Genomic DNA, 56,402 nt, shown 5'->3' with positions numbered 1-56,402 from the left:
TTCAGTCGGTCGATGGGCAGGTCGACCCGCTCGAACACGCTCACCAGCTCCGGGTAGCCCTCGCGAAAGGCCTTGGATACGCCAACCGACAACTTGGCCGGCAGCGAGCTGCTGCCCTTGGGCTCGGGGTTGCCGGCATCGGTGAGGGTGGCCCAGGCCTGGGCATCGAACGGCGGCTCTTGCAGGCGTATGAGCTTGTAACGCCCCATCAAAGGGGTCGGGTTCCAGTAGTAGAACAGCACCGGCTGGCCACGGCGGATGGCTGAGCCGATTTCGGCATCCATTGCAGCCCCGGAGCCACTGCGGAAGTTGGTATACAGATCATTCAGCCCGTAGGCCTTGAGTTTCTGGCTGTTGACGGTTTCGGATGTCCAGCCGCTGGGGCTATTCAGAAAACGCCCTTTGCCGGGTGACTCGGGGTCGCGGAACACCTGCGGGTAACGCTTCAGGTCCTCGACGCTGCGCAATTGTGGCGCCACGGGTTTCAGCTTGCGTGCCGCATCGCCCTCGATCACGTAGGCCGGCACCCACCAGCCTTCTTCGGCGTTCTTGACCGTGTCGCCCAAGGCGAACACCTGGCCGGCCTGCTCTGCCTTGACCCAGGCAGGGCTGCGCCCGGCCCATTCCTCGGCGATTACCTGCAGGTCGTTGCGCGCAAGGGCCACTTCCATGCTGACGGTGCTGCCGGGCAGGGTGTCGGTGGTGTAGCCGTAGCCACGCTCCACGATCAGCCGCAGGATCTCGGTGGTGAGGGCACCGCTTTCCCAGCCGATGGCACCAAAGCGAATGGGCGTGGTGCGTTCTGCCGAGGCGGCGCTGTCGGTGCTGGCCAGGCCTACGGCGAGCAACAGGCCGGCCAGCAACGTCGGAATCTTTTTCATGGGGCCTCTTGGAGTGGCGCTACTGAGTTGCCGCAAGTGTAGACGACCGGCTCCAGGCCCGGCAGGAAGGCCGCTGCACGCGATTGGCAGCGGCCTGCAAGTGACTCAGACGCGGAACTGGTCCATCAGCGCCTGCTGCTGGTTGGCCAGGCTGTTCAGCGACTGGCTCACGCGCGCCGACTCGTTGGCCTGCCCCGACAGCGATTCGGTGACATCACGGATGGTTGCCACGTTGCTGTTGATCTCCTCGGCCACTGCGCTCTGCTCCTCGGCGGCCGAGGCGATCTGCAGGTTCATGTCGGTGATCACCGTCACTGCCTGGCCGATGCGCTGCAGCGCGGTGACGGCCTGGCCAACCTGCTGCACGCCGCTCTGGGCCTGGCGGTGGCTGTTGTCCATGGCCCCGACCACTTCGCGGGTGCCGTTCTGCAAAGCCTCGATCACCTGGCGGGTTTCTTCCACCGATTCCTGGGTACGCTGGGCCAGGTTGCGCACCTCGTCCGCGACCACGGCAAAGCCACGGCCGGCTTCACCGGCACGGGCCGCCTCGATGGCGGCATTGAGCGCCAGCAGGTTGGTCTGCTCGGCGATCGAGCGGATCACTTCCAGCACCGAACCGATCTTCTCGCTGTTCTGCGCCAGGCCCTCCACCTCGGCCATGGCGTTGCTCATGTCGGCGGCCAGGGCATCGATGCTGTGGGTGGTGCGGTCGATCACCGCCAGGCCTTCACGGGTCGCCTGGTCGGCGTCGCGGGCGGCCTGCGCGGCCTGGGCGGCGCTGCGGGCGACGTCCTGGGCGGTGGCACTCATTTCGTGTGAGGCAGTGGCCACCTGGTCGACCTGGCGGTACTGCTGCTCCATGCCGGCGCTGGTCTGGGTGGCAATTGCCGAAGACTGGTCGGCGGTGCCACGGGCGGCCTGCACCGAGCGTTTGACCTCGGCGATGGTCGGCTGCAGCTTGTCGAGGAAGCGGTTGAACCAACCGGCCAGTTCGCCCAGTTCGTCCTGCTTCTGGTAGGTCAGGCGGCGGGTCAGGTCACCTTCGCCGCTGGCGATGTCCTTGAGCATGCTTGCCACGCCGAGGATCGGCCGGGTAACGCCGCGGGCCATCAGCCACACCATCAGCAGGCCGGCAATCGCCGCCGCCAGGCCCAGGCCAAGTTCCAGCAGGGTGCCGCTGGTGTTCAGCGCGTCCAGCTCCTGTTTCAGCGCTTCGGCCGGCCCGGTCAGGGCGTTTTCCGGCACATCCAGCAGCACGCCCCAGGGCTGGGCATCCGGAATCGGCTGGAACGCGGCCAGCACTTTCAGGCGCTGCTGGTCGTGCACGATGGTCATCTTGCCATCGGCCAGCTTGCGCACCAGTTCGGCACCCTTGGCGGTGTCGACCTGGTCGAAGCGCTGGGCCAGCTTGCTGGCGTCGGCGCTGTAGCCGGCCAGCAGGCCGACCGGGCTGAGGATACCGACCGTGGTGCGGCCTTCGTACAGGCTGCGGCTGGCCTCCTGGCTCAGGGCCTGCAGGCTGTTGAGGTTGATGTCGATGGACAGGGTGGCGATCACCTTGCCGTCGACTGCCAGCGGGAAGACGATGCTGGTCATCAGCACCTGCTGGCCATCGATGTCATAGAAGTAGGGCTCCACCACGCACACCTTGCCGGATGTGCGCGGGCACACCCACCAGGTATTGGCTGGCTGGCCGCTGGGGCCGATCTCGGTGTTGGCCATGTCATGCTCGGGCAGGGCCATGGCCGTCAACTGGCCGACACGCGGCTGCGACCAGTACAGGGCGAAGCGCCCGGTTTCGTTGCTGCCCAGTTCCGCCTTGCCGGCGAACAGGCTGTCCTTGTTGTCCAGGGCGTTGGGTTCGAACACCAGCGACAGGCCGAGCAGCTCAGGGTTGGCTTGCAGGGCGGCGCGCACCTGGCGGGTCATGTCCTCGCGCAGGTCGAAGGCATCGAGAAAGCGCTTTTCCGCCTGCTCGCGCAGGAACAGCACCTGGCGGGCGAAACCGGCGCCGTACTGGTAGGCGTCCATGAACTGGCGGCGGATGTTCAGCGCCTGCACCTCGCCCTGCGACTCGATGCGCGACTGCGCCGACTCGGTCAGCATCTGCATGCTGCTGGCCTTGACCAGGTCCGAGCTGTGGTCCATGCGGTACAGCGACAGGCCGACGAGCAGGGTGACGATGCCGGCCAGGCAGAGACCGGCGAGCAGGGTGATCTTCCACTGGATGGAAAGTTGTCGCAAAGGCATGGGGGTGGGTCCCTTGTAATAAGAGTGTGGCTGACGAATATGTCGGCTGGCGCGGGCTTTTCTTTATTCAAACGTTCAATTTAATCCGCAGGCCGCGCGAGGCGTTGGTAATCCGCCGCAACATGGCGCTTTTGACATCTGCTGCCCACTGCTTCAGAGTGCGCGCTTTTTTTCTGTCGCAATGAGGTAAGCCAACCATGAATGCAGTGATCGCCGCGGTCGGCATCATGCTGATACTCAGCCTGTCCCGCGTGCACGTGGTCATCGCCCTGATCATCGGGGCCCTGGCCGGTGGGCTGGTAGGCGGCCTGGGTATCGAGGGTACGCTCAAGGCCTTCAACGGCGGCCTCGGCGGCGGGGCCACGGTGGCCCTGTCCTATGCACTGCTGGGCGCCTTTGCCGTGGCCATCGCCAAGTCCGGCCTGGCCCATGCCCTGGCCGACCGCGCCCTGGCCATGATCGACCGCCAGGGCCATGCCAATGGCGGCAAGGTCAAATGGTTGCTGGTCGGCCTGATGCTGGTGGTGGCGGTGTCGTCGCAGAACATCCTGCCTATCCACATCGCCTTCATCCCCTTGCTGGTGCCGCCGCTGCTGTACGTGCTGACCCGCCTGCGCATCGACCGCCGGCTGATCGCCTGCGTGATCACCTTCGGCCTGATCACCCCGTACATGTTCCTGCCGGTGGGCTTTGGCAACATCTTCCTCAACGAAATCCTGCTGGCCAACGTTGCCCGCGCGGGTGTCGACGTGAGTGGCGTGAATGTCACCCACGCCATGGCCATCCCGGCAGCCGGCATGCTGGCTGGCCTGTTGCTGGCGGTATTCATCAGTTACCGCAAGAAGCGTGACTACGACCTGGCGCGCATCGAGCAGGTAGAGCAGGTGAGCGTGCAGTACAACCCGCTGACCCTGCTGGTGGCCGGGCTGGCGATTGCCTCGGCGTTCATCGTCCAGTTGTGGCTGGACTCGATGATCATCGGCGCCATGGTCGGCTTCCTGATCTTCTCGCTGTCGGGCATCGTGCGCTGGAAGGACACTGACGACCTGTTCACCGAAGGCATGAAGATGATGGCCATGATCGGCTTCATCATGATTGCCGCCTCGGGCTTTGCCGACGTGATGAAGGCCACCGGTGAGGTGAAGAGCCTGGTGGAAACCTCGGCGCAGTGGATCGATCACAGCAAGGGCGTCGGTGCCTTGCTGATGCTGCTTGTGGGCCTGCTGGTGACCATGGGCATCGGCTCGTCGTTTTCCACCGTGCCGATCCTGGCCGCGATCTTCGTGCCGCTGTGCGTGCAGCTGGGCTTCGACCCGCTGGCCACGGTATGCATCGTTGGTACCGCCGGTGCCCTGGGCGACGCCGGCTCGCCTGCCTCGGACTCGACCCTGGGCCCGACCTCGGGTTTGAACGTGGATGGCCAGCACCACCATATCTGGGACACCGTGGTGCCCACCTTCATCCACTACAACCTGCCACTGCTGGCGTTCGGCTGGTTGGCGGCGATGACGCTGTAAGACGGGGAGGGGCGTCAGCCCTTGTCGGGCGGCGGCGAGATGCGGTTGAGCACGGTGCTGCCGTCCTTGCTGCGGGTCAGGTAGACCGGCAGCACCTTGGGCAGGTTGTTGACCAGGCGCCCCACCTCACGGGTGTTGTAGATGCCGCTGATGCGGATGCGGCCGGTGCTGGCGTCGGCCAGCAACAGCGGTGCGTCGAGGTAGCGGTTGATAATCGGCAGGGCCTGTTCCAGGCTCAGGTTGTCGAGCACCAGCTTGCCGTCGCGCCAGGCCAGGCTGTTGCCGTAGTCGTCGCTCTGTTCCAGTTGCGGCTCGAAGTCGCCCTTGTGATAGCTGGCCTGCATCCCCGGGCCCAGGCGGTAGCCACCGGCGCTGCCGTCGCTGGATACCAGTACCGAACCCTCCACCAGGGTGACCTTGACCTGCTCCTGGTACTTCCACACGTTGAACTGGGTGCCGGTGACGCGGGTCTGGCCGCGACCGGCATGCACGATGAACGGGTGGCTGCTGTCGTGCTGCACCTTGAAGAACGCCTCGCCACGCTTGAGCGTGACCTGGCGCTGGTCCTTGTAGTTGAGGTAGGTGAGCTCGGTGTTGAGGTTGAGCTGCACCGTGCTGCCGTCGCTCAGTTGCACAGTCTGCATGTGCGCGCCGGCTTCGAAGTGCTGGTAGTGGTTGGGCAGCCAGCCTTGCTCCCAGCCCACCCAGCCGGCCAGCGGCAGCACCGCCAGGGCGATTGCGGCAGCGGATGCCAGCGGCCGCCAGTTGCGCGGGCGCGCGGCCTGTTGCACGGGCGGGTTGAAGTCGATGACAGTGGCATTGCGCGGCAGCAGGTCGGCGGTTTGCCAGATTTCCAGCATCGCCTGGTATTCCTCGGCATGCCGCGGGTCGGCCGCCAGCCAGCGGGCGAACGCCTCGCGCTCGCCCGCCGTGCAATCTTCGGCGTGCAGGCGCATGCACCAGTGCGCGGCGGCGTCGGTGATGGCATCGTCTGGGCTGGGATTGAGGCGGTCGTGGTTCATTGCGGCTCCGGGTTTTGCGCATTCTACCCTTGCTGGAGGGCTCCCGAGAACCGAGGTAATGGCGAATGACTATCAGTTGTGCCGGTTTTCGTCGGATTGGTGATGGTTTTCCAGCGTTTGAGAACCCTTCGCGCAGGTAAATTCAGGCTGAAATCGTTGGGGCTGCTGCGCAGCCCTTTCGCGACACAAGGCCGCTCCCACAGGTACAGCGCTGCCCGATGGGTTGGTGCGATACCTGTGGGAGCGGCCTTGTGTCGCGAAAGGGGCGCATAGCGCCCCCAGAGGCTCATCAGAACTGCGCCGCCTCCAAACCATAAAGGCTGCCACTACCCGCCCGGATACTGGCCTCCAGCCCCAACCCCCGCGGCAAGACCCGCTGGAAGAAGAACTCCGCACACGCAAGCTTGGCCCCATGAAACGCGGCATCTTCGTCACGCCTGGCCAACGCCACCGCCGCCATCCGCGCCCACATGTAGGCATACGCAGTCAGCCCGAACAGCTGCAAATATTCCACCGCCACCGCGCTGACCAGGTTGGCATCCTCGCCGGCCCGCGCCCGCAGCCAGGCGCTGGTGGCCTCCAGCCGCGCCAGGCTCGCTTGCAGGGCTTCACGGTGCAGCGGCGCATCCACGCTGAAGGCCCGCACCTCGGCGGCAAAGCTGGCCAGCGCCTGGCCACCGTCGGCCAGCACCTTGCGCCCGAGCAGGTCGAGGGCCTGGATGCCGTTGGTGCCTTCGTAGATCTGCGCAATGCGCACGTCGCGCACCCGCTGCTCCTGGCCCCATTCGCGGATATAGCCATGGCCGCCATACACCTGCTGGCCGAGCACGCAGCTTTCCAGGCCGTTGTCGGTGAAGAACGCCTTGGCCACCGGCGTCAGCAGCGCCACCAGGCGCTGCGCATGCTCGCGCTCGCCGGCGTCATCGGCGTAGCGCGCCAGGTCCAGCTGCTGGCCGACGTAGGCGGCAAACGCCCGCCCACCTTCGGTGAGGGTGCGCATGGTCAGCAGCATGCGCCGCACATCGCCGTGCTGGATGATCGGGTCGGCAGCCTTGTCCTGTGCCTGCGGGCCGCTGGCGGCGCGGCTTTGCAGGCGCTCGTTGGCGTAGCGGGCGGCGCTCTGGTAGGACGCCTCGGCACAACCGATGCCCTGGATGCCGATGGACAGGCGCTCGTAGTTCATCATGGTGAACATCGCCGCCAGGCCCTTGTTCGGTTCGCCCACCAGGTAGCCGACGGCACCATCGAAGTTCATCACGCAGGTGGCCGAGGCCTTGATGCCCATCTTGTGTTCGATCGAGCCGCAATGGGCGGCGTTGCGCGCGCCCAGGCGGCCATCGGCCTCGACCAGGTACTTGGGCACCAGGAACAGCGAGATGCCCTTGGCGCCGGTGGGTGCATCCGGCAGCTTGGCCAGCACCAGGTGAACGATGTTCTCGGTCAGGTCCTGTTCGCCGCCGGTAATGAAGATCTTGCTGCCGCTGATGCGATAGCTGCCGTCGGCCTGGGGCTCGGCGCGGCTGCGGATCAGCCCCAGGTCGGTGCCGGCATGAGGTTCGGTGAGGCACATGGTGCCGGCCCAGCGGCCTTCGTACAGGGGCGGCAGGTAGGTGGCCTTGAGCGTTTCGCTGGCGTGGGCATCGATCGCCAGGCAGCTGCCGGCGCTCAACGCCGAATACAGGCTGAAGCTGCAATCGGCGGCGTAGAGCATTTCTTCGAACAGCACACCGAGCATTTTCGGCATGCCCATGCCGCCGTGTTCGGGGTTGCCGCCCAGGCCGACCCAACCGCCTTCGCGGTAGGTGTGCCAGGCCTCGCGGAAGCCGTCAGGGGTAGTGACTTCGCCTGCGGCAAAGCGCACGCCTTGCTCGTCACCGTTGCGGCTGAGCGGGGCAATCAGCTGGCCGGTGACTTTGGCTGCTTCCTCGAGGATGGCATCGGCGGTATCGGCGTCGATGCGCTCGGCAAGGGCAGGCAGGCGGGCCCACAGGGCCGGGGCGTTGAACACATCATGCAGGACGAAGCGCATGTCGCGCAGGGGGGCTGTGTAGGTGGTCATCGGGGGCTCTTGGAATAAGGGAAACATGGGCTGGCCTCTTCGCGGGCACGCCCGCTCCTACAGGTAAAGCACGGGGTTCGAGGCCGGTGCGGTCCCTGTGGGAGCGGGCATGCCCGCGAAGAGGCCACTACTCGATCAGAGGGCTTTGGCCCGGTCGCGCAGCACGTACTTCTGGATCTTGCCGGTGGAGGTCTTGGGCAGTTCGCCGAACACCACGGTCTTCGGCACCTTGAACCCGGCCAGGTGCTCGCGGCACCAGCTGGTGATGTCGGCTTCGCGGGTGTCTTCGCGGCCCGGCTTGAGGGCAACGAAGGCGCACGGGGTTTCCCCCCATTTTTCATCCGGGCGCGCTACCACCGCGGCTTCCAGCACCGCCGGGTGCTTGTACAGGGTGTCCTCGACCTCGATGGTGGAGATGTTCTCGCCACCGGAAATGATGATGTCCTTGAGCCGGTCCTTGATCTCGACATAGCCGTCGGCGTGCCACACGGCCAGGTCACCGGTGTGGAACCAGCCGCCACGGAAGGCTTCTACGGTGGCCTCGGGGTTCTTCAGGTAGCCCTTCATCACCGTGTTGCCGCGCATGAAGATCTCGCCCAGGGTGTCGCCGTCGCGCGGCACCGGTTCGAGGGTTTGTGGGTCGGCGACCATCAGGCCGTCGAGGGTCGGGTAGCGCACGCCCTGGCGGGACTTGATCCGTGCGCGCTCTTCCAGCGACAGCTCATCCCATTCGTCATGCCAGGCACACACGGTCACCGGGCCGTAGACTTCGGTCAGGCCGTAGGTGTGGGTGACCTGGATGCCCATCTCTTCCACGGCGCCGATGACTTTGGCGGGTGGCGCGGCGCCGGCGACCATGGCCTGCACCGGGTGCTCGATGGCCGCCTTGGCCGCTTCGGGCATGTTGACCAGGGCGTTGAGCACGATTGGCGCGCCGCACAGGTGGCTGACCCGGTGCTCGCGGATCAGGGTCAGGATCTTCTGCGGGTCGACTCGGCGCAGGAACACATGGGTGCCGGCCAGCGCGGTGATGGTCCATGGGTAGCACCAGCCGTTGCAGTGGAACATCGGCAGGGTCCACAGGTACACCGGGCGATGGCCCATGCCCCAGACCATCTGGTTGCCCAGGGCGTTCAGGTAAGCGCCACGGTGGTGGTAGACCACGCCCTTGGGGTTGCCGGTGGTGCCGGAGGTGTAGTTGAGCGAGATCGCCTGCCACTCGTCATCGGGCCATTCCCAGGCAAAGTCCGGGTCGCCTTCGGCGAGGAACGCCTCATAATCCAGTTCGCTGACCGCACGGCCTTCGCCGTACTCCGGGTCATCCACATCCACCACCAATGGCGGGTGCTCGAGCAAGGCCAGAGCCGCCTCGATGACGCTGTGGAACTCGCGGTCGGTGATCAGCACCTTGGCCTCGCCATGCTGCAGCATGAAGGCGATGGCCTCGGCGTCCAGGCGTACGTTCAGGGTATTGAGCACGGCGCCGGTCATGGGCACGCCAAAATGGGCTTCGAGCATGGCCGGAATGTTGGGCAACATCACCGCCACGGTGTCGCCACGGCCGATACCCCGGCCCACCAGGGCGCTGGCCAGGCGTCGGCAGCGTTGGTAGGTCTGCTGCCAGTTGCGGCGGATGGCACCGTGGATCACCGCCGGGTAGTTGCCGTATACGGCAGCGGTGCGTTCGATGAAACTCAGCGGGGTGAGGGCGACATGGTTGACGGCAGCGGGCATCAGGCCCTGGGCATAGATCGACATGCGGTAATCCTGTAGGGGAGGCAGGCACAACCTGTGCGCTTGACCCCCGGTGGCTGATTGTTAGCTCTGTTCAGGGTGCAGGGAGGCGGACGGTGGGCCGCTCCCCCTTGTCGCAGTTTTACGCGAGTCGCTATGGTATTAGGAATATCGACTATAGCAATATAGTAAAACTACTATAACAACGAGCCGCCTATCGTGGACAACACTGCCTATCCCTTGCTCGCCAAGGACCCGCAACCCAGCCTGATGCTGGCTGGCGACGCCAGGCCGCTGGCACTCAACCCGGCGTTGCAGGCCTGGGTCGATGAGGGCCCGGCACTGGCCAGCTGGCTGCCGGGCAACTGCGCCGCCCTGGTGCGCGCCTGCCTGCGCCAGCGCCGGGCGATCGCCGATGTCGAGGTGCAGGTCGGCGAACGCATCGTGCTGTGGAGCTTCATCCCTGACGACCAGGGCCAGCAAGTGCTGGCGCGTGGCCGCGACGCCAGCGACGAGCGCCATGGCGCACGCGAGGCCAGCCGCGCCCGGCGCTTGTACCGGCTGATCATCGAGAACACCACCGACCTGATCTCCCGGCACAGCCCCGACGGCCGCTTCCTCGATGCCTCGCCGGCGGCATTCCGCCTGCTTGGCCTGTGGCCCGAGCAGCTGCGCGGCATGGCCGTGCATACCTTGCTGCACCCGCGCGAGCGCCGCCAGGTGCTGCGCCAGGCCGCCGCCGCGCTGGACCAGGACGGCTACCACACCATGACCTGCCGGGTGCGCCAGGCCGCAGGCGGCTACCGCTGGTTCGAGATCGCCAGCCGGGCCATCCGCGAAACCTACACCGGCGCGGTGGTAGAGGTGGTCAGCGTGTCCCGCGACATCACCCTGCGCATCGAAGCCCAGGAGAGCCTGGCGCACAGCGCCCGGTTGGCCACCTTGGGCGAGCTGGCTTCGGGCATTGCCCACGAGATCAACCAGCCGTTGGCCGCAGTGGTCAACTATGCCAATGCCAGCCAGCGCTACTTGCAGGGCCTGGAGCGCGACCCGCAGGCCCGCGAGCGGGTGGGGCAGGGCCTGCAACGCATCAGCGAACAGGCCACCCATGCCGCTGAAGTGATCCGCCGCCTGCGCGCCTTCCTGCGCAAAGGGCCGCGCCGCCTGCAGGCGCTGGACGTGGCCGAGGTGGCCGGCGAAGCCATGCGCCTGTGTGCCTGGGAAGCCGCGCGTGACCAGGTGGTGGTCGAACTGCGCATGAGCGCGCAGCTGCCCTTGGTGTATGCCGACCGGGTACTGCTGGAGCAGGTGCTGTTGAACCTGCTGCGCAACGCCATCGATGCCAACCGCGAGCAGCATGGCGAGCGGCCGTCACGTATCCTGCTGGGCGCCGCGCGCGATGGCGATGGCGTGCTGGTCGAGGTGGCCGACCAGGGCCCGGGCGTGGCGCCCGAGCGCCTGGATGAAATCTTCACGCCGTTCACCACCAGCAAGGCCGACGGCCTGGGCCTTGGCCTGAGCATGAGCCGCAGCCTGATCGAGGGCTTTGGCGGCAGCCTGTGGGCGCGAGCCGGTGACAATGGCGGTCTGGTACTGTGCTGCCGCCTGGCGGTCAGCAGGGGATAAGGGGAGATGGCAGTGCAAGCGAAAGTGTATGTGGTCGATGATGACCAGGGTATGCGCGACTCGACGGTGTGGCTGCTGCAGTCGGTGGGCTTGCAGGCTTTGCCGTTCGCCGGCGGGCAGGCGTTTCTCGACGCCTGCGTCGACGATGGGCCGGCCTGTGTGCTGCTGGATGTGCGCATGCCTGGGCTGGGCGGGTTGGCGGTGCAGCAGGCGATGCGCGAGCGTGGCCTGGAGTTGCCGGTGATCTTCGTCAGCGGCCATGCCGATGTGCCGATCGTGGTGCGGGCATTCAAGGCCGGCGCCTGCGACTTCATCGAAAAGCCCTACAACGACCAGTTGCTGCTCGACAGCGTACAGGCCGCGCTGGAGAACGCCGGGCGGGCACGCCAGGACGACCAGGCGCTGGCCCGGGTGCAGGCGCGCATCGACGGCCTGACCCCACGCGAGCGCGATGTGTTCGTGCCGTTGGCCCAAGGGTTGAGCAACCGCGAGATTGCCGAGCGGCTGGGCGTCAGCGTGAAGACGGTGGACCTGTACCGGGGGCGGGTGATGAAGCGGTTGCAGGCCGATAGCCTGGCGGAGTTGGTGGGCATGGCCATAGCCTGCGGGGCGGTGGAGGCACTGGGCCTGCGATTGCGGCAGTGACAGCAGTCACAGTTCCCTGTGGGAGCGGGCGTGCCCGCGAAGCAGGCACCGCGGAGGATGGCACGGGCTTCGCCCGTGTTCGCGGGCATGCCCGCTCCCACAAGGGCGCGCAGGTTTTCAGGTGTGCTTAAGCAATTCATGAAATTTTCCATAGCAACCTAATCAAAGCTTTGACATTCACTGCCTAGGCAGTAATATTTTTACACAATTACCCGAGCAGCCTCCGATGGCCCATTTTTCCCCCGAAAACTTCCAGACCTGCGCCATCGGCATGCTGCTTGGCCGCGCGGCGATCCTCAAGGACCGCATTCTCGACTGGCACCTCGAATCCGAAGGCGTCACCGCCGCGCAGTTCAAGGTGCTGATCATCGTCACCCAGTACCAGGTGGACACCCCGGCCGAGCTGTGCCGCTACCTGGGCCTGGACAGCGGGTCGATGACCCGCATGCTCGACCGCCTCGAGCAGAAGGAGCTGATCGTGCGCAACCGCTGCGCCGACGACCGCCGCCAGGTGCGCCTGGCCCTTACCGCCGATGGCCAGCGCCTGGCTGACCGCCTGCCGGAAATCGGCGCGGCGGCCATGAACGAGTTGTGCGGCGCGCTGGCAGCCGAAGAGCTCGAGACCCTGGAAGGCCTGCTGGCCAAGGTCCTGCTCGCTGCCGGCGACCCGTTGACGATCCGCCGCTTCGGCGATCGTTGAACCCTGTCACGAATTATCCAAGGTATTGTCATGGCCACTCCCGCAGACACCCCGACTCCCTCCGCCGCGCCCGAACCGTCGCGCAAGCGCAAGGCCTGGCTGCTTGGCCTGGTGTTGCTGCTGATCCTTGCCGGCGTTGGTGCCTGGGCCTGGTACAGCCTGGTCGGGCGCTGGCACGAAAGCACCGACGATGCCTACGTCAACGGCAACGTGGTAGAGATCACCCCGCTGGTCACCGGCACCGTCACCAGCATCGGTGCCGATGACGGCGACCTGGTCCACGCCGGCCAGGTATTGCTGCAATTCGACCCGGCCGACAGCCAGGTGGCCTTGCAGTCCGCCGAAGCCAAGCTGGCGCGCAGCGTGCGCCAGGTGCGCGGGTTGTACAGCAACGTCGACGCGCTCAAGGCCCAGCTGGAAACCCGCCAGGCCGAGCTGCGCAAGGCCCGCCAGGACTTCAACCGGCGCAAGGTGCTGGCCGACAGCGGTGCGATTGCCGCAGAAGAATTGTCCCATGCCCGCGATGACCTGAGCGTGGCCGAGGCTGCCGTCAACAGTGCGCGCCAGCAGCTCAGCACCAGCAGCGCGCTGGTCGATGACACCGTGGTGTCCTCGCACCCCGAGGTGATGGCCGCCGCCGCCGACCTGCGCCAGGCCTACCTCGACCATGCCCGCACCACCCTGGTGGCACCGGTCACCGGCTACGTCGCCAAGCGTACCGTGCAGCTGGGCCAGCGCCTGCAACCGGGCACCGCGACCATGGCGGTGATCCCGCTGGACCAGGTGTGGATCGACGCCAACTTCAAGGAAACCCAGCTGCGCGACATGCGTATCGGCCAGCCGGTGCAGATCAGCGCCGACCTGTACGGCAGCGAGGTCAGGTACAGCGGCACGGTCGACAGCCTTGGCGCCGGCACCGGCAGCGCCTTCGCCCTGTTGCCGGCGCAGAATGCCACTGGTAACTGGATCAAGATCGTCCAGCGCGTGCCGGTACGCATCCACCTCAGCCCCGACCAGCTCAAGGACCACCCGCTGCGCATCGGCCTGTCCACCGTGGTCGAGGTCGACCTGCACGACCAGAGCGGCCCGGCCTTGGCCCAGCAGCCACCGCAGCAGGCCAGCTACACCACCCAGGTGTATGACCGCCAGCTGGTCGAAGCCGACAACCTGATCGCCCGGCTCATCCACGAAAACAGCGCAACCGGCAAGACGGCCCAGCGATGAGCAACAACGCTGCTGCCCAGTTCACGCCACCGAGCCTGCTGCTGACCACCATCGGCCTGTCGCTGGCGACGTTCATGCAGGTGCTCGACACCACCATCGCCAACGTGGCCTTGCCGACCATTTCCGGCAACCTGGGGGTGAGCTACGAGCAGGGCACCTGGGTCATCACTTCGTTCGCGGTGAGCAACGCCATCGCCTTGCCGCTGACCGGCTGGCTCAGCCGGCGGTTTGGCGAGGTGAAGCTGTTCATCTGGGCCACGCTGCTGTTCGTGCTGGCCTCGTTCCTGTGCGGTATTGCCCAGTCGATGCCGGAACTGGTCGGTTTTCGCGTGTTGCAGGGCGTGGTGGCCGGGCCGTTGTACCCGATGACCCAGACCTTGCTGATCGCCGTCTACCCGCCGGCCAAGCGCGGCATGGCCCTGGCGCTGCTGGCGATGGTCACGGTGGTGGCGCCGATTGCCGGGCCGATTCTCGGGGGCTGGATCACCGACAGCTACAGCTGGCCGTGGATCTTCTTCATCAACGTGCCCATCGGCCTGTTCGCCGCCGCCGTGGTGCGCCAGCAGATGCGCACCCGGCCGGTGGTCACCAGCCGCCAGCCGATGGACTACATCGGCCTGCTGACGCTGGTCATCGGCGTTGGCGCGTTGCAGGTGGTGCTGGACAAAGGCAATGACCTGGACTGGTTCGAGTCGTCGTTCATCATTGTCGGCAGCCTGATCTCGCTGGTGTTCCTGGCGGTGTTCGTGATCTGGGAACTGACCGACCGTCACCCGGTGGTCAACCTGCGCCTGTTCGCGCACCGCAACTTCCGCGTCGGCACCATCGTGCTGGTAGGGGGCTATGCCGGGTTCTTCGGCATCAACCTGATCCTGCCGCAGTGGCTGCAGACGCAGATGGGCTATACCGCTACCTGGGCCGGCCTGGCGGTGGCGCCGATCGGCCTGTTGCCGGTGCTCATGTCGCCGTTCGTGGGCAAGTACGCGCACCGCTTCGACCTGCGTGTGCTGGCCGGGCTGGCGTTCCTGGCGATCGGCAGCAGCTGCTACATGCGTGCCGGGTTCACCAGCGAGGTGGACTTCCAGCATGTGGCGCTGGTGCAGCTGTTCATGGGCATTGGCGTGGCGCTGTTCTTCATGCCGACCTTGAGCATCCTGCTGTCCGACCTGCCACCGCAGCAGATTGCCGATGGCTCGGGCCTGGCGACTTTCCTGCGTACCTTGGGCGGCAGTTTCGCGGCGTCGCTGACCACCTGGATCTGGATTCGCCGGGCGGACCAGCACCATGCCTACCTGAGCGAACACATCAGCCAGTTCGACCCGGCCACGCGGCATACCCTGGAGCAGCTGGGCGGGGCCAGCCCGCAGAGCTATGCGCAGCTGGAGCAGATACTCAACGGGCAGGCGTACATGATGTCGACGGTGGACTACTTCACCCTGATGACCTGGGTGTTTGCCGGGTTGATCCTGTTGGTGTGGTTCGCCAAACCGCCCTTTACCGCCAAGGCGGGGCCGGCGTCGGCAGGGCACTGAGCCGGGCCAGAACAAGGCCCAGGCTCTTTCCCAGATGCCAGGTCAGGCACTCGCTGCTGCGTACCAGGGCCGCTGCATGCGCAGCACCAACCGGTCGATTTGCGGCACCAGCAGGTTGCCGGCCAGCACGGCGAAGCAGAGGCCATCGGCGTAAAGCCCGAACTCGCGAATCAGCTCGGTCAGCGTGCCGACGATCACGCCGAAGAGGATGCGACCGGCGCGGGTATCGGGGCTGGTGACCGGATCGGTGGCGATGAAGAAGGCGGTGAAGAGGTAGCCGCCGAGGCTGAGGTTGTACACGGCTTCCTGCAGGCTGTGGCCGGCGGCCATGCACAGCAATACTGTGCTCGCGATCATCGCCAGCGGAATCTCGATGCGGATCACCCGCAGCAAAGCCAGCAGCAAACCGCCGGCAATGTAGCCGTACCCCGACAGGTTGTGGGTGACATGGGTGAACTCGTTCTGCGCCAGTTGAGTGGCGCCGGCGAACGCATCGAGTTCCAGGCGTGGCGCCAACTGTAGCTGTTGCAGCAGAACCGCCTTGGCGTCCAGGGCTGCGGTCCAGGGAGCATGGTTCGATGGCGCGGGGTACAACTGCTGGTAGAAGCAGATGGCGACCACCCCCAGGCCAACCATCGCAGGGTTGAGGCGGTTGCGACCAAGGCCTCCACTGGCGTGCTTGCACAGTGCCAGCGCGGCAAAGCTGGCCAGGGCGATCATCCACAACGGCACCATCAGCGGCAATGCCCGAGCCAGTATCAGGCCCAGCACCAGCCAGCTGAGGTCGCTCAAACCCTTGCGTACGTCATGCCCGCGCAGGCGCAGCAGGGCGGCTTCGAAGCCCAGGGCGAACAGCACGCACCAGAAGGCCTGCAACCAGACCACGACGCCGAATTGCCAGGCATACAGGACGGTGCCCGGTAGCAGGCACAGGACGACCAGCAGCATCACCGTGCGCAGTCGTTGCGGGATGGGGTGGCGTATCAGGCTCATGCGCGGACCTCCGTCTTGCTCTGGCGGAAGCGTTCGCGCAGCGGGATATTGCTTGGGCAGATGCTGCTGCAGCTGCCGCATTCGATGCAGGCGTCCAGGCGCAGCTCTTGCAGGCTGGCCTTGTCCAGGCGTTCTGCGGCAGCGTAGAGGTCCAGCGGCCTGAGCGACATCGGGCAGACATCCACGCAGCGCGTGCAGCGAATGCAACTGCTGGCGGGGCGAGCAGCCGGCAGGTAGCGCTCGGCGCCGAATATCAGGCAACTGCTGGTCTTGCTGACGAAGGCGTTGGCGTCCGGTAGCGGCTGCCCCATCATCGGGCCGCCGACCTGGGTCAGCTGCCCAGTGGAGGACGCGCCAGCAATCGCGCGCAGTTCGCTGACCGGGTAACCCACCGGCACCCGCACATTGCCCGGGCGCTCGCAGTCACCGGTCAGTGTCAGCACGCGGCTGGTCAGTGGTTCGCCCTGGAAGACGGCCCGGCCCAGTGCGTAGAGGGTTGCGACATTCAGCGCCAGCACGCCGATATCGGCGGGGCGGCTCCCCGGGGCCAGGTTGCGGCCACTGAGGCTCTTGATCATCAACGGCTGCCCACCTGCCGGGTAACGCTCCGGAAGTGGACAAATCTCGACCCGGGTGCGCGCCTGGCGAGCGGCGGCACGTAACGTGGCCATCGCCTCCGGCTTGTTGGTTTCGATGCCGAAACGGGTAGTCGTTATTCCCAGCAGCGCGGCGACATAGTCGGCGGCCTCGATCAACGCTTCGGCATTCTCACGCATGAGGCGGTCATCGCAGGTAAGGAAGGGCTCGCATTCGGCGCCGTTGATCAGCAGCAGATCGGGCTGCTGTGCGCCGGCCAGCTTGAGGGCAGTCGGGAAACCCGCACCACCAAGGCCGACTATGCCCATCTGCAAGGCGCGCTCGACCAGCGCCTCTGGCGTTTGCGGCAGGCTCGGCGCCGGGCGCTCGAGCCACTCATCCAGGCCATCTGCGTTCAGGATGACGGCCATGACCGGCTCGGCCGAGTCGGCCGCGAAGACGTGATCGATCCGGTCCACGATGCCGGAGGTAATGGCATGCACCCAGGCGGTGGTGTTGTCGCCAATACCGATCACTTCGCCCTTGCGCACATGCTGCCCCGGCTGCACGCAAGGCTGGACAAACCGCCGACCCCGCCCGAGCGGGATCGCCAGCTGGATTTTTCCGATTGCGACGGGGGCAACAGGGTTGGCGTTGGACAGTTCCTTGTATCCCCTGAGCTCGATCCCTCCATGCCAACTACGCTGAGAGGATGAGGCGATGGCCAGCAGACGGCGCCAGAAAGTTTTCTGTTGCGGCTGACGCTGGGCGCGGATGCGGCTCTGCAGGCGTTCGACGCTCTGCAACGAATGGCTAGACATTTACTGTCCTCCAATTTTTGGGCAAAGAACGCCCCTGTGCGCTTATGCACATGGTTGTTTTATTGCTTCCGGGACGTTAAGCGGAAAGGGAGGGGGGATGATTGATCACCCGCGCAGATCAGAGTGCTCAATGAGGATTTTGTTCGGTTTTTGACCAGGTTTGCTGATGAACGGTAGGCCAATTGCCATCTCGCAATTCTGGTGAAATAGCCTGCGCCGCGAACGGGCGGCCAGAGTCGGCGAGGTGTCGAATGATGCGCGCAAGCCTGCTGGTGATGCTGGTGACGTTGCTGTATGGCTGCGGCGAAAGGATCGAACGCTTTGGCGGGCCGACCATGGGCAGCACGTATTCGATCCAGTACGTACCCACCGCGCAGGCGCCCGGCGCGCAGCAGGTAAAGGCCGAAGTCGAGAGGATTCTCGAGGCGCTCGACAAGCAGTTTTCCAACTGGCGCGGCGATTCCGTGGTTGCCCGTTTCAACGCTCTGCCGGCCGGCGCCTGTCAGGCGGTGCCGGAAGAGATGCAGCACTTGCTGGTGTACGGTGTGTCCCTGTTCCGCGAGAGTGGCGGGGCTTTCGACCTGACGGTCCTGCCATTGATGAACCTCTGGGGCTTCGGCCCGCGGTCACGCGGCAGGCAGGTGCCGGACGCCAGCGCACTGGCGCGAGAGCAGGCACGGGTAGGCCTGCAGCACTTGCACCTGGATGGAGAAAAGCTGTGCAAGGATGTGGCAGCGCAGCTGGATTTCGACAGCATGCTCGCCGGTTATGCAGTGGACCAGGTGGGTGACAGGCTTGCGGCCCTGGGTATCCAGGCCTATCTGGTCGAGATCACCGGTGAACTCAAGGGCGTCGGCCGCAAGCCGGATGGCTCGCCCTGGCGCATCGCCCTCGAGGTACCGAGTGGCGGGAGCGAGCAGCAAGTGGAGCGCGCCATCGCCCTGGATGGCTACGGCGTTGCCACCGCCGGCGATTATCGCAACTATTTCGAGGAAGGTGGCCAGCGCTACTCGCACACCTTCGACCCCCGTGTCGGCAGGCCGGTCAAGCACGCGCTGGCGGCAGTGTCGGTGGTCGACCCTTCGGTGCTGCGTGCCGATGCCCTCGATACATTGTTGATGGTGCTCGGCCCGGAGGAAGGCTATGCCTTCGCCGAGCGGCATGAAATAGCTGCCTACTTCATCATGCACCAGGGGCTGGGTTTCGTTGCGCGGGCGACGCCGCGATTCGAGACGTTGTTTCCCCAGCAGGGCACGCCCAGGCAGTAGCAGCAGGAAAGGTCATTCCCACGCGCAGCCTTTTCCCCTATTGTCGATGCTCCCTTTCCAAACGATTGGCAGACCCATGGAGAAAGTCATCGTCATCACCGGTGCCAGCCGCGGCATCGGCGCCGCCACGGCGCTGCTGGCCGCCCGCCAGGGCTACCGCATCTGCATCAACTACCACGCCGACGACCAGGCCGCCGAGGACATCCTCGGCCAGGTCCGCGCCCTGGGCGCCAAGGCCATCACCGTGCGCGCCGACGCCAGTGTCGAGGATGAGGTCATCCAGCTGTTCCAGCGCGTGGACGAAGAACTCGGCCCGGTCACCGCGCTGGTCAACAACGCAGGCACCATCGGCCAGCAAAGCCGGGTCGAGGACATGTCCGAGTTCCGCCTGCTCAAGGTCATGAAGACCAACGTCGTCGGCCCCATGCTCTGCGCCAAGCACGCACTGAAGCGCATGGCACGCCGGTACGGCGGGCCGGGCGGGGCCATCGTCAACGTGTCGTCGGTGGCCGCACGCCTGGGCTCGCCCAACGAATACGTGGACTATGCCGCTTCCAAGGGCGCCCTCGACACCTTCACCATTGGCCTGGCAAAGGAAGTGGCAGGCGAGGGCGTGCGGGTCAATGGTGTGCGGCCAGGCTACATCCATACCGGGTTCCACGCGCTGTCGGGCGACCCCGACCGGGTCAGCAAGCTCGAGCCCGGCTTGCCCATGGGCCGCGGCGGGCGCCCCGAGGAAGTGGCCGAGGCCATCCTCTGGCTGCTCTCGGACAAAGCCTCGTACTCCACCGGCAGCTTCATCGACCTGGGCGGCGGGCGCTGAGCGCGCCGGTCAATCCTCCAGCAGCGTGCGTACCCGTTCGGCCAGCACTTCCAGCTCGAACGGCTTGGTCAGCACCTGAGTGCCTTGCAGCAATTGGCCGTCACTGAGCGCCGCGCTTTCGTCGTAGCCAGTGATGAACAGCACCCTGAGGCCGGGGTGGCGCTCGCGGCAACGTTCAGCCAACTGGCGGCCATTCAGGCCGCCGGGCAGGCCGATATCGCTCAACAGCAGGTCTGGCCGCTCGCCAGCTTGCAGGTGGGCGAGGGCGGCCGGGCCGTTCTCGAATGCATCGACCCGATAACCCAGTTCTTCCAGCACCTCGCAGACGACCACGCGCAAGGCGGCCTGGTCTTCGACCAGCAGGATACGCTGCGTGGCGCTGCTGCTTTTTTCCAGCAATGTGCGCGGTGGCCTGGGTGCCAGGGCTTCGGGGTGCTGGTGGTGGCGGGGAAGCAGCAGCTCGATGCGGGTGCCTTCGCCAAGTGTCGACAACACCCGTAGCTGCCCGCCCGACTGGCGCACGAAACCATAGGTCATCGACAAGCCCAGCCCAGTGCCGTGGCCCATCGGCTTGGTGGTGAAAAACGGGTCGACGGCGCGCTCGGCCACCTCCGCCGACATGCCATTGCCGTTGTCGCTGATGCTCAGCCGTACGTATTCGCCAGCTGGCAGTTCCAGTGCACGGGCTTGCTGGTCGTCGAGCAGCAGGTTGTCACCGAGGATATCGATCACGCCGCCGGCGGGCATGGCATCGCGGGCATTGATGCACACGTTGAGCAGGGCGCTTTCCAGTTGCGGCGGGTCGATGAAGGTCGGCCACAGCTGGCAGGGGAATTGGCTGGTCAGGGTGATGGAGGGACCGATGGTGCGGCGCAGCAGCTCTTCCATGCCGCCCACCAGCGTGGCCACCTGCGTGGAGCAGGGCTGCAGGGTCTGCTGACGGGAGAATGCCAGCAGCCGGTGTACCAGCGAAGAGGCCCGCTGCGCCGAGTCGCTGGACAGCTTCAGCAACGGCTCCAGGGCGTCGAAACGGGATTGTTCCAGGCGTTGGCGCATCAGCTCCTGGGCACTGAGGATGCCGCCCAGCAGGTTGTTGAAGTCGTGGGCGATGCCGCCACTGAGCTGGCCGACCGCTTCCATCTTCTGTGCCTGGCGCAGGGCTTCCTCGGCCTTGGCCTGTTCTGCCAGTGCCGCATTCACCCGTTGTTCCAGCTCCTCGTTCAGGCGCTGCAGGGCCTGCTCTGCCCGTCGGCGTGCGGTGACGTCCTTGAACAGTACCGCCACCTGGCGCTTTTCGGCCGGCTCTACACGGAAGGTGGTCACCGACAACACATGGCCGGTGGCGACCAGCTCCTGCTCGAAATGCAGCGGCTCGCCCGTGCGCAGCACCGCGCCATAACGAGCGACCCAGTCGTCTGCCTCATCGGGCACCATCTCGCGCAGTTTCTGCCCGACCACGTTGGGGATGCCGGCGTGCTTGGCATAGGCCGCATTGGCCAGCACATGCACATAGTCGCTCAGCGGGCCGTGCGGGCCGTCGAAGAACTCGATGATGCAGAAGCCCTCGTCCATGGTGTCGAAGAGCGAGCGGTAGAAGTCCTGGTCGTGTTGCTGATGGCTTGCCAGGCGGGCTTCCAGCAGCGCGTTCTGTTGCTGCAGGGCTTCGACTTGTTGGCGCAGTGAAAGCAGGTCGCGGGAGGGCATGCCGACGTCCGACAGTGGATGAAGCCCAGACTTTAGCGTGTTCGGCAACAGGCGAATAGCCAGTCAACGCGGGTGTGGCGCAATGGCCAGCAGCCGCTCGATCCGTTCGCCAAGGGTGCTCAGGTCGAAGGGTTTGTGCAGCAGTTCGGTGCGCCTGTCGGGCCGGGCAAAGTGCATCGTATCGGCAGCGTCGTAGCCGGTAATCAGCAATACCGGGGCATGCTCCACAAGGTTTTGGTAGGCCTCTGCAAGCTGATAACCGTCAACCCGCCCAGGCAGGCCGACATCGGTGATCAGCAAGTCCGGTGGTGGCCCTTCCTGCAACGACTCAAGCGCCGAGTGGCCGCCCTCGAAAGCTTGCACCTGGTAGCCCAGCTCCGTCAGCACTTCGACCAGCACCAGGCGCAAGGCCGGTTGGTCTTCCACCAGCATGATCCGGCACCCGCGCGCCTGCAGGGGCGTGATGGCGGATGTGGCTGGCTCGTCGTGGCAGGTTGCGGGAGCGCTCCGGTCCCGGGGCAGGTACAGGTGAACGCAAGTGCCTTGCCCAGTGACGCTGTCGATCAGCAACTGCCCTCCGGACTGGCGGACAAAGCCATAGGCCATGGACAACCCCAGGCCGGTGCCCTGGCCCAGTGGCTTGGTGGTAAAGAAGGGTTCGAGGACGCGTTGCAGCACCTCACTGGACATACCCATGCCGGTGTCCTCGACACTAATGTGCAGATACTGGCCCGTCGGCAGGTCCAGGCGCTTGGCCTCGGCCGCTGCGAGATCGGCGTTTTCGCAGCCGATGCGCAAGGTGCCGCCCAGCGGCATGGCGTCACGGGCGTTGATGCACAGGTTGAGCAGAGCGTTCTCCAGCTGCTGTGGATCGATGCGGATCGACCATTGCGCGGCCAGCGTGCGGTCCTGAAAGTCGATGTGCGGGCCGGTCGAGCTGCGGATCAGGTCATGCATGTCGGCGACCAGGCGCTGCACATCCACCGCTTGTGGCAGCAGCGTCTGCTGGCGCGAAAAGGCCAGCAACCGCTGCACCAGGGCTGCGGCGCGCAGTGCGTTGCTGCGGCCGAGGTCGAGCATGCGGGCGGTGTCGGCAAGGCGTTGCTGGCCCAGGCGTTGCTCTGCCAGCTCCAGTGCGCCAAGCAGGCTGCCCAGCAAGTTGTTGAAGTCGTGGGCGATGCCACCGGTCAGCTGGCCGACCGCCTCCATTTTCTGCGAATGGCGCAGGGCTTCTTCGGCCTGGCGCAGGCGTTCCTGCTCGGCCACGCGCTCGGTGATGTCATAGGCGAACAGGTACCCGCCCTGGACTTGCTGCTGCGCATCGTGCAACGGGTGGTAGCGAATCTCGTAATGGCGCGGGGCGTCAGGCGGGCCGAGAGTGATGGTGTCGATGAAGGCTTCGCCGGCCAGCAAGCGTGGCCACACCGGTGCCAGGCGGCCCATGATGTCAGGCTGGTTGAGCAGGAACTGCGGCACGTAATCGCCGATCTGCGGCACGAAACCACGGTAATGCGCGAAGGTTTCCCGGGCCATGCGGTTGATCGCAATCAGGCGCATGCTGCGGTCGGCAGCAAACACGTTGGCCAGGCTGTTGTCGAGCAATTCGCCCAGTAGCCGGTTGTGGGCCTGCGCACAGTTCTGCGACACGCGCTTGCAGCTGTGCCAATGACGGGAGCGAATCTGCTTGCATGGCGAGGGCCCGGTGAGCGGATCGGGCAACTATAGCCGCCCACCGGGGCACCAGCCATCAGAACGAGCGGATGATCCGCCCCAGGGTTTCCATGGCCCGTTCGGCATCCTCGTGCCAGGGGCTGCCATAGTTCAGGCGGATGCAGTTGCCGAAGCGCCGGGTGGGCGAAAAGATCGGCCCGGGGGCGATGCTGATGCCCTGGGCCAAGGCCATGTGGAACAGCTTGAGGGCGTCCATCTGTTCGGGCAGCTCCAGCCACAGGAAGTAGCCGCCGGACGGTTGGCTGACCCGCGTCTGCGCCGGAAAGTGCCGGGCAATGGCCGCCAGCATGTTGGCCTGCTGGCCTTCCAGGGCATAGCGCAGCTTGCGCAGGTGGCGGTCGTAGCCACCGTGCTGCAGGTAGTCGGCGATGGCCGCCTGGGCCGGCATCGAGGCACACAGCGAGGTCATCAGCTTGAGCCGTTCGATCTTCTGTGCAAAGCGCCCTGCTGCCACCCAGCCGATGCGGTAGCCGGGTGCCAGGCTCTTGGCGAACGAGCCGCAGTGCATCACCAGGCCCTGGGTGTCGAAGGCCTTGGCCGGTTTGGGTGCCTGTTGCGCGTAGTACAGTTCGGCGTACACGTCGTCTTCGATCAATGGCACCTGATGACGCGCCAGCAGCTCTACCAGTGCCTGCTTTTTCGCTTCCGGCATGCTGGCGCCCACCGGGTTCTGGAAGTTGGTCATGCACCACACGGCCTTGACCGGGTGCTTCTCCAGCGTTTGCGCCAGCACGCCCAGGTCCATGCCTTCGCGCGGGTGCACAGGAATTTCCACGGCCTTGAGCTTGAGCCGCTCCAGTACCTGCAGGCAGGCATAGAAGGCGGGGGCTTCGATGGCCACCAGGTCACCGGGCTGAGTGACGGCCTGCAGGCACAGGTTCAAGGCTTCCAGCGCGCCGTTGGTGATTAGCAGCTCCTCCATCGGCAACATCAGCCCGCCAACCATGTAGCGCAGGGCAATCTGCCGGCGCAGCTGCGGGTTGCCGGGTGACAGGTCGGTCACCACCATGCGCGGGTCCATGCTGCGGCTGGCGCTGGCCAGCGAGCGCGACAGGCGTTGCAGCGGAAACAGCTCGGGACTGGGGAAGGCCGAGCCGAACGGCACGGTGTTGGGGTCCTTGATCGAGTCGAGGATCGAGAACACCAGCGCGCTGACGTCGACGTCGGTGGACTCGCTGACCGGCTGCAATGCCTGCGGCTCGCTGAACTGGCGCGGGGCGTGGGCGTTGACGAAATAGCCCGAGCGCGGCCGGGCGCGGATCAGCCCGCGCCGCTCCAGCAGGTAGTAGGCCTGGAACACGGTGGACGGGCTGACCCCGTGGGTCTGGCTGGCATAGCGCACCGAGGGCACGCGCTGGCCGGGGCCCAGCACCCCGGAGCGGATCAGTTCGGCGATGTCGTCGGCAAAGCGTTCGTAGCGTTTCATTCTGGCCTTCTGTCGAAGCCTGGCAGGCAAGGTGGAATCAGTGTAAGGGATCAACGGTTCAGCGGCGCGACGAAGCGGCTGTGGGCCACGCTGCGGATGGCGGGGTCGTCGCGCTCGCTGATCTCGAAGCTCAGCGTCTGCGAGCTGCTGGCCGGGCGCTCGGCCAGCATCGCCACCGACACCGGCAGCTCACTCATTTCACCGGCCGGGATCATGAATGAGGTCTTGCCCTGCAGGCTGAAGCCGTCGGCGTCCAGCAGGCGCAGCTGATAATGCCGGGTGCTTTCGGTCTTGTTGATGACCTTGAGCAGGTAGATGTTCTCGATCTGGCCCTGGGCATTCTCGCGGAACAGGCCGCGGTCCTTGATCACGTCCAGCGACACCATCGGGCGCAGCTGCAAGGCCACCACCAGAGCCGCGATCATCACCCCCAGCGCGGCGGCGTAGCCCAGCAGGCGCGGGCGCAGCCAATGGGTGGTGCCACCTTGCAGGCTGCGTTCGGACTTGTAGCCGATCAGGCCACGGGCGTAGCCCATCTTGTCCATTACCCCGTCACAGGCATCGATGCACGCCGCACAACCGATGCACGCCATTTGCAGGCCATCGCGAATATCGATGCCGGTAGGGCACACCTGCACGCACAAGGTGCAGTCGATGCAGTCGCCCAGGCCCTGGGCGCGGAGGTCGCTGCCTTTCTTGCGCGGGCCACGGGCTTCGCCGCGACGCGGGTCATAGGCAACCGCCAGGGTGTCCTTGTCGAACATCACGCTCTGGAAGCGTGCATAGGGGCACATGTGCAGGCACACCGCTTCGCGCAGCAGGCCGGCATTGATGTAGGTGGCGGCGGTAAAGAACAGCACCCAGAACAGCGCCACGCCGCCCAGTTGCAAGGTGAACAGCTCCGCAGCCAGTGGGCGGATCGGGGTGAAGTAGCCGACGAAGGTCAGCCCGGTGAGCACGCCAATGGCCAGCCACAGGCTGTGCTTCAGTGTGCGCCGGGCCAGTTTGTTCAGGCTCCAGGGCGCGGCGGCCAGCTTGATGCGCTGGTTGCGGTCGCCCTCGGTGACCTTTTCGCACCACATGAACAGCCAGGTCCAGGTGCTTTGCGGGCAGCTGTAGCCGCACCACACTCGGCCGGCATACACGGTGATGGCGAACAGGCCAAAGGCGCAAATGATCAGCAGCGCCGACAGCAGGATGAAGTCCTGGGGCCAGAAGGTGGCGCCGAAGATGTGGAATTTGCTGTTGCCCAGGTCCCACAGCACGGCCTGGCGGCCGTTCCAGTTCAGCCAGGCGGTGCCGAAGAACAGCACGAACAGGGCGCCGGCGAAGCCGATGCGCAGGTTGCGGTACAGCCCAGTGAAGCTGCGGGTATGGATGCCATTGTCGGCGCGGCGCGGCAGGGGGCTGGCTGGGGCGGTGGCGATCTCTGTGAAAGGGATTCTATCGTTCATGGCTCGGTGCTCATCAGGCCTCGATCAGGCATGAGCACTATGGCCCTGAGGCTGTTATCAGCACAGGCTCAGATTTTGCGATAAAAACCGTATCAGATTTCTGGGCAGGCCCCGCCAGGCCTCAGATTACCGAGCCTGGCGTGCTGGCCTTCAGATGCCTGCGGCTATCCACCGCACCCACCACGGTCAGTGCATCGGCCTCGGCTTCGGTGATGGGCACACGCTGACCGGCGAGCAGGGCCACGGACATGCGCAGCTGTTCGTCGGTGACGATTTCGATGGACGGGCCATCACCCTCGATGCGCAGGTCTTCGGCGATCAGGGTGCAGCGGCGGGTGGTTTCATCGATTTCAACGGGCATGGGGTGGTCCTCCTGGGAGTGGTTACAGGGTGGACCGTGCTGAGGGGAAGGTTGCTGCATCAGCAGGCTGAACGGCACTTTGTCATTTGTTCGGGGGTCAACCCTTGCAGATGGCAGGCCAGGCCTCTTCGCGGGCACGCCCGCTCCCACAGGGATCTGAGAAACACCTGTGGGAGCGGGCGCGCCCGCGAAGAGGCCGGGCCTGACAACACAATGCTCAGCTTGGGAAAAAAGCAATGGACCTCATCTGGCAAGCAATCCAGGCCGAATTCGCCGATATCACCGACGAGCGCGAGGTCACGCAAATCCTCGTACGCCTGCTGATGGCAGCCCTGCTCGGCGCCGTGCTGGGCTTCGAGCGCGAGCACAAGGGCAAGGCCGCCGGGGTGCGCACGCATATGCTGGTTTCGCTGGGCGCTGCGCTGTTCGTGCTGGCACCGAGCATGGCCGGGGCCGATGAGCAGGCGCTGAGCCGGGTGATTCAGGGCATTGTCGCCGGTATCGGTTTTCTGGGTGCGGGCACCATTCTCAAGGGTAACGGCCAGGACGCCAGCCATGTGAAGGGCCTGACCACTGCCGCCGGGTTGTGGATGACCGCCGCCATCGGTACGGCAGCCGGCATGGGCCGTGAAGCCACGGCGTTGATCAGCACGATACTGGCCCTGCTGGTGCTGGGCACGATGCCGTTGCTGGTGGACAAGCTCGAAGGGCAGGATGAGGGAAAGCAGGAGGAGGAAGAGGGCAGGAAGCACTGAGGGGAGCCGAAGCTCCCCTCAAAGCGTTGTTGCCTGCTCTTTTTTTATTATTGGGACCGGCCTGTTGTTGTTTTTGTCAGCCTGTCCTGGTGTTGCGGGCGACCCCCATGCGGGGTCAAGAGCAAACGTATTTTTTTGAGCGCTGACCTGCCTTCATCATTGCTGATCCGAACCTGGCTGCCGCTACCTGGAGGTAGTTTTATTGTTCTGTGCCAGACCGCGGGGCGTACCCCTGAAAAGCGTGTCGACTCCAAAAAAATCTGCTTGCTACGCCTCTGCCGTGTTGTTCTTGTTATGTCAGAGCCGTTACCTGTTGTTTTTATTGGGTGTCACATTCTTTTTGTTGTTGTACCAGAGATATAGCAGGGTGCGTGCCAACTTTTGCAAACACTTTAAAATCAAGCACTTGGCGATTTCGGTCGAAATCGACCGGCCTGAAATTCTGCCGATTTGTTTCCCTGTTACCCGATTTTTTGCTGCAAAACGTGGGGGCGGTAACACTTCACCCACACCAATGTGACACCCATATGACTCATTGCGCGCTGCGCGCCCGCGCTACCCGCGACCCGTTGTCGCGGCCCAGCACGCTGCTGATGCGACGGCCGGCGGCGATCAGCAGGTTCAGGTCGATGCCGGTTTCAATGCCCAGCCCCTGCAGCAGGTACACCACGTCTTCACTGGCGATATTGCCGGTAGCGCCTTTGGCATAGGGGCAGCCGCCCAGCCCGGCCACCGAGCTGTCGAACACGCTGATGCCTTCGAGCAGGCTGGCATACACGTTGGCCAGGGCCTGGCCATAGGTATCGTGGAAGTGCCCGGCCAGTTGCTCGCGCGGTACCTGTGCCGCGACCACCTCGAACAGGCGCCGGGTTTCGCCGGCGGTGCCGGTGCCGATGGTGTCACCCAGCGATACCTCGTAGCAGCCCATGTCGTGCAGGGCACGGGCCACCGGGGCGACCTGCTCGGCGCTGACCTTGCCTTCATAGGGGCAGCCGAGTACGCACGACACATAGCCGCGCACGCGCACGCCGTGGTTGCGCGCGGCTTCCATGATCGGCTCGAAGCGCTTGAGGCTGTCGCTGATCGAGCAGTTGATGTTGCGTTGCGAGAAGGCTTCGGAGGCGGCCGCGAACACCGCCACTTCCTTCACGCCTGCGGCCAGGGCGTCCTCGAAACCGCGCAGGTTGGGGGCCAGCGCCGCATAGGTGACACCCGGGCGCTGCTGGATGCCGGCGAACACTTCGGCGGAGCCGGCCATCTGCGGCACCCACTTGGGCGAGACGAAACTGCCCACTTCGATATAGGCCAGGCCCGCTTTGGTGAGGTCGTCCACCAGGCGCACCTTGTCGGCGACGCTGATGGGCTGGGCTTCGTTCTGCAGGCCGTCGCGGGGGCCTACTTCGACCAGGCGGACGTGTTTGGGCAAGGACATGGCGGGTTTCCTGTGGCGTTCAGCGGTTGTCTTTGTTGTTCAGGGTGGCGGCCAGGGCTTGTTCGCAGCGCTCCTGGGCGGTGTCCAGCTCCAGCTGCATCTGGTGGATGTCGAGCATCTGCTGTTCCAGCTGGGCGCGGCGCTCGGCGATTTTTGCCAGCATGCTGTTGAGCTGCTTGAGGTTGCCGCTGGAGGGGTCGTACAGCTCGATCAGCTCGCGGCATTCGGCCAGCGAAAAGCCGATGCGCTTGCCGCGCAGGATGAGCTTCAGGCTGACCTTGTCACGCGCCGAATAGATACGCTCCAGGCCTCGGCGCTCGGGGCTCAGCAGGCCCTGTTCCTCATAGAAGCGGATGGCGCGGGTGGTGATGTCCAGCTCGCGGGACAGGTCGGAGATGCTGTAGGTCTGGGTGCTCATGCTGGGGCTCGGCGTGGGGTATGCGGGTATCCTGAGGGCAGGTTGACGTATACGTCAAGCAGGGGCGCGGGATGTGTGTTGCCTGTGCCGGCCTTTTCGCGGGCTTGCCCGCTCCCACAGGGACAGTGGTGCCCTCAAGGCCAATGCAATACCTGTGGGAGCGGGCAAGCCCGCGAAGAGGTCAGAACAGGCGAAAAAGTTACTCAGACAACCCCGACCTGCGATACCCATTCGGTGTCTGCCCACTCAACCGCTTGAACCACCGGGCAAAATAGGTGGGGTCGGTAAACCCCAGGCTATCCGACAACTGCCCGATGCTCATCCGCGTATAGATCAGGTTGCGCCGCGCCTCCAGCAGCAACCGCTGGTGCACCACCTGCAGCGCGGTCTGCCCACTCAGCGCCCGGCACAGCTGGTTCAGCTGCAAACTCGGAATATTCAGCCGCGCGGCAAAGTCCTCCACCGACAGGTGCTCACGGTAATGCGCCTCGACCAGGCGCAGGTACTGCCCCAGTAACTGGCGGTCGCGTTCATCGCGGTTGCGCGGCGCCTGCCCCAACTGCTGGCGGCGGCTGATCCACACCATCAGCGCCGTCACCAGCGCCTCGAGCAGTGCCGCCCGCGCCGGGGCGTTGCCCTGGTACTCCTGCTGCAGGGTCTCGATCAGGCTGCGCAGGTGCACCCGGTCCCGGCCCAGCGGGTAACACGCCGCCTTCGCCAGCACCGCCAGCGGCGCGCCCAGGCGCTGCTCCAGGTTGGCCACCAGTGCCGTGCCAAAGGTCAGCACATGCCCCTGGATATCGGCGCTGAAGCGAAAGCCGTGCACGGTCATCGGCGGCACCACCTGGATCGCCGCTTCGCTGATGGCGCTGCGCACCCCCTCTACCTCCACCTCGGCCCGGCCGCGTTGCACATACAGCAACTGGAACAGCTCGGCATGCTGGTGCGGCTTGATTTCCCAGTGGTGCAAACGGCTACGCGCCGGGATCGACTCGCAGTGCAGCAGGTCGGTGCCGGGCCAGGCCTGGTTTTCGCCATACAGCTTGAACAAGGGGACGCCGTGGAGAGTGGATTTCATGCGTGCAGGCCTGTCCGTTAATCGAACGTTTTTTGTAAAAGTGCAGGTTATGCATGGAATAGCACACTTCAATGGCTGTTTTTGCCAGTAAAAATGCAAGGGCAAACCCTAACAGCAGATGCCGCCCCACTGCCAGTCCACAGCCGGCATCGTCCGCACAGAGACAACAACAATGAAAACTCAGGTCGCAATTATTGGTGCAGGTCCGTCTGGCCTGCTGCTGGGCCAACTGCTGTACAAGGCCGGTATCGATACGGTCATCGTCGAACGCCAGGCGCCCGAATACGTGCTTGGCCGCATCCGTGCCGGGGTGCTGGAGCAAGGCACGGTCGACCTGCTGCGTGAGGCCGGTGTGGCCGAGCGCATGGACCGTGAAGGCCTGGTACACGAGGGTGTCGAACTGCTGGTCGGCGGGCGCCGTCAACGCCTGGACCTCAAGGCCCTGACCGGTGGCAAGACCGTGATGGTATACGGCCAGACCGAGGTCACCCGTGACCTGATGCAGGCACGTGAAGCCAGCGGCGCGCCGATCATCTATTCGGCAAGCAATGTCCAGCCGCACGAACTCAAGGGCGAACGGCCCTACCTGACCTATGAAAAAGACGGCCAGGTGCACCGGGTGGACTGCGACTACATTGCCGGTTGTGACGGCTTCCACGGTGTCTCGCGGCAGAGCATCCCCGAGGGCATCCTCAAGCAGTACGAGCGGGTCTACCCGTTTGGCTGGCTGGGCATGCTGTCAGACACGCCACCGGTCAACCACGAACTGATCTACGCCCACCACGAACGCGGTTTCGTGCTGTGCAGCCAGCGTTCGCACACCCGTAGCCGCTACTACCTGCAGGTACCGCTGGAAGAGCAGGTGGAGGCGTGGTCCGACGAGCGCTTCTGGGAGGAGCTGAAGGCACGCTTGCCCGCAGACGTGGCTGCGCGCCTGGTAACCGGCCCGGCGCTGGAGAAGAGCATCGCGCCGCTGCGCAGCCTGGTGGTCGAGCCGATGCAGTATGGCCAGCTGTTCCTGATCGGGGATGCCGCGCATATCGTCCCGCCGACCGGTGCCAAGGGCCTGAACCTGGCGGCATCGGACGTCAACTACCTGTACCGCATCCTGGTCAAGGTTTACCGCGAAGGGCGCACCGACCTGCTGCAGCAGTATTCGCCGCTGGCCTTGCGCCGGGTGTGGAAAGGCGAGCGTTTCAGCTGGTTCATGACCCAGCTGCTGCATGACTTCGGCAGCCACAAGGATGCCTGGGACCAGAAGATGCAGGAGGCCGACCGCGAGTACTTCCTGACCTCGCCGGCGGGGCTGGTGAACATTGCCGAGAACTATGTAGGGCTGCCGTTCGAAGAAGTCGCCTGAGGTCCTGTGCTGCCTGTCCTGGCCTCATCGCCGGCAAGCCAGCTCCCACAGGGATAGCGCCTGGCTCGAGGCCGATGCGGTCGGGGTGGGAGCTGGCTTGCCGGCGATCACGGGCGAAGCCCGTGCCATGCAACCTTGCCTAGCGAGCCAGTAACGCCTCCATTTCCCGATACCCCCGCTGCCGCGCATGCTCCAGCGCGGTCACCCCATCCTTGTCGACAATCTGCCGATCCGCCCCGGCCGCCAGTAGCCGGCGCACGATCTCCACATGCCTCGGCCCGCCGTCACCGAGGATCACCGCCTCCAGCAGCGCAGTCCAGTGCAGGCGGTTGAGATGGTTCACGTCCACCCCGGCATCGATCAGCAGCTGCACGGTCTCGACATGCCCGCGTTCGGCGGCGGGTATCAGCGCAGTGCCTCCATACCGGTTGGTGCTCTTGAGGTCGGCACCGTGGCTCAAGGTCAGCCGCAGGATGTCGTTCAGGCCACGCGCCCCGGCATACAGGTACGGGCTGTCGTCGATGTTGTCTTTGGCATTCACATCGGCACCGGCTTCGATCAGCGCTTTCGCCGCCGCAACCTGGTTGTCATGGGTAGCCACCAGCAGGGCAGTGCGCCCTTGCTCGTCACGGCTCTCCAGCTGCGCACCTTGTGCCAGCAGTTGTTGCAGGGTGCGCACATCATCGTGACGGGCAGCGTTGTGCAGGCGGTTGTCCATGGCAGTGCTCTCGGCGTGGGCGGCAAGGCTGGTGCACAGGGCGAACAGCATCGCAGCAAGTAGTGAACGCATGGGGCAGGCTCCTCGATGACCTGCCCGCATCCTAGAAAAAACACGCCAGGGCTTGAAGTTAAGTTTGCGCATGACAGACAGTGCCTTGCTGAATAGGTAATGGCAGGAAGCACAACGATGACATTCTCCACCCCCCTGATGGGCGCCTTGTGCCTGGTAGCTGCCAGTGGCTGGGCCTGTGCCGACCAGGTGTTGCCCGCACCACCGGAACTGGCCTCCGGCTACCGCACCGGCCTGCAGCCGGTGCATGCCAGCCGGCACATGGCCGCCGCCGCCAACCCGCTGGCCAGCGAGGCGGGGCGGGCGATGCTGCGTGCCGGTGGCAGCGCCATCGACGCGGCCATCGCCATGCAGATGGTGCTGACCCTGGTCGAACCGCAATCCAGCGGCATTGGCGGCGGGGCGTTCATCCTCTACTGGGATGGGCAGCGCGTACAGGCGTTCGATGGCCGCGAGGCAGCCCCGGCGGCGGTGACGGAAAACCTGTTCCTGCAAGCCGATGGTTCACCGATGCCATTCAGGGCGGCGCAGATCGGCGGGCGTTCGGTGGGCGTACCGGGAATTCTGCGTGCCCTGAAGCTGGCCCATGAGCAGCACGGCAAGCTGCCCTGGCGCGACCTGTTCGCCCCGGCCATTGCGCTGGCACGTAACGGTTTCGCGGTTTCCGAACGCCTTCACACGCTGGTGGCGGGCGACCCGTTCATTGCCCGTTCACCGGCCATGGCCCGTTACTTCCTGGATGAGCAGGGCAAGCCGCTGGCGGTGGGGGCTACCTTGCGCAACCCCGAGCTTGCGCAAACCTTCGAGCAGATTGCTGCGCACGGCCCCGAAGTGTTCTACAGCGGCGAGATCGCCGAAGCCATCGTCGCCAAGGTGCGCAGCCATGCCAATGCCGGCTACCTGTCGTTGCAGGATATGCAGCAATACCGGGCCAAGATGCGCGAGCCGCTGTGCGGCCCCTACAAGGCCTGGCGCATCTGTGGCATGCCGCCGCCGTCGTCGGGCGGGGTGACGGTGCTGCAGACCCTGGGCATCTTGGAGGCCCTGCAACGGGCTTCGCCAAAGCGCGACCTTGCCGCCATGCGGCCGCTGCGCACTTCGTCGGTTGCCGGGCTGGAAGCCCCGCCGCTGGCCGTGCACCTGGTTGCCGAGGCCGAGCGCCTGGCCTATGCCGACCGCGCCCAGTACCTGGCCGACAGCGATTACGTGCCGGTGCCGCTCAAGGCCCTGACCGACTCCGCATACCTGGCCAGCCGCGCTGCGCAGGTCGGCGAGTACAGCATGAAACGCGCCCGCCCGGGCCAGCCGCAGGGGGCCGACCTGGCCCTGGCGCCTGACCGGTCGCCGCTGCGCATATCCACCTCGCACCTCAGCGCGGTGGACGACCGCGGCCAGGCCCTGGCCATGACCACTTCGGTGGAAGCGGCGTTCGGCTCGCACCTGATGGTCAAGGGCTTTTTGCTCAACAACCACCTGACCGACTTCTCGTTCATCCCCCGGGAACAAGGCAAGCCCGTGGCCAACCGGGTACAACCGGGCAAACGGCCGCTGTCGGCCATGGCGCCGACCCTGGTGTTCTCGCAAGCTTCCGGCGAGCTGGTGGCCAGCCTGGGCTCGCCCGGTGGCTCGCAGATTATCGGTTACGTGAACAAGGCGCTGATCGGCCTGCTGGATTGGCAGCTCGACCCGCAGCAGGCCGCCGGCCTGCCCAACTTCGGCAGCCGCAATGCCGGCACCGAAGTAGAGGCGGGGTTGGCCAGCCCGGCACTGATTCGCCAGTTGGCAGCCTGGGGGCATGAGGTGACGCCGATGATCATGACCAGTGGCATGCAGATCATCCAGCGCAGTGGCGAGGGTTGGTCGGGCGGTGCCGACCCGCGGCGCGAAGGCGTGGCAGTCGGCGACTAGCGGTGCGCGTTGCGGTGCAGCAGGTGGCGTGGTAGAAGTCAGTCTTGCCATTCAGAAGTTGAATACCAAGATGTCCATCAGCGTGAAATCGAATAGGGCCCTGTTCGACCTCGACCTGTTGCGTGCCATTGTCGTGGTGGCCGATTGCGGCAGCTTCACCACTGCTGCTGCGCGGCTGCACTCCACCCAATCGACCATCAGCCAGAAGGTGCGCCGCCTGGAGGATATGGTTGGCCACCGTCTGCTGGTGCGTGGCAATCGCGACGTGCTGCCGACCGACGCCGGGCAGACCCTGCTCGGCTATGCCCGGCACATGCTGGCCCTCAACGACCAGATGCTCGAAGCCTTGGCCGGGGCGATGGTTGGCATGACCGTGCGCCTTGGCGTGCCCGAGGACTTCGTGGGCGGGCGTACCACCAATGCGCTGTCGGCCTTCAGCCGGCAGCACCCGCAGGTGAAGCTGGAAGTGACCAGCGGCCTGTGCCGCGACCTCAGCCAGGCCTACGACAACGGTGAGCTCGACCTGGTGTTGCTCAAGCAGCGGCGCAACAGCCGCGAAGGCGTGGCCTGCTGGCCAGAACGCCTGCAGTGGATCGACAGCGCGCGCACGCCCGCCTTCGAGCTGGACCCGATCCCGCTGGTGACCTTCCCGCCCCGCGGCCTGTACCGCGACGACATGATCACCGCCATCGAAGGCATGGGCCGGCGTTGGCGCATCAGCTTCACCAGCTCCAGCCTCAGCGGCATCCAGGCAGCGGTCGCCGATGGCATGGGTATCAGCCTGCTGCCGCCACGGGCGGCCACTGGTGAGCACCGGGTGCTGGGGGCAGGGCAAGGGTTGCCGGAGGTCGACAGCTATGAAATCGTCATCGTCCACCGGCCGACGGCGGATGTGATGGTCAAGGCGTTGGCCGAGGTGATGACGCAATTGCTGGCGGGTGGCGGGATCTGACATGGTTGGGGCCGCTTTGCGGCCCATCGCCGGCAAGCCAGCTCCCACAGGGTTTGCGTATGGCTTGAGGCCAATGCGGCCGAGGTGGCAACTGTCTTGTGTAGCCTGTCCTGGCCCATCGCCGGCAAGCCAGCTCCCACAGGGTTTGCGTATGGCTTGAGGCCAATGCGGCCGGGGTGGCAACTGTCTTGTATAGCCTGTCCTGGCCCATCGCCGGCAAGCCAGCTCCCACAGGGTTTGCGTATGGCATTGAGGCCAATGCGGTCACGGTGGGAGCAACTGTCTTGTGTTGCCTGTCCTGGCCTCATCGCCGGCAAGCCAGCTCCTACAGGGTTTGTGTATGGCGTTAGGCCAATGCGGTCGAGGTGGGAGCTGGCTTGCCTGCGATGGGCTGCGCAGCAGCCCCAAAAAATTGCAGCATCAACGCTAGCTTCTGGGCGACAAATGAATCCCGGCAATCATGCAGCGCACCGAACCCCCTGCCATTTCGATGGTCGGTACATCGAGTGGCACCAGCCGCGCCGAGCGTTCGATGCGCTGGCGCTGTTCGCCGGTCAGGCTGTCGAAGGCCTTGCGCGACAGCGCCAGGATGCGCCCGTCACGCCCGGACAGTTCGATGGCATTGCCGGCGAACTGGCTGATCTGCCGGTTGCTCAGGTCGATCACATCGCGGCCCGACTCAAGCAGGCGCATGCGCACTTCGTCGGCCCGCGCCTTGTTGGTGAAGGTGCCAAAGCCCACCAGCGCAAACTCCGTCGCCACGCACATCAGCACATTGGTGTGGTAGATCGGCGTGCCTTGTTCATCGGCGGTGTCGAACACCATCGGCTCGAAGTTGAAGTGCGTACTGAAACGCTCCAGGGCAATCGGGTCGGCGCGGTTGGAGCGCGCGGTATAGGCCACCCGCGACAGGTGGTCGAAGACCATGGCGCCGGTCCCTTCAAGGAACAGTTCGTCCTGCTCCAGTCCCGAATAGTCGATCACATCCTGCACCCGGTACTCATGCTTGAGCATCTCGATCACATCGACGCGCCGTTCGCGGCGGCGGTTGCGCGAGTACATCGAGTAGATCGCGATGTGCCCCCCGGGGTGGGTGGAGAACCAGTTGTTGGGGAATACCGAGTCGGGGGTGTTGTGCTCACCGAAGTCGTCGAACAGGTGCACCCGCACGCCCTCGGCTTCGAGCCGGCCGGCGGCCTGGGTGACTTCATCGCGTGCCACCTCGGCCAGGGCCTGGGCGGCGATGTCGGGGTTGCTGCGCTGGAACGAGTTGTCGGCTGCGGTTTCCGGGTTGGGGGTGAAGGCATGCGGCCTGACCATGACCACTGCTGCAGGTGCCTGAATGGAACGCGTTGGAAATGCCATGTGAAATACCAGGTTGGGAGCAGGGTTAGGCAACGCGTCGGATGCGGCTTTTGGCAGCGCGACCGCGGGTATGGCTGAACAGGTCCTTGGGGTCATCCTCCACCCAAGGCACCAGGTCGATTTTGCTGCCCATGCCGCGTTTTTCGGCCTGCTGTAATACGTACCGTAGTACGGTGTAGTCTTCCAGGGCGAAGCCCACCGAGTCGAACACGGTGACCTGGGCGTCGCTCTGGCGGCCCTCGGTCTCGCCGCGCAGCACACGCCACAGGTCGACCACCGGGAAGTCCGCCGGCAACTGCTGGATATCACCTTCGATGCGGGTTTGCGGCTCGTATTCGACGAACACCCGGGCGCTGCGCAGCACATCGGCATGCAGTTCGGTCTTGCCCGGGCAGTCGCCTCCCACGGCATTCAGGTGCATGCCGGGTTCGAGCATGTCGGGGGTGATGATGGTGGCGTAGGCCTTGTCGGCGGTCACCGTGGTGATGATGTCCACGCCTTTCACCGCTTCTGCCACCGAACCGGCGCGGCGGATGGTCAGGCCGCTGTATTCCTTGAGGTTGGCGATCAGCTTGGCGGTGGCCAGCGGGTCGGTGTCGTAGGCGACGATTTCTTCGATGCCAAGGTGCTTGTGGAAGGCCAGTGCCTGGAATTCGCTTTGCGCACCGTTGCCGATCAGCGCCATCCTGCGCGAGTTCGGCCGGGCCAGCGCCTGCGCTGCCATCAGCGAGGTGGCCGCAGTGCGCAGGGCGGTGGCGATAGTCAGTTCGGAGAGCAGCACCGGGTAGCCGGTGTCGACATCGGCCAGCACGCCGAAGGCCATCACCGTATGCAGGTCGCGGGCGGTGTTGGCCGGGTGGCCATTGACGTATTTGAAGGCATAACGGCTGTTGTCGGCGACCGGCATCAGTTCGATCACGCCGACTTCCGAATGGCTGGCAACACGCGCGGATTTATCAAACTCCTGCCAGCGTTTGTAATCTTCGCGAATAGCTGCGGCCAGTTCGCCAATGAACGGCGCTACGCCAATGTCATGTACCAAGTCCGACATGGTTGGAACATCAATGAAATACGTCATGCTCTTGCACCTTATTATTGCGCTTTCACCCCAGTGGCCTGCGGGGTGAAACGCTTGAGATTGTTGAAGTGGCGTGAACATTTTGATGAAAGGTTGCGTCAAGATGAAGAGAGCAGGTTGCCAGTTTCATCAACTTTCTAGACAATCTGCCACCCCAAAATAGCAATCTGATTATTTGGCAGGCATCCATGGATACTATCGATCGGGAACTGATTGCGCTGTTGCGGGACAACGCGCGCACCCCCGTGCTGACCCTGGCGAAGAAGCTCAAGGTAGCCAGGGCTACCGTGCAAAACCGCATCACCCGGCTCGAAGAGCAGGGCGTGATCATCGGCTACACGGTACGCCTGCGCTCCGATGCGCTGGAGCAGGGTGTGCGGGCCATCACCAGCATCGGCATCAGCGGCCACCACGCCGCAGAGGTCAAGCACGCGCTGCGTGGGCATCCCAACGTGGTGGCCATCCATACCACCAATGGCCGCTGGGACCTGATGGCAGAGCTGCGTGCCGACACCCTCGAGGCCTTCGACCGGGCGTTGAACACCATCCGCTCGATACCGCACATCGAAAACACCGAGACCAGTATCCTGCTCTCGACCTACAAGATGTGACCGCTGGGTCAGGCCTCGTGGCAGGTGCATTGTGCAAACTGTCACCCAGGCTTTTCACACTGCACAAAATCCGTTTGGCTGTGTGCATTCTGTAGCGTTCCGCTTGACCCGGGCCGCTGGCAGAATGAAACGGCTTTCGCGGGACTGTATCGGGCGCGCCACTCTGGTGCGTTTCAATAGAATAAGTAAGCCCGCTGCGAAGTTGCATCGGGAACTGTTCTTCATCTGTGTCAATACCCACGCTTCGACAGTCTTTAGTGACTAAAAGCCTGCACTTGAGTGCCAACTAACTGGTGCGGTGCGGGGCGCTGAGGTTTTACAAAAAAAGAATAAGAGGTCAACTATGCAGCAAACGTGCAACGCGCAAAGCGCAGTTCCGGAAGATGGCCGCGTGCTCAAACGCCGGCTGGAAAACCGGCATATTCAGCTTATTTCGATCAGTGGCGCAATTGGCACCGGCCTGTTCATGGGCTCGGGCAAGATCATTGCGCTGTCCGGCACATCGATCATCCTGGTGTACGCCATCATCGGCTTTTTCGTGTTCTGCGTCATGCGGGCCATGGGCGAGATGCTGCTGGCCAACCTGCAGATGGAATCGTTCGCCGACCTGGTGCACAACTATCTGGGGCCAAGGGCCGGTTACATCCTCAGCTGGTCGTACTGGCTGAGTTGGGTGGTCGCGGCGGTGGGCGATGTGGTGGTCGTGGCGGGGTTCGTGCAGTACTGGTACCCGGATGTGCCCACCTGGCTACCGGCATTCGCCACCATGTTCCTGCTGCTGGGGCTGAACATGCTGGCGGTGAAAGCGTTTGGCGAGGTGGAGTTCTGGTTCGGCCTGATCAAGATCGTGGCCATCGTGCTGCTGGTGGTAACCGGCCTGGTGATGGTCGCCACGTCCTACACCTCGCCGGCCGGGGTGACCGCCTCGTTCAGCCACCTGGTGGCCCCGGGCGTGGTCATGCCGCATGGCATCCTCGGTTTCCTCGCCGGGTTCCAGATCGCCATATTCTCCTTCGTCGGTACCGAGCTGATCGGCACTGCAGCCGCAGAGGCCAAGGACCCGGAGCGGACCTTGCCCAAGGCCATCAACACCATCCCGGTGCGTATCCTGCTGTTCTACATCTGCTCGCTGGTATGCATCATCAGCGTCATCTCCTGGGCCAATGTGCCGGCCAATCGCAGCCCGTTCGTCGAACTGTTCCTGCTGGGTGGGTTGCCCGCTGCCGCTGGCATCATCAACTTCGTGGTGCTGACCTCTGCGGCCTCGTCGGCCAACAGTGGCGTGTATTCCGGCTCGCGGATGCTCTACGGCCTGTCGCACCAGCAGCAGGCGCCGGTTGCGTTCGGGCGGTTGTCGGGCTCGGGTACGCCGGTACGCGCGCTGGTGTTCTCGGGGGTGTGCATGGCGATCGCTCTGACGCTGCTGTTCGTGATCCCTGAGGTGATGACCGTGTTCACCCTGGTGTCGACCATTTCCGCGGTGATGATCATCGTTACCTGGTCGCTGATCCTGCTGTCCTACTTCGCCTATCGCCGGCAGGATCCGCAGGCGCATGAGCAGTCAACGTTCAAGCTGCCTGGTGGCAAGGTCACCGCTGCGCTGTCGCAGCTGTTTCTGATCTTCGTGCTGTGCCTGCTGGCGCTGGAGCCGGATACCCGCACCGCGCTGTACGTGATGCCGCTGTGGTACGCAGGCCTGTTGCTGGCCTATCGGCGCAGGGCCAGGGCCTGTGCTCGGCCGCAGGCAGCTACTGCCGCTTAGCACGTTGGGGCTGCTGTGCAGCCCGAGCAGCGCGGGCACAGTGGCAGAAAAAGCGCGATGGCGGTAGCCCAGAAGGGCCGTGATGCTGCCGGTGGAAACTGTCTTGCGCAAATCTGAAGGCTTGTGCAAATCCCTGTGGGAGCGGGTTTACCCGCGAACACCGGCGCAGCCGGTGCCATCCACCGCGTTGGATTCTTCGCGGCTGAAGCCGCTCCCACAGGGTGCGCGGACCGCTTGCGAATCAGTTCACTGGCCTTGAGGGCGGCGCGATCGGAGTGGCAGCTCGGCTCGTCGGCGATAGGGCCGTGCAGGCATTTCAAGGCTGGCGCTCGGCCACCGCCCGCAAGGTCCGCAACGTCACCACGGGTGCATCCACCACAAACCGGTTGGCCAGCCACCCCGGTACATCCCCCGCAGGGTCGGCCTGCAGTTGGTAGGTCACTTCGGTCTTGCGCTCACCCAGCGGTTTCATCCGCCATTCGCCGCTTAGGTGCTGCACGCGGATCAGCCCCTTTACCTTGGGGATCCTGCCTGGCTCGGCGCTCAGGTGGCGCAGCAGCGTGCCATCGTCCAGGCGTTCGGTGGTGACCTTCAGCACGATGTCCCGCGGCATCGTCGGCCACGGCAGGTTGGTGGTCAGGTACACCCAGGTGTTTTCGCCCTGCACATCCAGCAAGCGCATCTCGGCGCAGGCGTACAGCCACTTGCAGGCCACCCGCAGGTTCTCCTGCAGGTCGGTGAGCGTGCGAACGCTGGCTTTCATGGTGCTGACACCACGGAATTGCTGGTAGGGCGAGTCGGGGGCGGCGCTCAGGTAAACGCGGATGCCTTCGCGGTCGTAGGCCAGGTTCCAGTCATCGACGGCTGGGGCGGGGGGGCAGAGCAGCAGGGCGGCGAGCAGCAGGCAGCGGTTCATGGCTGGTACCGCGCGGGAGGTGGGTGTTTCAGTATGCGCGGCAAACAGAAAGCCCGCCAGGTTGGCGGGCTTGCGGGCATCAGCCTGGGCTTAACGCTTAGGGTTGAGCGTCAGGTGCACGTGACGGTTCACGTCCTTGTACAGCAGGTAGCTGAACTTGCCTGGGCCGCCGGCGTAGCAGGCTTGCGGGCAGAAGGCGCGCAGCCACATGAAGTCGCCGGCTTCCACTTCGACCCAGTCCTGGTTCAGGCGGTATACCGCCTTGCCTTCCAGCACGTACAGGCCGTGTTCCATCACGTGGGTCTCGGCGAACGGGATCACGCCGCCCGGCTGGAAGGTGACGATGTTCACGTGCATGTCGTGGCGCATGTCGGCCATGTCGACGAAGCGGGTGGTGACCCAGCGGCCTTCGGTGCCCGGCATCTCGATGACGGTGGCGTTGTCACGGTGGGTGACGAACGACTCGGGAACGTCCAGGCCTTCGACCTTCTGGTAGTGCTTGCGCAGCCAGTGGAAGGTGACGTTGGACTTGCTGTTGTTACGCAGGCTCCACTCGGCGCCCGGGGCCAGGAAGGCGTAGCCGCCAGGTACCAGGGTGTGGTGCTTGCCTTCGACGGTGATGTCCAGTTCGCCTTCGACGATGAACACCACGGCTTCGGCGTTCGGGTCCAGCTCAGGGCGCTCGCTGCCGCCTTCCGGGGCCACTTCGACGATGTACTGGGAGAAGGTTTCGGCAAAACCGGTCAGCGGGCGGGCGATGACCCACATGCGCATCTTGTCCCAGAACGGCAGGTGGCTGGTGACGATGTCACGCATCACGCCCTTGGGGATGACGGCATAGGCTTCGGTGAACATGGCACGGTCAGTCAGCAGCTCGGTCTGAGCCGGGTGCCCACCGTGGGGGGCGAAGTACGAATGGTTCGACATGGACGATCTCGACTTGTTGTTCTCTCCCCATGCCGTGAACCGCACCGGCCGGTGCGGCGCAGGGGATGTGGCGACAGAATAGGGTCGAGTGTGTGCCATCCACAAATTAAATGTTGGAATACCCGGTATTTGCTGGCTGAATGCGAACCTGCCGGCCAGCGTGCCCTTCCGGCAAGCGGTCGCCCTGGCCGAACAGCTTGTGGCGCAAGGTGCCTTCGGCATGACTCAGCGGGTAGCGGCCACGGCGTTGCAACTCCGGCACCAGCAGCTCGACCACATTTGCCAGGTCGTCCGGTTGCACTGCGTAGGTCAGGTTGAAGCCATCGATGCCGGTCTGGTCCAGCCAGCTTTCCAGCTGGTCGGCCACCTCGCTGGCAGTACCCACCAGCACCGGGCCACGGCCGCCCAGGCCAACGAACTCGGCAGCCTCGCGCACGGTCCAGCGGCGGTTCGGGTCGGCGGCGGTGAAGGCGGCCAGGGCTGCGCGGCCGGCATCGTTCTCGACGTATTCGATGGGCGCATCGGGGTCGAGGCCGGCAAAGTCGATGCCGGTCCAGCCCGACAGCAGTGCCAGGGCGGCGTCCAGGTCGACATAACGGCGGTATTCGGCGAAGCGCGCCTCGGCCTCCTCCCGGGTAGGGGCGACGATCAACAGCGCCTGGGCGTAGATCAGCACCTCGTCCCGGCCACGCCCGGCCACCTCGCTGGCCTGGCGGATGCCGTCGGCGTAGCGGCGCAGTACCGTGGGCGTCGGCCCGCTGATGAACACGCATTCGGCGTGCCGCGCCGCGAACTGCTGGCCGCGTGCCGAAGCACCGGCCTGGAACAGCACCGGCGTGCGTTGCGGCGAAGGTTGGCACAGGTGCATGCCCGGCACCTGGAAGTGCTCGCCCACATGGTTGATGGGGTGCACCCGGGCGGGTTCGATATAGCGCCCGCTGTCACGCTCCAGCAGCACCGCATCGTCGTCCCAGCTTTTCTCCCAGAGCTTGTACAGCACCTGCAGGTATTCCTCGGCCAGGTCATAGCGCTGGTCGTGGCCCAGCTGGCGTTCCAGGCCCAGGTTGCGCGCGGCACTGTCAAGGTAGCCGGTGACGATGTTCCAGCCGACCCGGCCATTGCTCAGGTGGTCGAGCGTCGACATGCGCCGGGCGAACGGGTAGGGGTGTTCGTAGGTGAGCGAGAAGGTGACGCCGAAGCCCAGGTGCTCGGTAACCCCGGCCATGGCCGGCACCAGCAGCAGCGGGTCGTTGACCGGCACCTGCACGCCACCGCGCAGGGCGGCTTCGGGGCCGCCCTGATAGACGTCGTAGATGCCCAGCACATCGGCGATGAACAGGGCATCGAACAGGCCGCGTTCGAGCAGGCGGGCCAGGTCGGTCCAGTAGCCCAGGCGGTTGAAGGCCACGCTGGTGTTGCGCGGGTGGCGCCACAGGCCGGGGGACTGGTGGCTGGCGGCATTCATGCTGAAGGCGTTGAAGCGAATCGGGCGGGGCATGGTGGGCGCGCTCCGCTCAAGGCAATACGGAAGCCGGGTAGACCGCGTCGGCCACCTGCAGCTTGCGTGGAATCAGGCCCAGGCCCTGGAAGGTATCGGCCAGCTTCTGTTGCTCGGCAACGATCTGCGGGGTAATGGCCACGGCGTTGTAGTTGCGCCGCTCGCTGGCCACTTGCAGCACGTTGGCGTTGATCCCCAGTTGCGGGGCCAGCAGCGCGGCAACTTCCGCAGGCTTGGCATTGGCCCACTGGCTGACCTTGCCCAGTTCGGCGAAGAAGGTCTTCAGCAAGGCGCGATGCTGGTCGGCGAAGCTGGCGGTGGACAGGTAGAAGGTGCGGTTGTTGGACAGGCCGCTGCCGTCGCGCAGGTTTTTCAGGCCCGGCTGGCTTTCTGCCGCGGCGAGGAACGGGTCCCACAGGGTCACGGCCTGGACGCTGCCCGATTGCAGGGCAGCCACGGCATCGGCGGCGTGGTTGACGTAGGCCGGGGTGATGTCCTGGTAGCTGAGGCCGGCCTGTTCCAGGGCAACGGCCAGCAGGTACTGGGCGTTCCAGCCGCGGCCGGTGGCCACGCGCTTGCCCTTGAGGTCTTGCACGCTGGCCAGGTGGTCCTGCTCGCGCACCACCAGGCCGATGCCGCGTGGGTAGGGTTGCTCGGCGGCCAGGTACACCACCGGCTTGCCTGCGGCCTGGGCGAACACCGAGGGGGCGTCGGCGGCATGGCCGAGGTCGATGGCGCCGGTGCTCAAGGCTTCGAGCAACTGCGGGCCGGCGGCGAACTCGTGCCAGCTGACTTTCACGCCTTGCGGTGCCAGGGCCTTTTCCAAGGCGCCGCTGCCCTTGAGGATGTTGATGCTGTTGAACTTCTGGTAACCGATGCGCAGGGTCCTGGCCTCATCGGCCAGGGCTTGGGACCAGGGCAACAGGGTACTGGCGACACTGGCCAGCAAGCCGCCGATCAACAGGCGGCGCAGGGGGGAGAAGGCACGGGCGGGCATGGGCATTGCTCCTTGAATTGGAAGGGAAACGATGTGCCCAGACTAAGGAGGTGGCGTTTGGCTTTCAATTTTAATATTCCTGTTTGTTAGATTGTTTTGTTATTTTTATATCCTTTTGTTTTGTAATGGTTGGTCCATTTCGACATTTTTTTCACATTCGCTTGCTAGGCTCCCCGGCATTCCCGAGGAGCCCCACATGTCGTACATCCTGCGCAAGCGCAGCACCCGCATCGCCTTGGCCGCCACCGCCGGCCTGCTCACGGCCACCCTGGGCTTCTTTGCCTGGCAGAGTTTCTACCCGGTCCAGGCCGCCTCCGGCTGGGGCGTCGAGGTGCTGCACCGCGACGTGACCAAGGCCGCGTCGCTGTTGCCGCAAGCCGATGGCAGCCTGCTGGTCAGCCGCGAACTGGACGATGGCCGTGGCAGCATCCTCAGGATCACCGCCCAAGGTGATCGGGTGGTGGTCATCGACAACCTGTCCAAGCCCGACGGCATGGTGGCGGCGCAGGGAGGCTGGGTGTTCAGCCAGGAAGGCGGGCTTGCCCCGGTGAGCCTGGCCCGCAATGGCCAGGTCACGCGGTTGTTCGATGGCGAGAGCGTGCAGGGCCTGTGGAACGACGGCGAGCACCTGTACGCCATCGAGGACCGCAAGGGCAATGGCCGTTTGATGCGCTATGACTGGCGCAGCGGCCAGCTCGATGTGCTGCGCTCCGGCCTGACCGAAACCGAAGGCCTGACCCGCTGCAGCGGCGGGCGTTTGCTGTATACCGAAAAGGCCAACGGCAAGGTCCGCGCCCTGTCCGACGATGGCCGGGACCCGGTGGTGGTCGATGGCCTGCGCAACCCGACGTTCCTGTTCTGCGACCAGCGCGGCCTGTGGATCAGCGAAGACAACACCCACCGGGCCCGGCTGCTGCGCATCGGCGCCGACGGCACGCGGCAGACCGTGCTGTCGTTCCTCAAGGCGCCGCAGTCGATCGTTGCCGATGGCAAGGGCGGCTACCTGCTGGCCGAAGGCGGGCGCAACCGTGTGCTGCACCTGACCCCGCCGCTGGAGCGCAATACCGCCCAGCGCGACTGACCCTGCGCCTGGCTGGGCAGCACCGTGGGTGATGGCTACCCGACCAACAGCGCGCTTCCCTGCATGGCCGCGCTCGCGGATAATCCCCCCATTCCAATAAACAGCCTGTGAGTGGGTATGAGTGATTCCGTAGTCAGCCTCGGCCAGCCTGAAACCGAAGGGGGGCGCAAGACGCGCAAGAACAACCCCGAGAAAACGCGCGAGGACATCCTCCAGGCCGCCATCAACGAGTTCGTCCAGCAAGGGCTGGCCGGTGCCCGCGTCGACGCCATCGCCGAGCGCACCGCCACCTCCAAGCGCATGATCTACTACTACTTCGGCAGCAAGGAGCAGTTGTACTGCGAGTGCCTGATCAAGCTGTACGGCGACATCCGCAAGACCGAGCAAAGCCTGGACCTGGAGTCGCTGCCGGCCGAGCAGGCGATTCGCCGGCTGGTGGAGTTCACCTTCGATCACCACGACCGCAACGTCGATTTCGTGCGGATCATCTGCACCGAAAACATCCACTACGGCGAGTACGTCAAGCAGTCGCCAGCGATTCGCGAAATGAGCAGCCTGGTGCTCGAGGCCCTGGGCAGTACCTTGCGCCGTGGGGTGCAGGAAGGTGTGTTTCGCGCCGGCATCGAGGTCATCGACCTGCACATGCTGATGAGCTCGTTCTGCTTCTACCGGGTGTCGAACCGCCATACCTTTGGCGAGATCTTCCAGATCGACCTGTCCGATGAGCAGGTCAAGCTGCGTCACAAGGCCATGATCTGTGATGCGGTGTTGCGGTATATCCAGATCGAGCGCCGCCCCTGAAAGTTCTCTAGTGCCTGGGCCGGCCTCTTCGCGGGCATGCCCGCTCCCACAGGTACTGCATCTGCCTTGAATGCTGTGGTGATCCTGTGGGAGCGGGCGCGCCCGCGAAAAGGCCCGTCCAGGCCATACATATCTGACATTTTTCCCGTGCTCACTCGCCCAACCGCTGCTCACGCGACGGCGGGTAGCCAAAGTAAGCCGCATAGCATTTGCTGAAGTGCGACACCGAAACAAACCCGCAAGCCACTGCCACTTCCATCACCGACAGGTCGGAATACTGCAACAGGCGGCGGCTCTTGGTGATGCGCAGCTCCATGTAGTAACGCCGCGGCGAAGTGCCCAGCTGGGCCTGGAACAGGCGGTCGATCTGCCGGCGCGAGCGCCCGCTGTAGGCGGCCAGCTGGTCGAGGCTGAGGGTTTCCTCGAGGTTGTTCTCCATCAGTTCGACGATGGTGCGCAGGTGCAGGCTCATGGACTTCTTTGCGCCCGGGCCGACCTGGCGGTAGCGGGCACCGGAGAACGACAGGATTTCCTCGACGCCTTCGGCCAGGCCGTCGCCATACAGCCGGCGCACCAGGCCGAGCATCAGCTCCATGGCGCCATTGGGGCTGGCAGCGCTGAGGCGGTCGCGGTCGAGGGTGAAGCTGGCTGGGGTGATCCGCGTCTGCGGGCTGCGCTCGGACAGGCTGGCGCGCTGTTCGGGGTGGATACTGCAGCCATAGTCATCAAGCACCCCGGCGCGGCCGAGGAACCACGCGCCGTTCCACAACCCGCCCAGGGCCATGCCGTGGGCCGCGCAATCACCCAGCAGGCAGTCGAGCTCGGGGTACTTCAATGGCGTGCGCAGGCCGCCGCAGATCACCAGCAGGTCCAGCTCCTTCAGCGCCTCGGCGGACAACTCGGTGGCCACCAGCTCCAGCCCCAGGTCGCTGAGCACGCGGTCGCCTTCCAGCGACAGCGGGGTGAACTGGAAACTGTCGGCGCGCAGCAGGTTGGCCGTGACCAGCACGTCCATGGCCACGGTGAAGCTTGCCATCGAGAAGTGTTCGAGCAATACGAAATCGACCCGATAGGGGGCCTGGGCATTGGCGCTGGTGGACTTCAGCCGCAGCATGTTGCTGGTACTGGTCTTCTTGCTGAACTGGCGTGGCGTGGGCACTCTGGACTCCGCTTCCTGGCTGGCCTCGAGAGTGTGGCGGGTGGCCGGGGGAAAGACAATCTCCCGGGTGGCCGTGTCGTGTTCGAGGTCGTGTTCAGGCAACCTGTCTGGCTTGGCCCGTTGCCGTTATGCTGATGCTCCCGTCACTGAGGATACCCTTGATGAAGTACGCCGCTGCTCTGTTGCTTTGCCTGATGCCATTGCTGGCCGATGCCCTGGAACCGGGCCACAAGCTCGCCCCGTGGACGCTGCTCGACCAGCACGACCAGGCTTACAGCCTTGGCGCCGGTACGCACATCCTGCTGGTGGCGCGCGACATGGACGGTGCCAAGCTGGTGAAGGCGGCGCTGGCCGAACAGCCCAAGGGTTACCTGGAAGCGCGCGATGCGGTGTTCGTCGCCGACATCCAGCGCATGCCGGCGCTGATCAGCAAGCTGTTCGCCATCCCCGCCATGCGCGATTACAACTACCGGGTGCTGCTCGACCGTGACGGGCAGGTGGCCAGCCGTTATCCCGGGCAGGATGGCCAGGTGCAGTGGTTGCAACTGGAGCAAGGCAAGCTGGTGAGCCAGCGGGCATTTGCCGATGCGCCGGCGTTGAAGGCGGCGCTGGAGACTGCACCACGGCATTGAGAGCTGTCACTGCTCCCTGTAGGAGCGGTGCCATGCCGCCAGCCAAATCAATCTGAACCCTCGGCAGCCTCTGCAACCCAACCCATTACATGCCAAATGGGAGAGCGCTATGGAAATCGGAACGATCTGGATCATCGTCGCGGCCTTTGTGATCCTGCTGGAAATCTGGGCTATCTGGCACATCATCGGCAGTGACCGGCGCGCCGAGCGCAAGATGCTGTGGATCGTGTTCGTGGTCTACGCGCCATTCCCCGGTTTGCTGTTCTGGGCCTGGCGCGGGCCTCGGGCGGTGAAGGGCAGGGCGGTACTGCAGGAAAAATGACGGTGCGCGGCATCAGGCGCGGGGGCGCCTGATGCCGTCGCTGTTCATTTGGGCAGGATGTCGAAGCGAATGGCTGCGCCCAGCCCGTCCACCATCAGGCAACCGTAGAACTTCACGGTCGACAGCACACGCAGTTGCTTGAGCGCTTCATGGATGTAGTCGTGAAGCAGCTTTTCGGCTTCGCGCTTGCGCTCTGCAAGTGTGGCGCCTTTGAGTGTGACCATCCCGAGCAGGGTGGTCTCAATGTGCTCGACGGTGTCCAGGCCAATTTTCTCGCGCAGGTGCAGACGGGCCTGCGCCGCATCGGTTTCATCTCGTGCAGGGTTGTTTGGCTTGATGGTGTAGGCCAGTTGAAAATTGTATTTGCTCATCGCTTTATCCTTGTTACGTACAGGCCTCCATGCCGGGCCTCGCAATCTAGCGCCTGATGGCCACTTCGCATATGAACGCGTGGTTCACGGAAGCTCTTGCGCTGTGCGAAACGTCCTACAGTCGACGCCTGTTTCGCGGGCAAGCCCGCCCCTGAAAACCGCGCTTGACCTCGAGTTAACTCAAGGTTCGATACTCCGTCCCTCTTCCAACTGATCGAGGGTTTACCGTGAGCCATTCAACCGCGTTCCAGCTGAGCAATCCCGAAGGCCTGTACGACCCCAGCGGCAACGCCTATTCCCATGTCGCCGAGGTGCATGCCGACAGCCGCCTGCTGTTCATCGCCGGCCAGGGGGGAGAGGGCCGCAACGGGCAACTGTCGCCGCTGTTCGCCGAGCAGGCGCGCCAGGCACTGGCCAACCTGGAGGTTGCCCTGGCGTCGAAAGGCGCCAGCCTGGCCCAGGTGTTCAAGCTGACTCTGCTGATCGTCGAGCATTCCGAAACGCGCCTGCGTGAGTGGGTAGCCGAGGCTGACAGGGCCTGGGGCCCTTGCATGAAGCCGACCTGCACGCTGATACCGGTACCCCGGCTGGCGCTGGACGGCATGCTGGTGGAGATCGAGGCGGTGGCAGCGGTATAGGTCCGGGCGATTCGGTGGTGGCGTCAGATAAACACTATGTTGTATATCGGTGCTGGCCCTACCGGTATGGCCGCCATGACAACAATCGATCTCAGAGGTGACCACACCATGAGCAGCGGCACCACCACGCTCACCGACCGCAAGGCCCGGGCCTGGGTCTGGCCTGCGCTTTTCAGCCTGGTGGCCTTCGCTGCCAACTCGGTGTTCTGCCGGCTGGCGCTGAAGGACGGGGCCATCGACCCGGCATCCTTCACCATGGTGCGCCTGGCCAGTGGTGCACTGTTCCTGCTGCTGTTGCTCCGCCTGCGCAAACCCGCGCTTGCCATGGGGGGCAGCTGGCGCGGCGGCCTGGCACTGTTCCTGTACGCGTTCCTGTTTTCTGCGGCGTACCTGCAGCTGGGCGCAGGCGCGGGGGCGTTGCTGCTGTTCGGCGCGGTGCAGATCACCATGTTCGGCTTTGCCTGGTACAAAGGCGAACCTATCACCGCGCGGATGCTGCTGGGCATGCTGATCGCCTTCGCCGGCCTGCTGGTGCTGCTGATGCCCGGTACCGCGGCGCCACCCTTTGCCAGTGCCTTGCTGATGGCCCTGTCCGGCGTGGCCTGGGGCGTGTACACGCTGCTGGGCAAAGGCTCACCCAGGCCGCTGGCCGACACTGCCGGCAATTTCGCCCGGAGCCTGCCGTGCCTGGTGCTGCTGGTGCCGGTGCTGTTGCTGGGCGCTGGCTTGCACCTGAGCCCGCTCGGCTTGCTGTATGCGCTGGGCTCCGGTGTGCTGGCCTCGGGTGCGGGCTATGCCGTGTGGTACGGCGTGGTCAGGCAAGTCAGCGCGCAGCAGGCGGCGACCATGCAGCTCAGCGTCCCGGTGATTGCGGCGTTTGGCGGGGTTGGCCTGATCGGCGAGCCATTGTCGTTGCGCTTGCTGGTGGCGTGCGTGGTGGTGCTGGGCGGTATCGCCCTGGCGCTGGCGCCGCGCCGCTAAAAGGGTGAAGGGCGTGACAGGGCATGGCTGTCGGGGCCTGCAATGCCTGGCTGACTATAATGGAGCAACCTCACCTCGCAGCCCAATCTGTGCAGGTAGCGGTAGGGAACCGCTGGCGAGCCCAATCAGCCTTTGCTCGAACGGTCGGCGTCGGCAGCTTCGGTCACCACAGGCAGGTTGCCGGCACGCTGGATTACCCGCCGTTGCTGCTCGTAGTCGTCCAGCGACAGGCCACGGCGTTGCAAGGCTTCCAGTTGCAGTTGACGGGTTTCCTCGGCGGTGTAGGGGCGCAGTTCGGGGTGGCTGGCACAGCCGCTGATGATGGCGATGGCAATAACGGCAAGGGTGGCGGACAGCAGGCGGGCCAAGGTGTTCATCAGGTAGCTCCAGGGGCCGGGGTAGTGGGCGGCGAGTCGATGGAGCTAGGTTATTCGGCCATGTCGTTCGGCAGAAATTGCCATTCTCGATAGTGACTATCGATGGTTCCTGGGAGGGTGCGATGGGGCAAGACGAGCAACCGCGTAAATGGGGCGTGCTGGAACCGATCGACCGGATCACCGAAGTCATCTTCGGCCTGTTGATGGCGATGACCTTCATCGGCTCGCTGAGCGTGGCCACCGCAGGGCGTGAAGACGCGCGGCTGATGCTGATTGCCGCGCTCGGCTGCAACCTGGCCTGGGGCCTGGCCGATGCCGTCATCTACTTGCTGCGTACCTGGACCGAACGCACCCGCAGCCGGACCTTGCTGTCCCGCCTGCAAGCCGGTGATATCACCCAGGGGCGCAGGCTGATTGCCGATACGCTGCCAGAGCGCATCGGCCTGGCACTGGATGAAGACGGGTTGGAGATGCTGCGCGGGCGCATGCTGCGTGATGCTGGCCGCCCGCTGCCGGCACGCCTGGGGCTGGATGATTTCAAGGCGGCCCTGGCCACTTTCCTGCTGGTGGTACTGGCAACTTTCCCGATGGTCATTCCGTTCCTGCTGATCGAGACCACCGGTACGGCCATCCGTGTGTCGAACCTGGTCGCCCTGGCCATGCTCTTCCTTGCGGGCTGGCTGCTGGCACGCTACTCCGGTGGCCGCACCCTGTTGACCGGCGTGGTCCTGGCGGTAGTCGGGGCGTCACTGATCCTGGCGATCATCGCCTTGGGCGGCTGAGCACCGCCCGCTCAGTATTTCATGTCGCGGGCGCGCTCACGGCCTTGCTGCTTGGTGTGGCGTTTGTCCTGTCGGCAGCCGGCGTTGCTTTGCTGGTCGGCGTGGCGGCAATCCTGTTTGGTCTGCCGCGCGTCCTGGCGGGTTTCCTGCCGCACATCGCGGGCCTCGCGGCGCCGTTCGGCGCGGTCGGTGGCCGCCCAGGCCGAGGTGCAGAGCACGGCCAGCATGATGACGGCGATGAAGCGGGGCGTGTTCATCGGGGTGGGCTCCTTTTTGGATAAGGTCTTATGCATGCGCCGGCCTCTTCGCGGGCACGCCCGCTCCCACAGGTACTCCACAATGTTCGAACCTGTGGTGACCCTGTGGGAGCGGGCGTGCCCGCGAAAGGGCCGGTACAGTCAATTACAGATCTCAGCCCAGCCCTGATATAGATTCAAAAGCAGCAACCACCCTCACCTTTAGAGCGCGAAAAGTTTGCGCCCGCACATCTGGCCAAAAGCATCGCCATTGCTACCCTTAATCCACGCGGTCTGATCTCATGGAGAGAAGCGATGCGCATCCCACTGTCAGCGGTCCTGTCGGTAATCCTTTATCTGAGCGCCACGCCCGGCCTGGTGCTGGCAGAAGACGTACCTGCCCCCGACCCGGCACCACAAGCCGACACGGTCGCGGCCAAGGACCCGGTGTTCACCCAGGAGCAACTGGACCAGATGCTCGCGCCCATCGCGCTGTACCCCGATGCGCTGCTGGCCCAGGTATTGATGGCCTCCACTTATCCGGGGCAGGTGAGCGAAGCGGTGACCTGGTCCAAGGCCAACCCCAAGGCCACCGGCGACGATGCCGTCAAGAAGGTGGCGAACCAGCCCTGGGACCCAAGCGTACAAGCGCTGGTGGCCTTCCCGCAGGTGCTGGCAACCCTGGGGCAGGACCCGGTCTGGGTGCAGCGGCTGGGCGATGCCTTCCTCGCGCAGCCCGACGATGTCATGGGCGGCGTGCAGCGCCTGCGTCACCAGGCCCAGGCCGCCGGCAACCTGCAGAGCAACCAGTACCAGAACGTGACCGTGCAGACCGCCCCGGCACCGGCACCGGCCTCCAGCGGTAGCAGCACCCAGGTGGTTACGGCCAGCAGCCCGCCCACCATCATCATCATCGAGCCGTCCGACCCGCAAGTGGTGTACGTGCCCACTTACAACCCGACCACCACCTACGGCACCTGGGCCTACCCGGCTTCGCCGCCGGCGTACTACCCGCCACCGCCCATGTACTACCCCGGTTCCGCGCTGGTGGCGGGCCTGGCCTTCGGTACCGGCGTGGCGATCGTTGCCTCGCTGTGGGGCGACTGTGACTGGGGCAACAACGACATCGACATCGACGTCAACCGCTACAACAACATCAACGCCAACAACCGCATCACCAACAACCAGAACAAATGGCAGCACAACGCCGCCAACCGCGACGGCGTGCCGTACCGCGACTCCCGCAGCCGCCAGCAGTACGGTCGCCAGCTGGACGGTGCCACCCAGCGTACTGCCTTCCGTGGCGATGACGCCCAGCGCGCCCAGGCGCGGGACAAGGCCAGGGCGTCGATGGACCGGGCCGGCATCGAACGGCCGGCCACCAGCAACCGCCAGGCACGCCAGCAGATGCGCGAGGCGCAAGCGGGTAATTCGGTCGGCAACCGCATGCAACCTCGTAGCGACAACCCGAGGGCGACCGACCGCCGACAGGAAACCCGCAACACCCAGGCTCGGCAGCAGAACAGCCAGGTGAGCCAGCGCAGGCAGGGCGAAGGCCAGGGGCGGCAGCTGGCGCAAAACCGGCCTTCCAATAGCGCCGGCCGGGCGCGTAACAATGCCTTCGACGGCGTGCGTTCACCCTCGCGCACCAGCGCGCAGGCCAGCCGTGGCCGCACCAGCCAGTCGTTCGCCCAGCGCCCGAGCGCATCGCGAGCCGCCGGGCACCAGATTTCCCGGCCCAGTGCGCCCGCACGCCGCGGGGGAGGTGGCCGTCGATGAACCGTCAATCGATAGCGGCACTGGCAATCGCAGCCGGTATGGCCTGGTCAACCCTGGCCGCTGCGCAGAAAGTCTTCCCGACACCGGAAAAGGCCGTGGAATCCTTTGTTGCGGCGCTGGGTGAAGACAAGCCTGACGAAGCCCGTCTGGCCCAGTTGCTGGGTGATGACTGGCGTACCTACATACCGCGCGGCGGTGTGCAACGCAGTGACGTAGACACGTTCCTGGCGCAGTATCGCGCGCAGCACAGCATCGACATGTTGGGGGCAAACAAGGCCATCCTCGCGGTGGGCAGTGATCACTGGACGTTGCCCATACCGTTGACCAAAGGCAGTGAGGGTTGGCGTTTCGATCTCAAGGCCGGCAGCTCTGAAATTCGCGCCCGGCGTATTGGCCGCAACGAGTTGGGTGCCATGCAGTCGATGCTGGCCTACCACGACGCGCAGATGGACTACGCCAGCCAGGACCACAACGGCAACGGTGCGCTGGAATACGCGCAGAAGATATTCAGCGAGCCCGGCAAGCATGATGGGCTGTATTGGGACGACGACGGCGATGGCCAGGTCAGCCCGTTGGGCCCGCTGTTCGGCCAGGACATGGTCGGCGACGCCTGGTATGGCTACCACTTCCGCATCCTCGATGCACAGGGCCCGTCCGCCCCCGGCGGTGCCTACAGCTACCTGATCGGCAACCAGATGAGCCGTGGCTTTGCCATGGTCGCCTGGCCGGCCAGGTACGATGACACCGGGGTGATGAGTTTCATGATCAGCCATGACGGCGAGGTGTTCGAGAAAGACCTCGGGCCGCACGGCGACAAGCTGGCCAAGGAGATGAAACGCTTCGACCCGGATGACAGCTGGAAGGTGGTGGATGTGCCGGCGGGAGATTGAGTGAGGCGCACCCGCCGTGGCCGGTTCAAGGTGCGGTTCGCGATTCAAGGTCCATATCAGCTGGCCAGCTCACTTTGGGTGCCAGGCGCAGGGCGAACTCACACCAGAGCACATCGTTGTGATCCTTGGGGGGGCCGGGTGGTGGCAGGGCTGAGGGGCCTTCCTGCATGTAGGTGCAGATGTAGGCCCAGGCATGCTCATTGGCGCCCATCGTGACCAGAGGGAAACGGTCGATGACATTGTTTGTGCCTGGTGCAACGATGGAGAGTGTGACACCCCATTTGAAAATTAACCCACCGTTTGGCAGTGCGCCGGTCTGGGACCAGCGCTCGGCGCGGACTTGGGACCAGTCGTAACTGACCGGTACGACTTTGCCCTTGTCGAATGGGTTCCACCATTGATGCTTGAAGTTGTAGGCGTAGATTTTATTACGGGCCCGGTTGAAGCGAATGGGCAGGTCTCGGGGCGCTGAGAGGTCTGCCCGGAACAGGACAACGGTGCACCATGCTGACAATGAGAGCATGATAATTTCCTGAAGAACACTCTCGATGTCCGTTGGGTCCGTATGCCTGATCACCCAAGGAAGGTCAACCAGGATCGAAATCAGAAAGATAAGTGCCAATATCGAAACGATCCCACGATACGCCATTGCTGAGCGACAAATCTCGAGGTAAATATCATCTTGAAAGTTCGGCGTATGGGGAGCCAAGCCAGGTTCTAGAATCGGTGCATCGAAGGGCGATGGCAAGTCTTCTTGCCAGCCAGTGCAGGGTGGAATCAGTCTTGGGCGGCTCATTGATTTTTGCTCTTGTTGGTGCGTATCTCATTCTCTATTAATACAATCTGAGCAAGTGTTGTTTTGTCGTCTTTGTCAGGCCAGAAGTTTAGGGTGAACTCTATTGCCTGGATGGTGTGATGGTCGGACAATGGCAGCGCCCCTTGAATGGTGAGGGCTTTAGTCAATGGGTCGACCTTTGTGAATGGCTGCATATCGGGTGGTCTTGAGAAGAGCTTATTGGTCGCTCTGTCTTGAGCTTGCAGTTTCAACGGCGACGAACTGTCTGCGGACAGTACAGCTAATTCACTACCTCTAGGTCCGTGGTACAGGCTTAAGCTCCACTCGTAATGCGACAGGTGCTGATTGAAGTTTGGAATGCGAATAAAGAAAATCAGGCCGACGCTTGCCGGGACCGCATTACCATCACTGGTAAATATCGTTGACGCATTTTCTTTGTGGATCGAGTGATTGATTTCGAATTGGATTTGAATCGAGACCTCCGCCTCCAAACCGAGGAGGGATGCATTGAGAGCGGCAATGGCCGCGTCCATATCGGTGTTGGTCACCCATTGGCGATGTGATTCCGGTAACCCCCACTTGGTATTTCTGGCCCAAATCTGCGTTGCTGATGATTCTTTGTGCTTGGCTGAAGTTGCAAGCAGATAGGCTGCTATGCCCAAGGTGATGCTTATGCCTATCGGGCCAAGTAAAGCGCTGGGGCCAAATGCGGCCCAGACGCCAAATGCTGCGGCCCCGAATGAAGTGGCACTTGCGAACCGGTAGAGGCGAGCTGCAGAGCCATCTCCCACTCTCTCGGATCTAAGGTTTGCATACCTGTACTGAGCCGCATCCATGACACCAGCAAGCGCAGAAATCCCCGCGCCGAATCTGGCAATACCAGTCCCCAATGAGATCGTTGTCACCGTCCCCGGCCACGGTATCTTCGGACGCACAAGCGCAACAACCAGTCCCGCCGCTTCGACGCTGGCACCCAACAACCCAAGCGAAGAAGACCAGATCGCCGCAAGCGCCTCCGGATTGTCCTGATGCGTCCCTTGCAACGCGCGATAGTTCTTGCCCAAGCTGTCCTGATGGAACCACATGCTGCCCAAGGCAAATAGCAGCCCGACACTTCCGCTACTCGCTGCAGCATCCCGCAGGCTGCGCATCGCATCGCTTGCCACGCTTTGCGCGGCCGTAGAACTGATCTTCAAACCACCCGTAACCTGCGCACGCAGCGTACCCGCACCAATCACGACATTGCGCACCAGCGCCCCGACGCCACCGGCTGCACCTTCGCGCAACTGCACCAGCCGCGCCTGTAAACTTTCAGCACTTTCCAACGTCCAGAGCATCACCTCGATCATCTGGCTACGGTTAC

Annotated in this window: 49 protein-coding genes and 3 pseudogenes (1 of these 52 running past the window's edge); 23 read left to right on the top strand and 29 right to left on the bottom strand. The window is 64.6% G+C overall.

Going from position 1 to position 56,402, the window contains the following annotated elements:
- The 3 genes and pseudogenes from B2790_RS17630 to B2790_RS25065 all read right to left on the bottom strand — a co-directional run.
- Positions 1-881, bottom strand: partial view of an ABC transporter substrate-binding protein gene (locus B2790_RS17630; RefSeq protein WP_274078798.1) — the 5' portion only. Its footprint begins 136 nt before the window's first position; only the first 881 of its 1,017 coding nucleotides appear in the window; it begins with the start codon at positions 879-881; the stop codon falls past the left edge of the window.
- A gap of 105 nt (positions 882-986) precedes the next feature.
- A complete protein-coding gene (locus tag B2790_RS25070) occupies positions 987-1,742 on the bottom strand; it encodes a methyl-accepting chemotaxis protein (protein WP_372241121.1) in 756 nt (251 codons plus the stop codon).
- Positions 1,743-1,844: 102 nt separating this feature from the next.
- Positions 1,845-2,810: pseudogene (locus tag B2790_RS25065) on the bottom strand (HAMP domain-containing protein); the annotation flags it as partial.
- 518 nt (positions 2,811-3,328) lie between these two features.
- Here B2790_RS25065 and B2790_RS17620 point away from each other — a divergent pair.
- Positions 3,329-4,648 carry a Na+/H+ antiporter family protein gene (locus B2790_RS17620; RefSeq protein WP_025338869.1) on the top strand — a complete coding sequence of 440 codons (1,320 nt, stop codon included), beginning with the start codon at positions 3,329-3,331 and terminating at the stop codon, positions 4,646-4,648.
- Positions 4,649-4,662: 14 nt separating this feature from the next.
- Here B2790_RS17620 and B2790_RS17615 read toward each other — a convergent pair whose 3' ends face one another.
- From B2790_RS17615 to B2790_RS17605, 3 genes are all read right to left on the bottom strand, one after another.
- On the bottom strand, positions 4,663-5,670 hold the full coding sequence (locus B2790_RS17615) for a FecR family protein (protein ID WP_075045017.1): 1,008 nt from the start codon (positions 5,668-5,670) through the stop codon (positions 4,663-4,665).
- A gap of 289 nt (positions 5,671-5,959) precedes the next feature.
- Positions 5,960-7,729, bottom strand: coding sequence for an acyl-CoA dehydrogenase C-terminal domain-containing protein (locus B2790_RS17610; protein WP_286919345.1), 1,770 nt, complete (start codon positions 7,727-7,729; stop codon positions 5,960-5,962).
- 135 nt (positions 7,730-7,864) lie between these two features.
- Complete coding sequence (locus B2790_RS17605; RefSeq protein ID WP_286919344.1) at positions 7,865-9,487, bottom strand: acyl-CoA synthetase; 1,623 nt, start codon at positions 9,485-9,487, stop codon at positions 7,865-7,867.
- A gap of 195 nt (positions 9,488-9,682) precedes the next feature.
- On the opposite strand from B2790_RS17605, the gene B2790_RS17600 reads away from it, so the two are divergent.
- The 5 genes from B2790_RS17600 (at position 9,683) to B2790_RS17580 (ending at position 15,190) form a co-directional block, all read left to right on the top strand.
- Positions 9,683-11,089, top strand: a complete 1,407-nt coding sequence (locus tag B2790_RS17600) for a sensor histidine kinase (protein ID WP_013972946.1) — start codon at positions 9,683-9,685, stop codon at positions 11,087-11,089.
- A gap of 6 nt (positions 11,090-11,095) precedes the next feature.
- Entirely contained in the window at positions 11,096-11,734 is a 639-nt protein-coding gene (locus B2790_RS17595; RefSeq protein ID WP_286919343.1) for a response regulator transcription factor, read from the top strand.
- 226 nt (positions 11,735-11,960) lie between these two features.
- Positions 11,961-12,434, top strand: coding sequence for a MarR family winged helix-turn-helix transcriptional regulator (locus tag B2790_RS17590; RefSeq protein ID WP_025338875.1), 474 nt, complete (start codon positions 11,961-11,963; stop codon positions 12,432-12,434).
- A 30-nt stretch (positions 12,435-12,464) separates the two neighbouring features.
- The gene (locus tag B2790_RS17585; RefSeq protein ID WP_025338876.1) at positions 12,465-13,658 is read left to right on the top strand and encodes an HlyD family efflux transporter periplasmic adaptor subunit; all 1,194 of its coding nucleotides are present in this window, start codon (positions 12,465-12,467) and stop codon (positions 13,656-13,658) included.
- Positions 13,655-15,190 carry a DHA2 family efflux MFS transporter permease subunit gene (locus tag B2790_RS17580; protein ID WP_025338877.1) on the top strand — a complete coding sequence of 512 codons (1,536 nt, stop codon included), beginning with the start codon at positions 13,655-13,657 and terminating at the stop codon, positions 15,188-15,190. The genes B2790_RS17585 and B2790_RS17580 overlap by 4 nt, the downstream gene beginning before the upstream one ends.
- A 42-nt stretch (positions 15,191-15,232) precedes the next feature.
- Here B2790_RS17580 and B2790_RS17575 read toward each other — a convergent pair whose 3' ends face one another.
- The gene (locus B2790_RS17575; RefSeq protein WP_137163742.1) at positions 15,233-16,183 is read right to left on the bottom strand and encodes an RnfABCDGE type electron transport complex subunit D; all 951 of its coding nucleotides are present in this window, start codon (positions 16,181-16,183) and stop codon (positions 15,233-15,235) included.
- Positions 16,180-17,580 (bottom strand): electron transport complex subunit RsxC, encoded by a 1,401-nt coding sequence (gene rsxC / locus B2790_RS17570; RefSeq protein WP_286919342.1) that lies wholly within the window; start codon positions 17,578-17,580, stop codon positions 16,180-16,182. Before rsxC ends, B2790_RS17575 begins: the two co-directional genes overlap by 4 nt.
- A 251-nt stretch (positions 17,581-17,831) precedes the next feature.
- Between rsxC and B2790_RS17565 the strand changes: the two genes are divergently transcribed.
- Positions 17,832-18,848 (top strand): FAD:protein FMN transferase, encoded by a 1,017-nt coding sequence (locus B2790_RS17565; protein WP_286919341.1) that lies wholly within the window; start codon positions 17,832-17,834, stop codon positions 18,846-18,848.
- Positions 18,849-18,924: 76 nt separating this feature from the next.
- Positions 18,925-19,671, top strand: coding sequence for an SDR family oxidoreductase (locus B2790_RS17560; protein WP_061305325.1), 747 nt, complete (start codon positions 18,925-18,927; stop codon positions 19,669-19,671).
- 9 nt (positions 19,672-19,680) lie between these two features.
- Here the strand turns inward: B2790_RS17560 and B2790_RS17555 are convergent, their stop codons facing one another.
- From B2790_RS17555 to B2790_RS17535, 5 genes and pseudogenes are all read right to left on the bottom strand, one after another.
- A complete protein-coding gene (locus B2790_RS17555; protein ID WP_286919340.1) occupies positions 19,681-21,375 on the bottom strand; it encodes a response regulator in 1,695 nt (564 codons plus the stop codon).
- Positions 21,376-21,438: 63 nt separating this feature from the next.
- A pseudogene (locus B2790_RS17550) lies at positions 21,439-23,065 on the bottom strand (ATP-binding protein).
- Positions 23,066-23,122: 57 nt separating this feature from the next.
- Entirely contained in the window at positions 23,123-24,532 is a 1,410-nt protein-coding gene (gene mapR / locus B2790_RS17545; RefSeq protein ID WP_013972935.1) for a GntR family transcriptional regulator MpaR, read from the bottom strand.
- 50 nt (positions 24,533-24,582) lie between these two features.
- Positions 24,583-25,986 (bottom strand): cytochrome c oxidase accessory protein CcoG, encoded by a 1,404-nt coding sequence (gene ccoG, locus B2790_RS17540; RefSeq protein WP_286919339.1) that lies wholly within the window; start codon positions 25,984-25,986, stop codon positions 24,583-24,585.
- 121 nt (positions 25,987-26,107) lie between these two features.
- Positions 26,108-26,347, bottom strand: a complete 240-nt coding sequence (locus B2790_RS17535; protein ID WP_286919338.1) for a DUF3203 family protein — start codon at positions 26,345-26,347, stop codon at positions 26,108-26,110.
- A gap of 236 nt (positions 26,348-26,583) precedes the next feature.
- Here B2790_RS17535 and B2790_RS17530 point away from each other — a divergent pair, with 236 nt between their 5' ends.
- Positions 26,584-27,102: an MgtC/SapB family protein gene (locus B2790_RS17530; protein WP_013972932.1), complete on the top strand. Its 519-nt coding sequence runs from the start codon at positions 26,584-26,586 to the stop codon at positions 27,100-27,102.
- A 532-nt stretch (positions 27,103-27,634) separates the two neighbouring features.
- On the opposite strand, the gene B2790_RS17525 is transcribed toward B2790_RS17530, so the two are convergent.
- From B2790_RS17525 to B2790_RS17515, 3 genes are all read right to left on the bottom strand, one after another.
- Positions 27,635-28,534, bottom strand: a complete 900-nt coding sequence (locus B2790_RS17525; RefSeq protein ID WP_286919337.1) for a hydroxymethylglutaryl-CoA lyase — start codon at positions 28,532-28,534, stop codon at positions 27,635-27,637.
- A gap of 19 nt (positions 28,535-28,553) precedes the next feature.
- Positions 28,554-28,952, bottom strand: coding sequence for a MerR family transcriptional regulator (locus B2790_RS17520; protein WP_013972930.1), 399 nt, complete (start codon positions 28,950-28,952; stop codon positions 28,554-28,556).
- A 199-nt stretch (positions 28,953-29,151) separates the two neighbouring features.
- Entirely contained in the window at positions 29,152-30,030 is an 879-nt protein-coding gene (locus B2790_RS17515; protein ID WP_286919336.1) for a helix-turn-helix domain-containing protein, read from the bottom strand.
- Positions 30,031-30,202: 172 nt separating this feature from the next.
- Between B2790_RS17515 and pobA the strand changes: the two genes are divergently transcribed.
- Positions 30,203-31,390 carry a 4-hydroxybenzoate 3-monooxygenase gene (gene pobA, locus B2790_RS17510; RefSeq protein WP_286919335.1) on the top strand — a complete coding sequence of 396 codons (1,188 nt, stop codon included), beginning with the start codon at positions 30,203-30,205 and terminating at the stop codon, positions 31,388-31,390.
- 139 nt (positions 31,391-31,529) lie between these two features.
- Here the strand turns inward: pobA and B2790_RS17505 are convergent, their stop codons facing one another.
- Positions 31,530-32,180 (bottom strand): ankyrin repeat domain-containing protein, encoded by a 651-nt coding sequence (locus B2790_RS17505; RefSeq protein WP_286919334.1) that lies wholly within the window; start codon positions 32,178-32,180, stop codon positions 31,530-31,532.
- Positions 32,181-32,297: 117 nt separating this feature from the next.
- On the opposite strand from B2790_RS17505, the gene ggt reads away from it, so the two are divergent.
- Together ggt and B2790_RS17495 are read left to right on the top strand one after the other, a co-directional pair.
- Complete coding sequence (gene ggt / locus B2790_RS17500; RefSeq protein ID WP_286919333.1) at positions 32,298-34,088, top strand: gamma-glutamyltransferase; 1,791 nt, start codon at positions 32,298-32,300, stop codon at positions 34,086-34,088.
- Positions 34,089-34,158: 70 nt separating this feature from the next.
- Entirely contained in the window at positions 34,159-35,040 is an 882-nt protein-coding gene (locus B2790_RS17495) for a LysR substrate-binding domain-containing protein (RefSeq protein WP_286919332.1), read from the top strand.
- Between the two features lie 426 nt (positions 35,041-35,466).
- Here the strand turns inward: B2790_RS17495 and ctlX are convergent, their stop codons facing one another.
- Together ctlX and B2790_RS17485 are read right to left on the bottom strand one after the other, a co-directional pair.
- The gene (gene ctlX / locus B2790_RS17490) at positions 35,467-36,405 is read right to left on the bottom strand and encodes a citrulline utilization hydrolase CtlX (protein WP_414708598.1); all 939 of its coding nucleotides are present in this window, start codon (positions 36,403-36,405) and stop codon (positions 35,467-35,469) included.
- Positions 36,406-36,430: 25 nt separating this feature from the next.
- Positions 36,431-37,483: an ornithine cyclodeaminase gene (locus B2790_RS17485; RefSeq protein WP_286919330.1), complete on the bottom strand. Its 1,053-nt coding sequence runs from the start codon at positions 37,481-37,483 to the stop codon at positions 36,431-36,433.
- Between the two features lie 188 nt (positions 37,484-37,671).
- Between B2790_RS17485 and B2790_RS17480 the strand changes: the two genes are divergently transcribed.
- On the top strand, positions 37,672-38,094 hold the full coding sequence (locus B2790_RS17480) for an Lrp/AsnC family transcriptional regulator (protein ID WP_012272037.1): 423 nt from the start codon (positions 37,672-37,674) through the stop codon (positions 38,092-38,094).
- A gap of 343 nt (positions 38,095-38,437) precedes the next feature.
- On the top strand, positions 38,438-39,856 hold the full coding sequence (locus tag B2790_RS17475) for an amino acid permease (RefSeq protein WP_196179628.1): 1,419 nt from the start codon (positions 38,438-38,440) through the stop codon (positions 39,854-39,856).
- A gap of 316 nt (positions 39,857-40,172) precedes the next feature.
- On the opposite strand, the gene B2790_RS17470 is transcribed toward B2790_RS17475, so the two are convergent.
- The 4 genes from B2790_RS17470 to B2790_RS17455 form a co-directional block, all read right to left on the bottom strand.
- Positions 40,173-40,772, bottom strand: a complete 600-nt coding sequence (locus B2790_RS17470) for an START domain-containing protein (RefSeq protein WP_286919328.1) — start codon at positions 40,770-40,772, stop codon at positions 40,173-40,175.
- 90 nt (positions 40,773-40,862) lie between these two features.
- Positions 40,863-41,699, bottom strand: coding sequence for a bifunctional allantoicase/(S)-ureidoglycine aminohydrolase (locus B2790_RS17465; protein WP_013972924.1), 837 nt, complete (start codon positions 41,697-41,699; stop codon positions 40,863-40,865).
- 106 nt (positions 41,700-41,805) lie between these two features.
- Positions 41,806-43,197: an LLM class flavin-dependent oxidoreductase gene (locus tag B2790_RS17460; RefSeq protein WP_286919327.1), complete on the bottom strand. Its 1,392-nt coding sequence runs from the start codon at positions 43,195-43,197 to the stop codon at positions 41,806-41,808.
- A gap of 16 nt (positions 43,198-43,213) precedes the next feature.
- The gene (locus tag B2790_RS17455; RefSeq protein WP_286919326.1) at positions 43,214-44,194 is read right to left on the bottom strand and encodes an aliphatic sulfonate ABC transporter substrate-binding protein; all 981 of its coding nucleotides are present in this window, start codon (positions 44,192-44,194) and stop codon (positions 43,214-43,216) included.
- 196 nt (positions 44,195-44,390) lie between these two features.
- Between B2790_RS17455 and B2790_RS17450 the strand changes: the two genes are divergently transcribed.
- A complete protein-coding gene (locus B2790_RS17450; protein ID WP_286919325.1) occupies positions 44,391-45,275 on the top strand; it encodes a hypothetical protein in 885 nt (294 codons plus the stop codon).
- Between the two features lie 117 nt (positions 45,276-45,392).
- On the top strand, positions 45,393-46,076 hold the full coding sequence (locus tag B2790_RS17445; RefSeq protein ID WP_025338900.1) for a TetR/AcrR family transcriptional regulator: 684 nt from the start codon (positions 45,393-45,395) through the stop codon (positions 46,074-46,076).
- Between the two features lie 151 nt (positions 46,077-46,227).
- Here B2790_RS17445 and B2790_RS17440 read toward each other — a convergent pair whose 3' ends face one another.
- Positions 46,228-47,235 carry a GlxA family transcriptional regulator gene (locus B2790_RS17440; RefSeq protein ID WP_286919324.1) on the bottom strand — a complete coding sequence of 336 codons (1,008 nt, stop codon included), beginning with the start codon at positions 47,233-47,235 and terminating at the stop codon, positions 46,228-46,230.
- Between the two features lie 161 nt (positions 47,236-47,396).
- Between B2790_RS17440 and B2790_RS17435 the strand changes: the two genes are divergently transcribed.
- Together B2790_RS17435 and B2790_RS17430 are read left to right on the top strand one after the other, a co-directional pair.
- Complete coding sequence (locus B2790_RS17435; RefSeq protein WP_286919323.1) at positions 47,397-47,867, top strand: FAD/FMN-containing dehydrogenase; 471 nt, start codon at positions 47,397-47,399, stop codon at positions 47,865-47,867.
- 109 nt (positions 47,868-47,976) lie between these two features.
- Positions 47,977-48,189 (top strand): PLDc N-terminal domain-containing protein, encoded by a 213-nt coding sequence (locus B2790_RS17430; RefSeq protein WP_013972488.1) that lies wholly within the window; start codon positions 47,977-47,979, stop codon positions 48,187-48,189.
- Between the two features lie 44 nt (positions 48,190-48,233).
- On the opposite strand, the gene B2790_RS17425 is transcribed toward B2790_RS17430, so the two are convergent.
- Entirely contained in the window at positions 48,234-48,560 is a 327-nt protein-coding gene (locus B2790_RS17425; RefSeq protein ID WP_025338903.1) for a hypothetical protein, read from the bottom strand.
- Positions 48,561-48,787: 227 nt separating this feature from the next.
- Here B2790_RS17425 and B2790_RS17420 point away from each other — a divergent pair, with 227 nt between their 5' ends.
- Entirely contained in the window at positions 48,788-49,198 is a 411-nt protein-coding gene (locus B2790_RS17420; RefSeq protein ID WP_025338904.1) for a RidA family protein, read from the top strand.
- Positions 49,199-49,306: 108 nt separating this feature from the next.
- On the top strand, positions 49,307-50,179 hold the full coding sequence (locus B2790_RS17415) for a DMT family transporter (RefSeq protein WP_286919322.1): 873 nt from the start codon (positions 49,307-49,309) through the stop codon (positions 50,177-50,179).
- Between the two features lie 125 nt (positions 50,180-50,304).
- Here B2790_RS17415 and B2790_RS17410 read toward each other — a convergent pair whose 3' ends face one another.
- A complete protein-coding gene (locus B2790_RS17410; RefSeq protein ID WP_075045072.1) occupies positions 50,305-50,556 on the bottom strand; it encodes a hypothetical protein in 252 nt (83 codons plus the stop codon).
- Between the two features lie 122 nt (positions 50,557-50,678).
- Here B2790_RS17410 and B2790_RS17405 point away from each other — a divergent pair, with 122 nt between their 5' ends.
- Positions 50,679-51,338 (top strand): VIT1/CCC1 transporter family protein, encoded by a 660-nt coding sequence (locus B2790_RS17405; RefSeq protein ID WP_286919321.1) that lies wholly within the window; start codon positions 50,679-50,681, stop codon positions 51,336-51,338.
- Positions 51,339-51,349: 11 nt separating this feature from the next.
- On the opposite strand, the gene B2790_RS17400 is transcribed toward B2790_RS17405, so the two are convergent.
- Positions 51,350-51,595 carry a hypothetical protein gene (locus B2790_RS17400; RefSeq protein WP_286101795.1) on the bottom strand — a complete coding sequence of 82 codons (246 nt, stop codon included), beginning with the start codon at positions 51,593-51,595 and terminating at the stop codon, positions 51,350-51,352.
- Between the two features lie 294 nt (positions 51,596-51,889).
- Here B2790_RS17400 and B2790_RS17395 point away from each other — a divergent pair, with 294 nt between their 5' ends.
- Positions 51,890-53,353 (top strand): DUF3300 domain-containing protein, encoded by a 1,464-nt coding sequence (locus B2790_RS17395; RefSeq protein ID WP_286919320.1) that lies wholly within the window; start codon positions 51,890-51,892, stop codon positions 53,351-53,353.
- Positions 53,350-54,243, top strand: coding sequence for a DUF2950 domain-containing protein (locus B2790_RS17390; RefSeq protein WP_286919319.1), 894 nt, complete (start codon positions 53,350-53,352; stop codon positions 54,241-54,243). Before B2790_RS17395 ends, B2790_RS17390 begins: the two co-directional genes overlap by 4 nt.
- A gap of 25 nt (positions 54,244-54,268) precedes the next feature.
- On the opposite strand, the gene B2790_RS17385 is transcribed toward B2790_RS17390, so the two are convergent.
- On the bottom strand, positions 54,269-55,039 hold the full coding sequence (locus tag B2790_RS17385; RefSeq protein ID WP_286919318.1) for a DUF6708 domain-containing protein: 771 nt from the start codon (positions 55,037-55,039) through the stop codon (positions 54,269-54,271).
- Positions 55,036-56,402, bottom strand: a pseudogene (locus B2790_RS17380) (hypothetical protein); the annotation flags it as partial. The gene B2790_RS17385 and the pseudogene B2790_RS17380, both read right to left, overlap by 4 nt.

The organism is Pseudomonas sp. UBA6753 (genome assembly GCF_002453565.1).
GTDB lineage: Bacteria > Pseudomonadota > Gammaproteobacteria > Pseudomonadales > Pseudomonadaceae > Aquipseudomonas > Aquipseudomonas putida_Z.
The sequence above is the reverse complement of the archived record's forward strand: the minus strand, read 5'-3'. Positions and strand labels throughout refer to the sequence as shown.

Coding starts and splice junctions, on each gene's coding strand:
- B2790_RS25070 (WP_372241121.1), bottom strand. CDS start 1,742: ATGGAGCAGCAGTACCGCCAGGTCGACCAGGTGGCCACTGCCTCACAC.
- B2790_RS17620 (WP_025338869.1), top strand. CDS start 3,329: ATGAATGCAGTGATCGCCGCGGTCGGCATCATGCTGATACTCAGCCTG.
- B2790_RS17615 (WP_075045017.1), bottom strand. CDS start 5,670: ATGAACCACGACCGCCTCAATCCCAGCCCAGACGATGCCATCACCGAC.
- B2790_RS17610 (WP_286919345.1), bottom strand. CDS start 7,729: ATGACCACCTACACAGCCCCCCTGCGCGACATGCGCTTCGTCCTGCAT.
- B2790_RS17605 (WP_286919344.1), bottom strand. CDS start 9,487: ATGTCGATCTATGCCCAGGGCCTGATGCCCGCTGCCGTCAACCATGTC.
- B2790_RS17595 (WP_286919343.1), top strand. CDS start 11,096: ATGGCAGTGCAAGCGAAAGTGTATGTGGTCGATGATGACCAGGGTATG.
- B2790_RS17590 (WP_025338875.1), top strand. CDS start 11,961: ATGGCCCATTTTTCCCCCGAAAACTTCCAGACCTGCGCCATCGGCATG.
- B2790_RS17585 (WP_025338876.1), top strand. CDS start 12,465: ATGGCCACTCCCGCAGACACCCCGACTCCCTCCGCCGCGCCCGAACCG.
- B2790_RS17580 (WP_025338877.1), top strand. CDS start 13,655: ATGAGCAACAACGCTGCTGCCCAGTTCACGCCACCGAGCCTGCTGCTG.
- B2790_RS17575 (WP_137163742.1), bottom strand. CDS start 16,183: ATGAGCCTGATACGCCACCCCATCCCGCAACGACTGCGCACGGTGATG.
- rsxC (WP_286919342.1), bottom strand. CDS start 17,580: ATGTCTAGCCATTCGTTGCAGAGCGTCGAACGCCTGCAGAGCCGCATC.
- B2790_RS17565 (WP_286919341.1), top strand. CDS start 17,832: ATGATGCGCGCAAGCCTGCTGGTGATGCTGGTGACGTTGCTGTATGGC.
- B2790_RS17560 (WP_061305325.1), top strand. CDS start 18,925: ATGGAGAAAGTCATCGTCATCACCGGTGCCAGCCGCGGCATCGGCGCC.
- B2790_RS17555 (WP_286919340.1), bottom strand. CDS start 21,375: ATGCCCTCCCGCGACCTGCTTTCACTGCGCCAACAAGTCGAAGCCCTG.
- mapR (WP_013972935.1), bottom strand. CDS start 24,532: ATGAAACGCTACGAACGCTTTGCCGACGACATCGCCGAACTGATCCGC.
- ccoG (WP_286919339.1), bottom strand. CDS start 25,986: ATGAACGATAGAATCCCTTTCACAGAGATCGCCACCGCCCCAGCCAGC.
- B2790_RS17535 (WP_286919338.1), bottom strand. CDS start 26,347: ATGCCCGTTGAAATCGATGAAACCACCCGCCGCTGCACCCTGATCGCC.
- B2790_RS17530 (WP_013972932.1), top strand. CDS start 26,584: ATGGACCTCATCTGGCAAGCAATCCAGGCCGAATTCGCCGATATCACC.
- B2790_RS17525 (WP_286919337.1), bottom strand. CDS start 28,534: ATGTCCTTGCCCAAACACGTCCGCCTGGTCGAAGTAGGCCCCCGCGAC.
- B2790_RS17520 (WP_013972930.1), bottom strand. CDS start 28,952: ATGAGCACCCAGACCTACAGCATCTCCGACCTGTCCCGCGAGCTGGAC.
- B2790_RS17515 (WP_286919336.1), bottom strand. CDS start 30,030: ATGAAATCCACTCTCCACGGCGTCCCCTTGTTCAAGCTGTATGGCGAA.
- pobA (WP_286919335.1), top strand. CDS start 30,203: ATGAAAACTCAGGTCGCAATTATTGGTGCAGGTCCGTCTGGCCTGCTG.
- B2790_RS17505 (WP_286919334.1), bottom strand. CDS start 32,180: ATGCGTTCACTACTTGCTGCGATGCTGTTCGCCCTGTGCACCAGCCTT.
- ggt (WP_286919333.1), top strand. CDS start 32,298: ATGACATTCTCCACCCCCCTGATGGGCGCCTTGTGCCTGGTAGCTGCC.
- B2790_RS17495 (WP_286919332.1), top strand. CDS start 34,159: ATGTCCATCAGCGTGAAATCGAATAGGGCCCTGTTCGACCTCGACCTG.
- ctlX (WP_414708598.1), bottom strand. CDS start 36,405: ATGGCATTTCCAACGCGTTCCATTCAGGCACCTGCAGCAGTGGTCATG.
- B2790_RS17485 (WP_286919330.1), bottom strand. CDS start 37,483: ATGACGTATTTCATTGATGTTCCAACCATGTCGGACTTGGTACATGAC.
- B2790_RS17480 (WP_012272037.1), top strand. CDS start 37,672: ATGGATACTATCGATCGGGAACTGATTGCGCTGTTGCGGGACAACGCG.
- B2790_RS17475 (WP_196179628.1), top strand. CDS start 38,438: ATGCAGCAAACGTGCAACGCGCAAAGCGCAGTTCCGGAAGATGGCCGC.
- B2790_RS17470 (WP_286919328.1), bottom strand. CDS start 40,772: ATGAACCGCTGCCTGCTGCTCGCCGCCCTGCTGCTCTGCCCCCCCGCC.
- B2790_RS17465 (WP_013972924.1), bottom strand. CDS start 41,699: ATGTCGAACCATTCGTACTTCGCCCCCCACGGTGGGCACCCGGCTCAG.
- B2790_RS17460 (WP_286919327.1), bottom strand. CDS start 43,197: ATGCCCCGCCCGATTCGCTTCAACGCCTTCAGCATGAATGCCGCCAGC.
- B2790_RS17455 (WP_286919326.1), bottom strand. CDS start 44,194: ATGCCCGCCCGTGCCTTCTCCCCCCTGCGCCGCCTGTTGATCGGCGGC.
- B2790_RS17450 (WP_286919325.1), top strand. CDS start 44,391: ATGTCGTACATCCTGCGCAAGCGCAGCACCCGCATCGCCTTGGCCGCC.
- B2790_RS17445 (WP_025338900.1), top strand. CDS start 45,393: ATGAGTGATTCCGTAGTCAGCCTCGGCCAGCCTGAAACCGAAGGGGGG.
- B2790_RS17435 (WP_286919323.1), top strand. CDS start 47,397: ATGAAGTACGCCGCTGCTCTGTTGCTTTGCCTGATGCCATTGCTGGCC.
- B2790_RS17430 (WP_013972488.1), top strand. CDS start 47,977: ATGGAAATCGGAACGATCTGGATCATCGTCGCGGCCTTTGTGATCCTG.
- B2790_RS17425 (WP_025338903.1), bottom strand. CDS start 48,560: ATGAGCAAATACAATTTTCAACTGGCCTACACCATCAAGCCAAACAAC.
- B2790_RS17415 (WP_286919322.1), top strand. CDS start 49,307: ATGAGCAGCGGCACCACCACGCTCACCGACCGCAAGGCCCGGGCCTGG.
- B2790_RS17410 (WP_075045072.1), bottom strand. CDS start 50,556: ATGAACACCTTGGCCCGCCTGCTGTCCGCCACCCTTGCCGTTATTGCC.
- B2790_RS17405 (WP_286919321.1), top strand. CDS start 50,679: ATGGGGCAAGACGAGCAACCGCGTAAATGGGGCGTGCTGGAACCGATC.
- B2790_RS17400 (WP_286101795.1), bottom strand. CDS start 51,595: ATGAACACGCCCCGCTTCATCGCCGTCATCATGCTGGCCGTGCTCTGC.
- B2790_RS17395 (WP_286919320.1), top strand. CDS start 51,890: ATGCGCATCCCACTGTCAGCGGTCCTGTCGGTAATCCTTTATCTGAGC.
- B2790_RS17390 (WP_286919319.1), top strand. CDS start 53,350: ATGAACCGTCAATCGATAGCGGCACTGGCAATCGCAGCCGGTATGGCC.
- B2790_RS17385 (WP_286919318.1), bottom strand. CDS start 55,039: ATGAGCCGCCCAAGACTGATTCCACCCTGCACTGGCTGGCAAGAAGAC.